43 protein-coding genes, 3 tRNA genes and 3 pseudogenes are annotated in these 51,626 nt (G+C 70.0%); 21 read left to right on the top strand and 28 right to left on the bottom strand.

Going from position 1 to position 51,626, the window contains the following annotated elements; all coding sequences use genetic code 11:
• Positions 1–200: pseudogene (locus tag AB0C36_RS22105) on the bottom strand (acyl-CoA synthetase); the annotation flags it as partial.
• A gap of 178 nt (positions 201–378) precedes the next feature.
• On the opposite strand from AB0C36_RS22105, the gene AB0C36_RS22100 reads away from it, so the two are divergent.
• Positions 379–1,095, top strand: coding sequence for a PaaI family thioesterase (locus tag AB0C36_RS22100; RefSeq protein ID WP_358356518.1), 717 nt, complete (start codon positions 379–381; stop codon positions 1,093–1,095).
• 1 nt (position 1,096) lies between these two features.
• Here the strand turns inward: AB0C36_RS22100 and AB0C36_RS22095 are convergent, their stop codons facing one another.
• On the bottom strand, positions 1,097–1,426 hold the full coding sequence (locus tag AB0C36_RS22095) for a rhodanese-like domain-containing protein (protein ID WP_358356516.1): 330 nt from the start codon (positions 1,424–1,426) through the stop codon (positions 1,097–1,099).
• Between the two features lie 466 nt (positions 1,427–1,892).
• Positions 1,893–2,675: a J domain-containing protein gene (locus AB0C36_RS22090; RefSeq protein WP_358356514.1), complete on the bottom strand. Its 783-nt coding sequence runs from the start codon at positions 2,673–2,675 to the stop codon at positions 1,893–1,895.
• 228 nt (positions 2,676–2,903) lie between these two features.
• Between AB0C36_RS22090 and AB0C36_RS22085 the strand changes: the two genes are divergently transcribed.
• Together AB0C36_RS22085 and AB0C36_RS22080 are read left to right on the top strand one after the other, a co-directional pair.
• On the top strand, positions 2,904–3,497 hold the full coding sequence (locus tag AB0C36_RS22085; protein ID WP_358356512.1) for a TetR/AcrR family transcriptional regulator: 594 nt from the start codon (positions 2,904–2,906) through the stop codon (positions 3,495–3,497).
• Positions 3,498–3,750: 253 nt separating this feature from the next.
• A complete protein-coding gene (locus AB0C36_RS22080; protein ID WP_358356510.1) occupies positions 3,751–7,434 on the top strand; it encodes a hydantoinase B/oxoprolinase family protein in 3,684 nt (1,227 codons plus the stop codon).
• A gap of 230 nt (positions 7,435–7,664) precedes the next feature.
• Here the strand turns inward: AB0C36_RS22080 and AB0C36_RS22075 are convergent, their stop codons facing one another.
• Positions 7,665–9,080, bottom strand: a complete 1,416-nt coding sequence (locus AB0C36_RS22075) for a DUF2252 domain-containing protein (RefSeq protein WP_358356508.1) — start codon at positions 9,078–9,080, stop codon at positions 7,665–7,667.
• A gap of 344 nt (positions 9,081–9,424) precedes the next feature.
• Between AB0C36_RS22075 and AB0C36_RS22070 the strand changes: the two genes are divergently transcribed.
• Positions 9,425–10,504, top strand: coding sequence for an LAETG motif-containing sortase-dependent surface protein (locus AB0C36_RS22070; RefSeq protein WP_358356506.1), 1,080 nt, complete (start codon positions 9,425–9,427; stop codon positions 10,502–10,504).
• Positions 10,505–10,657: 153 nt separating this feature from the next.
• Here the strand turns inward: AB0C36_RS22070 and AB0C36_RS22065 are convergent, their stop codons facing one another.
• The gene (locus AB0C36_RS22065) at positions 10,658–11,662 is read right to left on the bottom strand and encodes a helix-turn-helix domain-containing protein (protein ID WP_358356504.1); all 1,005 of its coding nucleotides are present in this window, start codon (positions 11,660–11,662) and stop codon (positions 10,658–10,660) included.
• Positions 11,663–11,854: 192 nt separating this feature from the next.
• Between AB0C36_RS22065 and AB0C36_RS22060 the strand changes: the two genes are divergently transcribed.
• A complete protein-coding gene (locus AB0C36_RS22060; protein ID WP_358356523.1) occupies positions 11,855–12,349 on the top strand; it encodes a rhodanese-like domain-containing protein in 495 nt (164 codons plus the stop codon).
• Positions 12,350–12,361: 12 nt separating this feature from the next.
• Here the strand turns inward: AB0C36_RS22060 and AB0C36_RS22055 are convergent, their stop codons facing one another.
• Positions 12,362–13,147, bottom strand: coding sequence for a rhomboid-like protein (locus AB0C36_RS22055; protein WP_358356502.1), 786 nt, complete (start codon positions 13,145–13,147; stop codon positions 12,362–12,364).
• A gap of 172 nt (positions 13,148–13,319) precedes the next feature.
• On the opposite strand from AB0C36_RS22055, the gene AB0C36_RS22050 reads away from it, so the two are divergent.
• Together AB0C36_RS22050 and AB0C36_RS22045 are read left to right on the top strand one after the other, a co-directional pair.
• A complete protein-coding gene (locus AB0C36_RS22050; protein ID WP_358356501.1) occupies positions 13,320–14,192 on the top strand; it encodes an alpha/beta fold hydrolase in 873 nt (290 codons plus the stop codon).
• A gap of 122 nt (positions 14,193–14,314) precedes the next feature.
• The gene (locus AB0C36_RS22045; protein WP_358356499.1) at positions 14,315–14,818 is read left to right on the top strand and encodes a carboxymuconolactone decarboxylase family protein; all 504 of its coding nucleotides are present in this window, start codon (positions 14,315–14,317) and stop codon (positions 14,816–14,818) included.
• 63 nt (positions 14,819–14,881) lie between these two features.
• Here the strand turns inward: AB0C36_RS22045 and sigJ are convergent, their stop codons facing one another.
• Positions 14,882–15,832, bottom strand: coding sequence for an RNA polymerase sigma factor SigJ (gene sigJ / locus AB0C36_RS22040; RefSeq protein WP_358356497.1), 951 nt, complete (start codon positions 15,830–15,832; stop codon positions 14,882–14,884).
• Between the two features lie 224 nt (positions 15,833–16,056).
• Between sigJ and AB0C36_RS22035 the strand changes: the two genes are divergently transcribed.
• Positions 16,057–16,686, top strand: a complete 630-nt coding sequence (locus AB0C36_RS22035; RefSeq protein WP_358356495.1) for an LUD domain-containing protein — start codon at positions 16,057–16,059, stop codon at positions 16,684–16,686.
• 95 nt (positions 16,687–16,781) lie between these two features.
• Here AB0C36_RS22035 and AB0C36_RS22030 read toward each other — a convergent pair.
• Positions 16,782–16,865, bottom strand: a tRNA-Leu gene (locus tag AB0C36_RS22030).
• Positions 16,866–17,358: 493 nt separating this feature from the next.
• Here AB0C36_RS22030 and AB0C36_RS22025 point away from each other — a divergent pair.
• The 6 genes and pseudogenes from AB0C36_RS22025 (at position 17,359) to pknB (ending at position 25,719) form a co-directional block, all read left to right on the top strand.
• Entirely contained in the window at positions 17,359–18,282 is a 924-nt protein-coding gene (locus AB0C36_RS22025; protein WP_358356494.1) for an FHA domain-containing protein, read from the top strand.
• A 10-nt stretch (positions 18,283–18,292) separates the two neighbouring features.
• Positions 18,293–18,835: an FHA domain-containing protein FhaB/FipA gene (locus AB0C36_RS22020; RefSeq protein WP_358356492.1), complete on the top strand. Its 543-nt coding sequence runs from the start codon at positions 18,293–18,295 to the stop codon at positions 18,833–18,835.
• Positions 18,836–18,840: 5 nt separating this feature from the next.
• A complete protein-coding gene (locus AB0C36_RS22015) occupies positions 18,841–20,469 on the top strand; it encodes a PP2C family protein-serine/threonine phosphatase (protein WP_358356490.1) in 1,629 nt (542 codons plus the stop codon).
• Positions 20,466–21,839 (top strand): annotated as a pseudogene (locus AB0C36_RS22010) (FtsW/RodA/SpoVE family cell cycle protein); the annotation flags it as partial. The gene AB0C36_RS22015 and the pseudogene AB0C36_RS22010, both read left to right, overlap by 4 nt.
• A gap of 364 nt (positions 21,840–22,203) precedes the next feature.
• Positions 22,204–23,709: a penicillin-binding transpeptidase domain-containing protein gene (locus tag AB0C36_RS22005; protein WP_358356488.1), complete on the top strand. Its 1,506-nt coding sequence runs from the start codon at positions 22,204–22,206 to the stop codon at positions 23,707–23,709.
• A gap of 120 nt (positions 23,710–23,829) precedes the next feature.
• Positions 23,830–25,719 carry a Stk1 family PASTA domain-containing Ser/Thr kinase gene (gene pknB / locus AB0C36_RS22000; RefSeq protein WP_358356487.1) on the top strand — a complete coding sequence of 630 codons (1,890 nt, stop codon included), beginning with the start codon at positions 23,830–23,832 and terminating at the stop codon, positions 25,717–25,719.
• A gap of 118 nt (positions 25,720–25,837) precedes the next feature.
• Here the strand turns inward: pknB and AB0C36_RS21995 are convergent, their stop codons facing one another.
• The 6 genes from AB0C36_RS21995 to AB0C36_RS21970 all read right to left on the bottom strand — a co-directional run bounded on the left by AB0C36_RS21995 (position 25,838) and on the right by AB0C36_RS21970 (position 30,184).
• Positions 25,838–26,605 carry a class E sortase gene (locus AB0C36_RS21995; protein WP_358356485.1) on the bottom strand — a complete coding sequence of 256 codons (768 nt, stop codon included), beginning with the start codon at positions 26,603–26,605 and terminating at the stop codon, positions 25,838–25,840.
• A 96-nt stretch (positions 26,606–26,701) separates the two neighbouring features.
• A complete protein-coding gene (locus tag AB0C36_RS21990; protein WP_358356483.1) occupies positions 26,702–27,877 on the bottom strand; it encodes a class E sortase in 1,176 nt (391 codons plus the stop codon).
• Positions 27,802–28,440 (bottom strand): aminodeoxychorismate/anthranilate synthase component II, encoded by a 639-nt coding sequence (locus tag AB0C36_RS21985; RefSeq protein ID WP_358356481.1) that lies wholly within the window; start codon positions 28,438–28,440, stop codon positions 27,802–27,804. The genes AB0C36_RS21990 and AB0C36_RS21985 overlap by 76 nt, the downstream gene beginning before the upstream one ends.
• Positions 28,437–28,649: a hypothetical protein gene (locus AB0C36_RS21980; RefSeq protein ID WP_358356479.1), complete on the bottom strand. Its 213-nt coding sequence runs from the start codon at positions 28,647–28,649 to the stop codon at positions 28,437–28,439. The genes AB0C36_RS21985 and AB0C36_RS21980 overlap by 4 nt, the downstream gene beginning before the upstream one ends.
• A complete protein-coding gene (locus AB0C36_RS21975; protein ID WP_358356477.1) occupies positions 28,649–29,383 on the bottom strand; it encodes a class E sortase in 735 nt (244 codons plus the stop codon). The genes AB0C36_RS21980 and AB0C36_RS21975 overlap by 1 nt, the downstream gene beginning before the upstream one ends.
• 114 nt (positions 29,384–29,497) lie before the next feature.
• Complete coding sequence (locus AB0C36_RS21970; protein ID WP_358356475.1) at positions 29,498–30,184, bottom strand: DUF881 domain-containing protein; 687 nt, start codon at positions 30,182–30,184, stop codon at positions 29,498–29,500.
• A 272-nt stretch (positions 30,185–30,456) separates the two neighbouring features.
• Here AB0C36_RS21970 and crgA point away from each other — a divergent pair, with 272 nt between their 5' ends.
• Positions 30,457–30,708, top strand: a complete 252-nt coding sequence (crgA, locus tag AB0C36_RS21965) for a cell division protein CrgA (protein ID WP_358356473.1) — start codon at positions 30,457–30,459, stop codon at positions 30,706–30,708.
• A 353-nt stretch (positions 30,709–31,061) separates the two neighbouring features.
• On the opposite strand, the gene AB0C36_RS21960 is transcribed toward crgA, so the two are convergent.
• On the bottom strand, positions 31,062–31,826 hold the full coding sequence (locus tag AB0C36_RS21960; RefSeq protein ID WP_358356471.1) for a rhomboid family intramembrane serine protease: 765 nt from the start codon (positions 31,824–31,826) through the stop codon (positions 31,062–31,064).
• Between the two features lie 140 nt (positions 31,827–31,966).
• Positions 31,967–32,488, bottom strand: a complete 522-nt coding sequence (locus AB0C36_RS21955; RefSeq protein ID WP_358356469.1) for a peptidylprolyl isomerase — start codon at positions 32,486–32,488, stop codon at positions 31,967–31,969.
• A 228-nt stretch (positions 32,489–32,716) separates the two neighbouring features.
• On the opposite strand from AB0C36_RS21955, the gene AB0C36_RS21950 reads away from it, so the two are divergent.
• A complete protein-coding gene (locus AB0C36_RS21950; protein ID WP_358356467.1) occupies positions 32,717–33,457 on the top strand; it encodes a DUF5324 family protein in 741 nt (246 codons plus the stop codon).
• Between the two features lie 292 nt (positions 33,458–33,749).
• On the opposite strand, the gene AB0C36_RS21945 is transcribed toward AB0C36_RS21950, so the two are convergent.
• The 12 genes from AB0C36_RS21945 to dnaA form a co-directional block, all read right to left on the bottom strand.
• Positions 33,750–33,822 (bottom strand) — tRNA-Ala (locus AB0C36_RS21945).
• Positions 33,823–33,982: 160 nt separating this feature from the next.
• Positions 33,983–34,120 carry a DLW-39 family protein gene (locus AB0C36_RS21940; protein ID WP_358356466.1) on the bottom strand — a complete coding sequence of 46 codons (138 nt, stop codon included), beginning with the start codon at positions 34,118–34,120 and terminating at the stop codon, positions 33,983–33,985.
• Positions 34,121–34,207: 87 nt separating this feature from the next.
• Positions 34,208–34,561, bottom strand: coding sequence for a YciI family protein (locus AB0C36_RS21935; RefSeq protein WP_358356464.1), 354 nt, complete (start codon positions 34,559–34,561; stop codon positions 34,208–34,210).
• Positions 34,562–34,730: 169 nt separating this feature from the next.
• Positions 34,731–34,804 (bottom strand) — tRNA-Ile (locus tag AB0C36_RS21930).
• A gap of 100 nt (positions 34,805–34,904) precedes the next feature.
• A complete protein-coding gene (locus AB0C36_RS21925; protein ID WP_358356462.1) occupies positions 34,905–35,645 on the bottom strand; it encodes a DUF3566 domain-containing protein in 741 nt (246 codons plus the stop codon).
• A gap of 101 nt (positions 35,646–35,746) precedes the next feature.
• A complete protein-coding gene (gyrA, locus tag AB0C36_RS21920; RefSeq protein WP_358356460.1) occupies positions 35,747–38,296 on the bottom strand; it encodes a DNA gyrase subunit A in 2,550 nt (849 codons plus the stop codon).
• 153 nt (positions 38,297–38,449) lie between these two features.
• Positions 38,450–40,492: a DNA topoisomerase (ATP-hydrolyzing) subunit B gene (gene gyrB, locus AB0C36_RS21915; RefSeq protein WP_358356458.1), complete on the bottom strand. Its 2,043-nt coding sequence runs from the start codon at positions 40,490–40,492 to the stop codon at positions 38,450–38,452.
• Between the two features lie 420 nt (positions 40,493–40,912).
• Entirely contained in the window at positions 40,913–41,554 is a 642-nt protein-coding gene (locus AB0C36_RS21910; RefSeq protein ID WP_358356457.1) for a DciA family protein, read from the bottom strand.
• The gene (recF, locus tag AB0C36_RS21905; RefSeq protein WP_358356455.1) at positions 41,551–42,681 is read right to left on the bottom strand and encodes a DNA replication/repair protein RecF; all 1,131 of its coding nucleotides are present in this window, start codon (positions 42,679–42,681) and stop codon (positions 41,551–41,553) included. The genes AB0C36_RS21910 and recF overlap by 4 nt, the downstream gene beginning before the upstream one ends.
• Before the next feature lie 89 nt (positions 42,682–42,770).
• Positions 42,771–43,649, bottom strand: a complete 879-nt coding sequence (gnd, locus tag AB0C36_RS21900; protein WP_358356453.1) for a phosphogluconate dehydrogenase (NAD(+)-dependent, decarboxylating) — start codon at positions 43,647–43,649, stop codon at positions 42,771–42,773.
• 198 nt (positions 43,650–43,847) lie between these two features.
• Entirely contained in the window at positions 43,848–44,978 is a 1,131-nt protein-coding gene (gene dnaN / locus AB0C36_RS21895) for a DNA polymerase III subunit beta (RefSeq protein WP_358356451.1), read from the bottom strand.
• A gap of 1,040 nt (positions 44,979–46,018) precedes the next feature.
• Complete coding sequence (gene dnaA, locus AB0C36_RS21890; RefSeq protein WP_358356449.1) at positions 46,019–48,154, bottom strand: chromosomal replication initiator protein DnaA; 2,136 nt, start codon at positions 48,152–48,154, stop codon at positions 46,019–46,021.
• Between the two features lie 422 nt (positions 48,155–48,576).
• Between dnaA and rpmH the strand changes: the two genes are divergently transcribed.
• The 5 genes and pseudogenes from rpmH to AB0C36_RS21865 all read left to right on the top strand — a co-directional run bounded on the left by rpmH (position 48,577) and on the right by AB0C36_RS21865 (position 51,382).
• Complete coding sequence (gene rpmH, locus AB0C36_RS21885; protein WP_010849920.1) at positions 48,577–48,714, top strand: 50S ribosomal protein L34; 138 nt, start codon at positions 48,577–48,579, stop codon at positions 48,712–48,714.
• Between the two features lie 29 nt (positions 48,715–48,743).
• A pseudogene (rnpA, locus tag AB0C36_RS21880) lies at positions 48,744–49,106 on the top strand (ribonuclease P protein component); the annotation flags it as partial.
• A gap of 80 nt (positions 49,107–49,186) precedes the next feature.
• Positions 49,187–49,528: a membrane protein insertion efficiency factor YidD gene (gene yidD / locus AB0C36_RS21875; RefSeq protein ID WP_358356443.1), complete on the top strand. Its 342-nt coding sequence runs from the start codon at positions 49,187–49,189 to the stop codon at positions 49,526–49,528.
• Between the two features lie 2 nt (positions 49,529–49,530).
• Entirely contained in the window at positions 49,531–50,733 is a 1,203-nt protein-coding gene (yidC, locus tag AB0C36_RS21870) for a membrane protein insertase YidC (protein WP_435839093.1), read from the top strand.
• A 97-nt stretch (positions 50,734–50,830) separates the two neighbouring features.
• Positions 50,831–51,382 carry a Jag family protein gene (locus AB0C36_RS21865; protein WP_435839092.1) on the top strand — a complete coding sequence of 184 codons (552 nt, stop codon included), beginning with the start codon at positions 50,831–50,833 and terminating at the stop codon, positions 51,380–51,382.
• Positions 51,383–51,626 lie beyond the last annotated feature (244 nt).

The following is a 51,626-nucleotide window of genomic DNA, read 5'->3' as shown; positions in this document are numbered from 1 at the left end:
CACATCGGGAACTCCGGCACGTTGTCCAGCAGCACACCCACGTGCGGAGCGGCACCCGCGGGCAGCCGGTCGGCAATGAACGCGGCACGGGCAGCGGCGGCCTTGGCCACTTGGTCATGCGTCCACACCAGGTCCTCGTACATCAGACCCGGACGATCGTCGCCGACCTGGGCGTGGACCAATTCGGCGATCGTGACCATGGTGTGCTCCTCCGCCGGATTCCTGATACACCGTCAGATGAATTCTGTCCGCATGATTGACACTGTCAACTGACACGCGTCAGGCCGCACGAGGAGCACGCATGAACGAGCGAAGCAGGCGAATCAGCGAGGGGACGCGCTTCGCGAATGCGACCGGCGCGCGGAGCGAGGTGGCGGCATGAGTCCGGACCCCCACGCGCCGGCCCTGACCGGGCCGTCCGCGTCCACGCTGGCGGCCATGCTGGGCGCCGGCATGCCCGACATCGCCGACATCCCGCCCGAGGCGTTCGAGCTGGTGGAGCGGGTGCGCGACCTCGTCGAGGCGGTCGTGCTGACCGACGTGGACGCCGCGGCCCGGGCAGCGGCGAGCACCCACGTCGCCGAGGCCACCGCGCTGCTGAAGGCCGCCCAGCGGCCCAAGGACTCGGTCGTGCAGCTGGTACGCCACGAGAACGGGCGCTACGAACACCTGTCGCAGGCGGGCTCCGGCCGCCTCAACCCGCAGGCGCCGCGCGTCGAGTACCTGAACCTGCCCGAGCCGGCCGAGCCGGGCGAGGTGCGCGAGCCGGTCGAGATCCTCGCGCGGGTCACGCTCACCGCGCAGCACGGCGGTCCGCCGGGACGCGCGCACGGGGGCGTGGTCGCGACGGTCCTCGACCAGGTCCTGGGTGTCGCGGCGTCGGCGAGCGGGCCGGCGGGGTTCACCGCCGGACTGGACATCCGGTTCCGCAAGGCGACGCCGTACGACGTGCCGCTCGACGTGGCGGCGCGCTTCGTACGCCGCGAAGGGCGGAAGACGTTCGCGACCGCGGAGATCCGCGTCGGGGACGTCGTGACGGCCGAGGCGACGGCCGTGTTCGTCTCCGACCGCGTCCCCGCGGACGCCGGCGCGTGAGTCAGGCGACGTAGGGCGGCGTGCCCGTCTCCGAGACCATCGGACGACCGGCCGCCTCCCACGCGAGCATGCCGCCGTCGATGTTGACCGCGTCCCAGCCGCGCTGCACGAGGTACGCGGTGACCTGGCCCGAGCGCCCGCCGACGCGGCACATCACGTACACGCGCGCCTCCTGCGGCACCTCGTCGATGCGGCCGATCAGCGTGCCCATGGGGATGTGCACGGCGTCGGCGACGTGCCCGGCGACCCATTCGCCGTCCTCGCGGACGTCGAGCACGAAGGCGTCGGCGGGGACTTCGGCGGCGCCGACGGCCGGAAGCGACTGGTGCATCGGTTCTCCGTGGGAGTTGAGGGGTGGTGTGTGGCGGGTGGGGTGTGTGGTGGCACGGGTCGGGCTCCCCGTCCGCCCATTCTCCGTCATCTTGCCGGTCGCTCCGCACGCCGTCTGCGCGTCGCCCGCACGTCGCATGTGTGCCGTGCGCGTGTCGTACGCGTGCCGTGTGCCGCTTCGACGTCGTCACCGCGCCACCGCGCCACCGTGCTGCCTCGTGCTGCCTCGTGCCGCTTGCGCCGCCTCTAACGGCGCAACTGGCGTGCTGAACGGGTTTCGTCGGGCAACACGCCCACAAGATGATTGATATGCCCGAATTTCAGGTAGATCGTGTGATTCATCGGAACACCCGCTGATCGGTGATCAGCCCACCGACCCGGCCCGGTCCGGCCGACGCCCATCCGGCCGGACCGGGCCGGCCCCAATTGACCGAAATCCATCGGTCAATTGCCACGAATCCGAACAATTACCCCAGCAGCGACGTGAGTTCCTTCTCGCGCTCGTCGATGCGCGCGAGCAGCTGCTCGGCCAGGTGCTCCAACAGCCCGTCCGGGTCGTCCGGAGCGAGCGCGAGCAACTGGCCCATGGGACTCTCCAACAGCGTCTCCCGCTCGGCCGCCAACTGCTGCTGACGGGCCGTCAGCAGCGCCAGTCGGCCGCGCAGCCACTCCGCACGGTCCGGAGGCACCACTTCAGGCGCACCCGCGGATCCGGCCGCCCACTCGTCGTCCAGGGCCATGAGAGTCGCCACGTCACCGGCCGAGTACGCGGCGTTGACGCGCGCGATGAAGTCCCCCCGGCGCTCCTTCTCGGCCGCGTCCTGGGCGAGGTCCGGGTGCGCCCGGCGGGCGAGTTCGCGGTAGAGCCGGCGCGCCTCGTCACTCGGCTTCACCCGCCGCACTTCGACCTCGGGCGCCGCACCCGTCTCGGCGGCGAAGGCGTCCATCAGTTCGTCGAGGTCGGGCATCGGATCGACGATCGCCCGCGCCTCCAGGGCACGGCGGATGTCGTCGGCGTCGCGACTGCGTGCCGCGACCGCCTCGGCGACGAGTGCGTCCAGTTCGTCGAGGCGTTCGTACAGCGGTCCGAGACGCCGGTGGTGCACGATCGCGAGATTGTCCAGTTCGACGCGCAACGTCGCGACGTCCACCTCGGCGTCCAGCAGGCCCGCCTCGACCGCGGCGACCTGGGCCTCCAGGGCCGCGACCTGGGGATCCGACCAGATCGCCGGTGCGTTGCCCTCGTCCATTCAAGCCCTCTTCCGGTGTCGAACACGGCCGCGCGACAGGGCTGTCGGCCCGCGGGGAACGCCCTGCGGATGCATTCCAGGCCCCCCTGGAACAAACCTGATAGGTGTCGAGAAGATCAAATCACGCACAACAGCCCACGCCAGCCTAAGCGTTAGGGCAGCATGGTCGGGCCGTCCCTGGCCAGTCGATCCAACCAAGCAGTTGGCTAGAGGGGATAAGATCCAGCCATGCCGCCCGACACCGCACGTACCCGAGCCAAACTTCTCGACGCCGCCCGAGCGGAGTTTGCCGAGCACGGCATCGCCGGCGCCCGCGTCGACCGCATCGCCCTGCGCGCTGGGGTGAACAAGGAGCGCATTTATGCGTATTTCGGAAACAAGGAGCAACTGTTCCAGCACGTCCTCAGTGAGTCGCTGCAAGAGCTGACCGCGGTCGTCACGATGTCCAGTGACGACCCGGCCGAGTACGTCGCGCAGATCTACGACTTCTACTGCGCCCGCCCCGAGCTGCTCCGGCTGCTCTTGTGGGAGGCCTTGTACTACGGCCACGAGCCGATCCCCGACGAGGACCGGCGGGCCACGAGCTACGCCGTCAAGCTCCAGGAGTTCGCCGAGCAACTCGGCGTGCAGCCCACCCCCGATGTGGCGCAGCTCCTGTTCTCGCTGATCGGGGTCGCCGCGTGGCAGTCCACGATGCCCCAGATGGCACGGATCATCCTGGGCACCGAGACGGAATCCGAACAAGCCCAGGCCCGCCGACGGGAACACCTGGTCGAGTTCACCCGCCAGTCCATAGCCGCGGTGAAGCAACCGCAGGGCTGAGCGGGAACCCACGCGACAAACCGAGGACCGGGTCCGTCAACTCCGTAGAACGGAGCCGGTCGTCGGGTGCACCAGGGACGCATGGATCGACCACGGGCCCGCGGTGGCGCGGCAAGCACCTGCCAGTGCTCGCCACCGCGGTTCCACCCGGGGGCGAGCGAGTCCGCCCTGATCCCACAAACGCACTGCCGGCACGCCGACGACACGTCCCGAATGCAGCAGGATGGCATCGGGCGTGACGACAGGAGGCGACGTGACCGGGCGTGCTTGGCAGTTCTGGGTGGACCGCGGCGGAACCTTCACCGACATCGTCGCGCGACGACCGGACGGCCGACTCGTCACCCACAAGCTGCTCTCCGAGAACCCGGCCCGCTACCGCGACGCCGCGGTGGCGGGTATCCGCGCGCTGCTCGGCCTCGCCGACGACGAGCCGGTCACCTCCGAGCTGGTGGAGCAGGTGCGCATGGGTACCACCGTGGCCACCAACGCCCTGCTCGAACGCAAGGGCGAGCGCACCGCATTGGTAATCACGCGCGGGTTCGGTGACGCCTTGCGGATCGCCTACCAGAACCGGCCGCGCATCTTCGACCGGCACATCGTGCTGCCCGAGTCGCTGTACGAGCGGGTGATCGAGGCCGACGAGCGCATGTCGGCGGACGGGACCGTGCTGCGCGCCCCCGACCTAAAGGCGCTCGCCGCGGAGTTGCGCGGCGCGTACGACGACGGCATCCGCTCCGTCGCGGTGGTCTGCCTGCACAGCCACCTCCACCCCGACCACGAACGCGCGATCGGCGCACTGGCCGAGGACCTCGGCTTCCCGCAGGTCTCGCTGTCCAGCGAGGTCAGCCCGCTGATGAAGGTGGTGCCCCGCGGCGACACCACGGTGGTCGACGCCTACCTCTCGCCCGTGCTGCGGCGCTATGTCTCCCAGGTCGCGGACCAGCTGCCCGGCGTGCCGCTCATGTTCATGCAGTCCAACGGCGGACTCGCCGAGGCCGGGCACTTCCGCGGCAAGGACGCGGTCCTGTCCGGCCCCGCGGGCGGCATCGTGGGTATGGCCCGGATGTCGGAGCTGGCGGGCTTCGACAAGGTCATCGGCTTCGACATGGGCGGTACCTCGACCGACGTGTCGCACTACACGGGCGAGTACGAACGGGTCTTCCACACCCTCATCGCCGGCGTGCGGCTGCGCTCCCCCATGCTCGCCATCGACACCGTCGCCGCGGGCGGGGGTTCGATCCTGCGCTTCGACGGCGGCCGCTACCGCGTCGGCCCCGAGTCTGCGGGCGCCGCCCCGGGCCCCACGTGCTATCGCAACGGCGGGCCGCTGACCGTTACCGACGCCAACGTGATGCTCGGCCGCGTACAACCCGCGCACTTCCCCCACGTGTTCGGCCCGGGCGGCGACCAGCCGCTCGATGCCGACGAAGTGCGCCTGCGCTTCGCCGAACTCGCCGCCGAGATCCGCGCGACCACGGGCGACGACCGTACGCCCGAGGAGGTGGCGGAAGGGTTCCTGCGCGTCGCGGTGGCCAACACCGCCAACGCGGTCAAGCGCATCTCCGTGGAAAAGGGCCACGACGTCGGCGAGTACGCCCTCACCACGTTCGGCGGCGCCGGCGGCCAACACGCGTGCGCGCTCGCCGACTCGCTCGGCATCCGCACCGTGCTCGTACCGCCGATGGCCGGAGTGCTGTCCGCACTCGGCATCGGCCTGGCGGACACCACCGCGATGCGCGAGCACTCCGTCGAGGCGCCGTTGTCCGCCGCGAACATGCCGAGGGTCGTCGCGACTGCCGACACCCTCGAAGCCGCCGCGCGGGGCGAACTGCTCGACGAGGGCGTACCCGAGGACCGCATCCGCGTGACCCGACGCGCGCACCTGCGCTACGACGGCACGGACACGGCCCTCGCGGTGGAACTGGCCGGGCCGGGCGCCATGGTGAACGCCTTCGAGGGCGTACACAAGCGCACGTACTCCTTCTTGATGGACCGTCAGCTCGTGGTGGAGTCGGTCTCGGTCGAGGTGACGGGTCTGACCGACCAGCCGGATCTGCGCGGCCTCGACGACGCCGTCCCCGGGGCCGAAGCGGTGCGCGTACGCATGTACTCCACCGGCGCCTGGCGCGACGTCCCGCTGCACCGACGCCGGCACATGACACCGGGCACCGCGGTCACCGGCCCCGCGATCATCTCCGACCCCAACTCCACCACCGTGGTCGACGACGGCTGGCAGGCGACCCTCGGCACCGAAGGCCACCTGCGGGTCGAACGCATGGCCGACCCGGCGGAATCCGACGCCGGCACCACGGCCGACCCCGTCATGCTGGAGATCTTCAACAACCTGTTCATGTCGATCGCCGAACAGATGGGCAGCGCACTCGAATCCACCGCGCAGTCCGTCAACATCCGCGAACGCCTGGACTTCTCCTGCGCGTTGTTCGACCCGGAGGGCAACCTCATCGCCAACGCACCGCACATTCCGGTGCACCTGGGCTCGATGGGGCGGTCGGTCAAGGAGGTCGTGCGGCGGCGCACCGACATGAAGCCCGGCGATGTCTACGCGGTCAACGACCCGTTCCACGGCGGCACGCATCTGCCGGACGTCACCGTCATCACCCCGGTGTTCGCCGCGGGCACCGCGGAGCCGAGCACGTCCGGTGAGTCGGTCGAGTCAGGCGCGCCGGACGCCTCGGCGGGGCCGGGCGGGTCAGGCGCGTCGGGCAGGTCGCCGGACATCCTCTTCTTCGTGGCCGCCCGCGGCCACCACGCCGAGATCGGCGGCATCACGCCGGGCTCGATGCCGGCCGACAGCCGCGACATCCACGAGGAGGGCGTGCTGCTCGACAACTGGCTGCTCGTCGACGGCGGCCGGTTCCGCGAGGAGGAGACGCTCCGCCTGCTGACCGAGGCCGCCCACCCGTCGCGCAACCCGCCGGCGAACCTCGCCGACCTGCGCGCCCAGGTCGCGGCCAACGCCAAGGGCGTCGAGGAAGTCGGCCGCATGATCGACCACTTCGGGCTCGACGTCGTGCAAGCGTACATGCGGCATGTGCAGGACAACGCCGAAGAGGCGGTCCGCCGCGTCATCGACGCCCTCGACGACGGCGCGTACACCTACGAGACCGATTCCGGCGCGACGATCGCCGTCAGGATCACCGTCGACCGTGCGAACCGGTCCGCGACCGTGGACTTCACCGGAACGTCACCGCAGTTGGCCACCAACCTCAACGCCCCCTCGTCGGTCGTCTCCGCAGCGGTTTTGTACGTCTTCCGCACCCTCGTCGCGGACGAAATCCCGCTCAACGAGGGCTGCCTGCGCCCGCTGACCATCGTGATCCCGCCCGGCTCGATGCTCGCCCCCGAGTACCCGGCCGCCGTCGTGGCCGGCAACGTCGAGACCTCGCAAGCGGTCACCGGCGCCCTGTACGCCGCAATGGGAGTGCAGGCCGAAGGCTCCGGCACGATGAACAACATCACCTTCGGCAACGAGAACCACCAGTACTACGAGACGGTCGGCTCGGGCTCGGGCGCGGGAGACGGCTTCGACGGCGCCTCGGTGGTCCAGACCCACATGACCAACTCGCGGCTCACCGACCCCGAGGTCCTGGAGTGGCGGTTCCCGGTGCTCCTGGAGGAGTTCGCCGTCCGGCACGGCAGCGGTGGGGCGGGCCGGAACCGCGGCGGAGACGGGGCCGTGCGGCGCATCAGGTTCCTCGAACCCATGACCGTGTGCGCGCTCTCGGGCCACCGCCGGGTCCCCCCGTACGGGATGGCCGGCGGCGCCCCGGGCGCCCTGGGCCGCAATCTGATTCGACGGGCGGACGGCGAGACGGCTGCGATGTCCGGCTGCGACGTCGCCGAAGTTGCGGCGGGCGACGTCCTGGTGATCGAAACCCCGGGCGGCGGAGGGTACGGCGAACCGAACCGCCCCTGACGACGGGCAGTGCCGCGAGGTGCCCGACGGATCCCCCGCGGCAGCCGTCCGCCGCCGCGCGGCGCCTAGGGAGTGTCTTCAAATTCGCGTCGGTCAGCCCGCGGGCCGTGGTGCGTGCGCTCGCAAGGCGCGGGCCGCAGCTCGGCCTGGGTTTGGCCGGGCAAGGTCCGCAACGCGGCGAGCGTGCGTGCCACGGTTCGCGGGCCCGGCGAGAATTTTGAAGACACGACCTAGACGCCGGTCTCGGCGGGCAGTGCTCCGGCCTTGACGGCGGTGACCAGTTCCGCGTGGTCGCGTTCGGTCTGGTCGGCGTACGTGACCGCGAAAGCCGCGACCGCCTCGTCGAGTTTGCCGCTCTTGCCGCAGTATCCGGCAAGCAGCTTCGGGTCCACGGAGTGGCTGTGTGCGCGGGCGAGCAGCGCGCCGGTCATCCGCGCGTAGTCGTCGAGTTGCCCGGCGGGCAGCGTGCTCGCGTCGATGCTGCCCTTCATGTTGCGGAACTGGCGCACGATGAAGTGCCGCCCCTCGACGGTCGTCCAGCCCAGCAGCGAGTCGGCGACCGCCTGCATGACCTTCTGCCCGAACACCACGCGGCGGCCCTCGTGTTCGGCGTGGCCGATGCCGAGGTACGGCGCGAGCGCCGAACGCCGGGACTCCTTCACCTGCAAGACGAGTGGTTCGTCCCCGCTGCCCTCCAGCATCACGACGTACGCGCGCAGGCCCACGCTGCCGGTGCCGACCACGCGGAACGCCACGTCCTCCACCACGAACCGCTCGAACATCGGGCGGCGGTCCGGGGACAGCGTCTGCACGTAACCGGCGAGCGACAGCGCGACCGCCTCGGCCGTCTCGTCGGAGACCAGCGTGAGCACCGGCGGATCGGGCACGAAGCGGCGGCGCCCGTCGTCGAGTTCGACGGTCGAACGGGCCGCGAAGCGGTCGCTGGTGTTGCGCCGTGCCTTCGCCGAGACCTGTTGGAGATGACCCGTCAGGTCGTGCGCCTCCGCGTGCCAGACCAGCGACTCGTCGGCGATCGCCTGCCAGGCCTGGAGCACCGGCATGCCGGCGAGCAGCGCGAGCGTGCGCCGGTACGCCTCGGCGGCGTCGTGTGCGGCCTCGCGGCACACGTCCTCCGACGCGCCGCTCACCCGACCGGCGACCACGAGGCTGGCGGCGAGGCGCTTGAGGTCCCATTCCCAGGGCCCGCGCACCGTCTCGTCGAAGTCGTTCACGTCCATGCACAGGCGGCCGTCCGAGCTGCCGTACAGCCCGAAGTTGCCGGCATGCGAGTCGCCGCAGATTTGCGCGTGCACCCCGGTGGCGGGGGTCTGCGCGAGGTCCGCCGCCATGAGCCCCGCGGATCCGCGGAGGAACGCGAAGGGCGTGGCGACCATGCGGCCTATCCGCAGCGGCACCAGCTCGGGCAGGCGCCCCTCGTTGGACTGCTCGACCACGTCCAGCACCGCGGGCCGGTCGGCGGCCGGTACGAACCGGTCGTGCGCGGTCCGCGACACGTCCTTGCGCAGCGCCTTGCCGCGGTTCCGCGCCGCGACGTCCCCACGCGCCCGGAACCCGGGAACCGCGAAGTCGCGTCCCTCGGCCACCGGATCCGCCACCGCCGAACGGGCCGTGTCACCGATCGCCATGCCTGCACCTCCGTCCCCCACCCCACCGGCGGGCCGTCCCGAAACTACCCCTCCGTCCGGCTTCCCACCGCGGCCCGGTCCGGCTTTACCACCCCATTAACTCCGCTGACTCCGCTGCTTCGCTGACTCCGTCGGCTCCGTCGGCCGGGCACCACGCCGAGCACTACGCCGAGCACCGGCAACGCCCGCGGTCGCAGGGGTTCGCGTCCAACGGCTGGACACGGGCACTGTTACACGCCTGCGACATATGGGCTGATCAGTGCGTGATAGCCATTTAAGGCCCGCCGCGTCCCCGATCCATATGCGCGCGGAAGTACTCAAAGTTGTTGGGAGCCCAAAACTCCATGCACATCTCCACCAACCAGCGGATAGCCACGCTTGCCGCCGTCGGCGGTGCGCTCGTCGTCGCACCGTTCGCGTTCGCTCCCGCGGCTTCCGCCGCCGGCGAGATCAAGATCAGCGCGCCGAGCACCGTCGCCGCAGGGACCACCGGCAAGGTCGGCTTCACGACCAAGTCCGACGCCACCGTGCGGATCGAGTTCGCGAGCGCCGCGGGCGTCGAAGGGGAGCGCGTCTACTCCCCCGACTGCACCTCGCCGGGCCGAAACCTGCTCGACTGCACGCCGAAGGGCGGGAAGTTCGACGTCTTCCTGCAGCTGACCGCGGACTCCAAGGCCGGCCAGGCGGTCACGTTCACCGCCAAGTCGAAGGACGGCACCGGTGAAGGCCGCTTCACCGTCGCGCCGAAGCCCGCCAAGCTGGGCGACCTCCAGGTCACCGCACCGCCTGGATCCAGCGTGTCGTGGTTCCGGTACGACCCGTCCACCGGCAAGGTCGAGAACGGCATCCCGATCGTGCTGCGCAACGATGGGCCCGACGCGTACACCACCGCGCAGGCCACCATCACCGCGCAGGAGGGCATCCGTTTCGACGGCGCCCCGCAGGGCTGCCAGAAGGTCAGCGACACCAAGCTCACCTGCCCGTCGAACGGTTCGCCCGCGGACAAGGGCGAGGAGGAGAACCTCGTCATCCCGGCGACGATCTCCGGCAAGCGCCAGGCCTTCGTCGTGGACTTCACCGGCACCGGTGCGACCGACCGCAACAAGTTCGACAACGAGGGCGTGGTCATGGAGACCGCGTTCGACGTCAAGCCGACGACGCCGAGCCCGCAGCCGTCCACCTCGACGCCGCCCGCGAAGCCCACCGAGCCGGCCAAGCCGACGGACTCCGCCAAGCCGGTTCCGCCGGTCACACCGAGCGGCCCCGCGTCGCCGCAGCCGGACACGGGCGGCGAACTCGCCCAGACCGGCGGCAACGACAACAGCACCGCGGTCATCGCGGGCAGCGCCGCGGGCCTCCTGGTGGTCGGCGGCGGCTTCGCGCTGTACGCACGCAGGCGCCGCGCGGGCACCACGGCGGTCTGACCAACCGCCGCGGCCACCGGAAACCCGTACGGCAAAGGCCGCCGTCCCGAACGATTCGGGACGGCGGCCTTCGGTGATCCTTGGCCACGCCCGTGACGAGCCTTGCCACGCACGGAAGTTCCGGACATCGAGCGCCGCGGTGTGCGCGGACGCTCAGGCGACGGTGGTGCGGAACGTGCGGCGGTACGCCGACGGCGACGTCCCCATCGCCCGCCCGAAGTGGTGCCGGAAGGTCACCGGGCTCTCGAACCCCACGGCGGCGCCCACCTCTTCGACCGAGGCCGCGGTGTCCTCCAGCAGGCTGAGGCTCGCCGCGACGCGCTGCGCAAGCACCCACCGCACCGGGCTCGTCCCCGTCTGCGCGGAGAACTTGCGCAGATAGGTGCGCTGCGACACATGCGCTTGTGCCGCGAGGTCGGCGACCGTGATCGGCTCGGCGAGGTGCTCCAGCGCCCAGGCCATCGAGCGGCCGATGCCGTCGTCGGCGGCCACCTCGCCGACCGCCGCCTGGATGAACTGCGCCTGGCCGCCCTCCCGGTGCGGCGGGACGACCAGGCGCCGGGCCACCGCGTTGGCCACCCGGGCGCCGTGGTCCTTGCGTACGAGGTGCAGGCACAGGTCGAGGCCCGCGGCGCTGCCCGCGCTGGTGAGGATGTCGTCGCCGTCGACATAGAGGACGTCCGGGTCGACCCGCACCCGCGGGTAGCGCTCGGCGAGCAGGTCCGCGTACTTCCAGTGGGTCGTGGCGACGCGGTCGTCGAGGAGCCCCGCAGCGGCGAGTGCGAACGCGCCGGAGCAGATCGACACGATGCGCGCGCCCCGCGCCCGCGCCGTGCGCAGCGCCTCGACGAGGGCGGGTGAGGCGTCGCCGCGTACGTCCGGCACCGCCGTGATGATCACGGTGTCCGCCGACGCCAGCACGTCGAGGCCGTGCTCGACGGTGATCGAGAAGCCGCCGAGGACACGCATCGGTTCGCGCGTCTCGCCGCACACGAACAGCCGGTACCAGGGGACCCCCAACTCGGGACGGGGGAGTCCGAAGATCTCCACGACCGAGCTCATCTCGAACGGCGCCATGCCGTCGAAGGCGAGCACGGCGACGGTCCCGCAGTGCGGCTCGGTGCCCGGGGCGGGTGCCGGAAGGTCGACGAACGTCATGGCGAAATGTTAGCGATAGTGGTCGTTAGCGCCACTGTCGAGGCCTTGGCCCGCCGGGACAAGATCTTCCTTGTCCGCGGGAGACGCCGCGGGTCACCCGCCCGGAACTCCCGGAACTTCCCGGAACTCCCTGGAACATCCCGGAACATCCCGGAAGCCGAGGCCCACACCCACCAGGAGCACGAAGTGACGATGCAGTTCACCGCCGCCGCCGCGATCGAGTCCGCGGTCACCGCCGTCCCGGCCGCCGCGCCCGAGGCCGCGGCCGCGCACTTCGCCGCCCGCCTCGCCTTCGAGGCCGATGTCTCCGACGTGCACACCGACCTGACCTCGGGCGCACCCGGCGTCGTCGTGGTCGACTCGCGCAGCCGGGTGAGCTGGGACCAGGGGCACATCCCGGGCGCGCTGCACATCCCCACCGTGCGCATCGCGGAACTCGCCCCACAGTTGATCGGCGGTCCGGAGAGCCGCGTGACGGTGGTGACGTACTGCTGGGGTCCTGGCTGCAACGGCGCGACGAAGGCGGCGCTGGCGTTCGCCCGGCTCGGCTACCCGGTCAAGGAGATGATCGGCGGCTTCGAGTACTGGGCGCGGGAGGGCTTCGAGGTCGAGTCGGCCGGCGGTACGTCGCGTACCGCACCCGACCCGCTCACCGCGCCCATCTCGGGTGTCTCGTGCGCCTGCTGACGCAACATCGGCTCAGCGGGGCACGACGCGCCCACCGACCGCAGGTTCCCGCGCCCACGGCTCGGTCAGCGGAGGCGGGTCGCGCGGCGGGGCCGCCAGCAGCGCCAGGGCCGCGGTGCCCAGGCCGAACAGCGTCGCGAGAAGGTGGCCGAGGTCCCAGATGGTCCGGCTCACGAACACCGGTACGGCGACGGTGACGACCAGCGCCGCGACCCCCACCCAGCGCACCCGGCCGCGCATGATCAGCACCGCGGCCGCGCAGCTGCCGACCATCATGTAGCTGACCCCGACGTCGGTGGCGAGCACCAGCGTCTCCGGCGCGCGGCCGCTGTCGATCGCCCACCTCTCGATACGCGCGGTGCACAGCGACCCGAGTACGTGCGCGCTGATCGCGATGAGTATCAAACGCGGTGTGCCGTAGCGGCGTTCGGCCCACGCGACGACCGTACCGAAGACCGCCGCGTACATGGCCAGCCCCGACCCCTCGTCCGCAACCCACAGTGCGCTGGTGACCAGCACCGTCGCGGGGTCGTCGGACAGCCGCCACAGATTGGTGCTGTCCACGCGCGTGAGCAGGTCGATCAGCTTCGGGGGCGCGGTCTTCTGCACGAAGGTGCCCGCCGTGAACAGCACGATGTAGGTGAACGTCGCCGGCGCGGAGAGCACCCACGCCCGCAGGCGCACGGTCCAGGGCGAGAGGCGCCGCGTAAGGTCGGCGGCGGGTGCCCAGAACTGGGCGAGGCCGCGCAGGGCGTACCAGGCGACGACGAGCGCGAGCACGACGACGACGGCGGCCACGCACGTCCTCCCGACCTAAGAAATCAGGGCAAACCGATACTAATCTCCGCATCCGACTCCACCTGTGCGCCACCACCGGCCAAGGCGATTCTCTCGAACTAATGGAAAGAAGAGAGAAAATACATTAGTGTCTGGAGTGCACCGAACAACGCCCGAAACCCGGAGGTCTGCCATGCCCGCCCTCGTCCTCCCCCAGGTCAGGCACCGCCACATCGAGGTCGACGGTCTGCGGGTCTTCTACCGCGAGGCCGGGCCCGCCGACGCGCCGACCCTCCTCCTGCTGCACGGATTCCCGTCCAGCTCAAGGCAGTTCGCGCGCCTGATCGACGCGCTCGGGACGGACTACCACCTGGTGGCCCCGGACTACCCGGGCTTCGGCCACAGCGATGCCCCGGACGCCGAGTCCTTCACCTACACCTTCGACGCGCTCGCCGACGTCACCGAGAAGTTCCTGCTGGCCCTCGGGCTCGACCGCTTCTCCATGTACGTCTTCGACTTCGGCGCACCGGTCGGCTTCCGCATCGCCACCCGGCACCCGGAGTGGATCGAGGGCCTGATCGTGCAGAACGGCAACGCGTACCTCGACGGGCTCTCCGACGCGGCCCGCGAGATGACCGCCAACCGGCCCGGCGTACCCGGCGCCGAAGAGGCGGTGCGCGGACTGCTCGCCCTCCCGGTCACCCGCTCGCAGTACGAAGGCGGCACCACCGACCCCGAACTCGTCGCCCCCGACGGGTGGACCGCCGACCAGCACTTCCTCGACCTGCCGGGCCGCGACGCCGTCCAGGTCGCCCTCGCCCTCGACTACCACAGCAATCTGGCGCTCTACCCGGTCTGGCAGGAGTGGCTGCGCACCCACCGCCCGCCGGCCCTCGTCGTCTGGGGCCGCAACGACTTCTTCTTCCCCGAGCCCGGCGCCCGCGCGTACCTGCGCGACCTGCCCGACGCCGAACTGCACCTCCTCGACACCGGTCACTTCGCCCTGGAGGACAAGCTCCCGGAAATCGCCCCGCTCGTCGCCGCCTTCCTCGACGCCCGCGCCTGACCGGCACCTGTCCGCGGATGTCGCGCACCCTTCTTCGGCCAGGGCTGTCACAACCGCGCTCCGGCGTCCGTCAGTGCTGTAACAGCCCGCAAGAGCGGGCGGCACAAACGGAGGCAACGACCATGAGCAACACGGAGATCACGGCGAACGCCCAGTCGCGGCTGCCCAACCCGGCGATGCTGGTCCCGGAGATGGCCGAGGTGGGCGCGGCACTCTTCAAGGTCGTCGGGAACGGCTCCGTCCCGCGGACGACCATCGGCCTGGTGCAATTGCGGGCCGGGCAGATCGTGGGCAGCGAGTACCTGACCGTCCTGCACACCGGAAACCTCGCCCGCGCCGGCGAGAGCGACGAGCGCGTCGCGGCCGTGGCGTCGTGGCGCGACGCGCCCCACTTCACCGAGGCCGAACGCGTCGCGCTCGAACTCGTCGAAGCCGTGTACACCGCCCCGGCCGAGGGCGAACGCGTCTCCGACGACGTGTACGCCCGGGCATCGGCGCAGTACGACGACAAGGCACTCACCACCCTGATCCTGGCGATCAGCCAGGTCTCGTTCTTCGTCCCCCTCGCCCTCATCGGCAAGCCGCTCCCCGGCAAGGCCCCCGAGGAGCAGTGGCGCCGGCCGTGACCGCCCGCGCGACACCTACCAGGAGGCCCACCGGCCTTGACCGGTGGGCCTCCTGGCATGCCGTCAGCCGACCGACCAGGCGCGGAGCTTGTCGGGGTTGAGGACCGCCCACATGTGCCTGATGCGGTCCCCCGCGACGTCGAACGCGTACACGGCCACCGTGACGCCGTCCCGCTGAGCCACCAGGCCAGGCTGTCCGTTGACCGTCCGCAGCACGAAACCCATGCCGCCGACCGCCCGGCCGGCGAGTTCGACCAGATAGCGGGCGATCTCCTCGGCCCCTTCGATGGGGTGCAGCCTGGCGCCGGTCACGCCCCCGCCGTCGGGAGTGACCGTCGCGTCGGGATCGAGCAGGCCGAGCAGGGCGTCGATGTCCTTCGCCTCCCAGGCCGCCTTGAAATCCCGGACCACGCCCGCCATTCGGGCCGGCGGGGCGGCGGCCGGGGTCCGAGCCGCCCGGACGCGGCGCCGGGCGGAGGTGGCCAGCTGACGGCAGGCCGCGGGGGTGCGTCCGACGATCTCCGCCACTTCGGGGAAGGGGTAGCGGAACACGTCGTGCAGGATGAACGCCACGCGTTCGGCCGGGGTCATCGACTCGAGCACGACGAGGAACGCCATGTTGAGCGACTCGTCGAGGGTGACCCGGTCCGCCGGATCGACGGGAACGGCCGTCCGCCGACCGCTGATCCACTCCGTCTCGTCGGGCACCGGCTCGGGGACCCACTGGCCCACGTAGCGCTCCCGCCGGACGCGCGCCGAGCCCAGCAGGGTCAGGCAGACGCGGCTCGCGACAGTCGTCAGCCAGGCACCGGGGGTGTCGATCGCGTCCTGCTCCTGCCGGGACATGGCGTACCAACGGGCGTACGTCTCCTGCACGACGTCCTCGGCATCGGCCCGCGAGCCGAGCATCCGGTACGCGAGGTTGACCAGCCGGCGCCGCTCACTCGTCACCGCGCTCAGGTCGGGGTCGTGCCGGTCGTGCCGGTCGTCGCCCGGCTCGGCAGGAATGGTCATGGTGCTCTGCTCCTCGCTCGCGGTCGCCCTCCACAGGTCCGACAAAGCAGCACGCCGCTTTGTGAGGCCGTCCACGCGCCTCACATTCCGCGGCGCTGCCTTGTCGCACAGCCGGGACCACACACCGAGACCCCGCGGCGCCCCGGCAAGACGGCACACCCCGCCGGCCAGGCCCGCCGCCACCCGACCGAAGCGACCGTAGCGACCGAAGGACAGCACCGACCATGACGAACCAGGCCCCGTCCACCTCGTACACCGATCCCGCCCCCGCGCACCGCCTGGAACAGGCGGCCGCCGCACTGACGGGGAACGGATTCACCACCGAGATACTCGACGACGTCGCCGCCGCACGCACCCGCATTGCCGAGCTGATCCCCGAGGGCGCCGAGGTCTTCACCTCGGCGAGCGAGACCGTCCGCCTGTCCGGCATCGACGCCGACCTCAACTCCGGCGGCCGGTACCAGGCCGTGAAGCCGCGAGTCCTGGCCATGGACCGCGCCACCCGGGCCGACGAGATCCGGCACCTTCTCGCCCGTCCCGACGTCGTCGTGGGCAGCGTCGCCGCGCTCACCGAGGCCGGCCAGGTCGTGGTCGCCTCGGGCAGCGGCAGCCAGTTGCCCGCGTACTCCGGCGGCGCCGGCCGCGTGATCCTGGTCGTCGGCGCGCAGAAAGTGGTCCCCGACCTGGCCACCGCGCTGCGCCGGCTCGAAGAGCACGCACTCCCTCTGGAAGACGCCCGCGCGCGGGTCGTCTACGGAACGCCGAGCGCCGTCAACAGCCTGCTGGTCCTCAACGCCGACGCCCGTCCGGGCCGCGTCACCATCCTGCTCGTCCGGGAAGCAGTCGGGTTCTGAACCACCGACAAAGCAGCTAATCCCGGAAACGCCGAACGGTGTCTTATCGATCGACTTTCGTCTCTCGGTAAGACACCGTTCGGTGTGTCTCGCGGTGCGCGAGGGGGGAGTTGAACCCCCACGCCCTTTCGGGCACTGGAACCTGAATCCAGCGCGTCTGCCTATTCCGCCACCCGCGCGAGCAACGATTGAAGATTAGCACGGATGCCGCGGCCGACTCGAATCCTTACCCGCTGGTGGCCTGGGCCACACCCAAACAGTGCGGACGGGTACAGAACGCACCTCCCCGGCCCGGGGTGCCCGCGCGGCGTCGCCCGAGGGTGTGCTTCGGTGGGCCGGAACGCCACCGGTTTCGTCGGGGCCATCCCCGCCGCCCCCGCGACTCCGGCATGCTTGACCTGCGCCGTCCGGATAGGAGGGCGTGTCCGCGGGGTAGACGCACCTGGTCACACCACAACTACGACAAGCGAGCCAGGACGAGGGGCTGGGGGTGTAGGAATCCCTGTGAGGGCCAACACTCCCTACAGTGACCATGACGGGGAACCATGCCCGTTTCCCGAGCGTGGATACGATCAGTGAGCTGACTGTAGGACTGGTCCGGACCGGTGCGCCCGGTCCGGGCACGCCCGTGCCCCGGGCGACGACGGCGACGCTTGAAGGAAGGAGGTGCCCATGGGTGTCCTGAAGAAGTTCGAGCAACGACTTGAGGGCCTGGTCAACGGCGCCTTCGCCAAGGCGTTCAAGTCGGACGTCCAGCCGGTCGAGATCGCCAGCGCGCTCAAGCGCGAGTGCGACAGCAACGCGACCATCTGGAACCGCGACCGGACCATGGTGCCGAACGACTTCGTGGTCGAGCTGGGTTCGCACGACTACGAGCGGCTGAGCCCGTACGCGCAGCAGCTCGGCGCGGAGCTCTCCACCATGGTGCGCGACTACGCGCAGCAGCAGCGCTACTCCTTCATCGGCCCCGTCGAGGTGCACTTCGAGCAGGCCGACGACCTCGACACGGGCCTGTACCGGGTGCGCAGCCAGGCATTGGCCGGCAGCCAGTCCCAGGGTTCCCCTGGGTACGGGCCGCCGGGACCGGTAGCGTCTCCCGCGCAACCGCACTATCCCGTGGAACAGCAGTACGGTTCGTCCGGGCACCCGCCGCAGGGCCCCGCACCGCAGTTCCACAACCCGTCGGCCTACCAGCCGGCGGGAGGCATGCCACCAGGTCCGCCCATGGGCCCCGGCATGGGTCCCGGATCGGGCCCCGGCCTGCCGCCGCGTCCCCCGAGCCCGCCGCCCGGACCCGCGCCGTACCGCCCGCCGGTGCTGCGCAGTTGGGTCGAGGTGAACGGGATGCGCCACGAGATCACCGCCCCGGTCGTGAAGCTGGGCCGGAGCACCGACGCGGACGTACGGGTCGACGACCCGAGCGTGTCGCGGCACCACGCCGAGATCAGGATCGGCCCCCCGGCGTCGATCGCCGACCTCGGTTCGACGAACGGGATCGTCGTGGACGGACAGCACTGCCAGCGTGCAGCGCTCCGCGACGGGTCGAGGATCGTGCTGGGCAGTACCACTGTCGTGTTCCGTCAAACCGAGGGGTGACATCGGGCGCATGTCTGAGCTGACCCTCACCGTCATGCGGCTGGGTTTCCTCGCCGTGCTGTGGCTGTTCGTGATCGTCGCGGTCCAGGTGATCCGCAGCGACCTGTTCGGCACGCGCGTGACCCAACGGCCCATGCGGCGGCGCAATGCCGCCGTACCGGCCAACGCCGCCGCCGCGGTGCCTCCGCCGGTCGCCCAGCAGGCGCCTCCCCCGCAAGCCCGCGGCCAGCGCCGCGGAGCGGCCCAGCCGCAACGCAACGCGCCGTCCAAACTCGTCATCACCGGCGGCTCGTTGACCGGTACGACGATGAATCTGACCGAGCAGCAGATCACCATCGGCCGGGCCCACGACTCCACCATCGTGCTCGACGACGACTACGCGTCCAGTCGGCACGCCCGCATCTACCCGGCTCCCGACGGCACCTGGATCGTCGAGGACCTCGGGTCCACCAACGGCACCTACCTGGACCGCACGCGCTTGACCGGCCCCACCCCCGTTCCCCTCGGAGCGCCGATCCGCATCGGCAAGACCGTTATCGAGCTGCGCAGGTAGCCTGAATGAGCCTCTCTCTCCGCTTCGCCGCCGGATCGCACAAAGGCATGATCCGCGAGGGCAACGAGGACTCCGGCTATGCCGGTCCACGCTTGCTCGCGGTCGCCGACGGCATGGGCGGCGCCGCCGCGGGCGAGGTGGCGAGCTCCGAGGTCCTCTCCACGATCGTGGAGCTCGACGAAGACCTCCCCGGCGCCGACCTGCGCGACACGCTGCGACTCGCGGTCGACCGCGCCAACGACCGGCTGCGCGTGATGATCGACGACGACCCCGGCCTCGAAGGCATGGGGACGACGCTGACCGCGCTGCTGTGGACCGGCACCGGACTCGGCCTCGTACACGTCGGCGACTCGCGCGCCTACCTGTTGCGCGACGGCATCCTCGAACAGATCACCCAGGACCACACCTGGGTGCAGCGCCTCGTCGACGAGGGCCGCATCACCGAGGAGGAGGCCGGGCACCACCCGCAGCGCTCGCTCCTGATGCGCGCACTCGACGGACGCGGCCAGGTCGAACCGGACCTCGCGGTCCGCGAGGCACGCGCCGGCGACCGCTACCTCGTGTGCAGCGACGGCCTGTCCGGCGTGGTCAGCCGCGAGACGATGCAGGACACCCTGCTCGCGCTCGTCGACCCCCGGGACGCCGTACAGGAGTTGATCCAGCTCGCGCTGCGCGGTGGCGGCCCCGACAACATCACGTGCATCGTCGCGGACATCGTCGACGTCGACCAGACGCCGTCCGACATCCCGGTGGTGGTCGGCGCGGTCGCCGACGACCTCGCCGGGGACACCGCGACCCTGCCCACCACCCCCGCCTCGCGCGCCCGCGAACTCACCGCCGGCGAGTACGAGAACGAGGCCCTGGTCCCGGACGCCGGCGTACCGAACCGCCGCCGCCCCAAGCCCGCGTGGCGCCGCACGCTCCCGGTCTGGGGCCCGGCGGTGGTGCTGCTCGCCGCGCTCGGCGGTGCGTACTGGTGGACCCAGACGCAGTACTACGTCGCCAAGGACGGCGAGCACGTCTCGATCTACCGGGGCATCGACACCGAGATCTTCGGCATCTCGCTGTCCAGCCCCTACAAGCAGTACTCCGCGGTCACGATGAACCTGATCGGTGCGGAGTACCGCGACAGCGTCGAGGAGCGCTACGACGCCTCCAGCCTGACGGACGCCCGGGAGTACGTGCAGAAGCTGGAACGCCAGGCGAGCGTGTGCCGGCAGGTCGTCGACTGGAACCGCGACCACCCTCCGACCGTCTCTCCCGAGGTACCGCAGATCCCGGAGCAGCCGCAGGCCCCGGTGACCGGCCTCCCGGGAGGGGATAACGTGAGCGCGTCCCCGACCACGAGCGTGCAGGCAGCGCCGATGCGCACGCCGACACCGACCACGAGTGCGCGGCCCGGGTCGGACAGCGTCTCGCGGTCCACGACCAGGCCCACCGCCGAGCCGGGCAAGACCGCCGGCTCGGGGCAACGGCCCGGCGCGAACCAGTCGCCGCCGCAGGGCCTGCCGAACGCACCGGCGCCGACGACCACGCCGCCACCGGCCACCACGGCTCCGACGCCGAAGATCGACCTCGGTCCCGACCAGGAACTGATCATCAAGTGCGACGAGCAGCCGAACGGCCAGAGTTGAGGGGGAACGCCGTGAGCAACACGACGATCACCCCCCAGTCCGCACCGAACCGCCGCAACACCGAGTTGATGATGCTCGGCTTCGCCGTGCTCGTCCCGGTGCTGGCGTATGCGAACGTCGGTCTCGCGGACAACGGCAGCCTGCCGACCGGGCTCGTCTCGTACGGCCTGGGCCTCGGCCTCATGGCGGGGCTCGCGCACCTGGTGGTCCGCAAGTTCACGCCGTACGCCGACCCGCTGCTGCTGCCGCTGGCGACCTTCCTCAACGGCATGGGCCTGGTCCTCATCTACCGGCTCGACCTCGACCTGTCCCGCAAGGCCGCGCCGACCCAGCTGATGTACACGGCGGTCGGCGTCGCGCTGTTCGTGGGCGTCGTGGTGTTCATGAGGGACCACCGGCTGCTGCAGCGGTACACGTACATCGCCATGCTCGTGGCGCTGGTGCTGCTGGTGTCCCCCATCCCCTTCCCGGGCGACACCTACGGCGCGAAGATCTGGATCCGCCTGGGCCCGTTCTCGATCCAGCCCGGTGAGTTCACCAAGATCGTGCTGACCGTGTTCTTCGCGGGCTACCTCATGGTCAAGCGCGACGCGCTCGCGCTGGCCAGCCGCAAGGTCATGGGGATGTACCTGCCGCGCGGCCGCGACCTGGGCCCGATCCTCGTGGTGTGGATCCTGAGCCTGCTGATCCTGGTCTTCGAGCGCGACCTGGGCACCTCGCTGCTGTTCTTCGGCATGTTCGTGGTGATGCTCTACATCGCGACCGAGCGCGTCAGCTGGCTGATCTTCGGCCTGGTCATGGCCGCCACCGGCGCCGCGGTGGTCGGCTCGGTGGAGCCGCACGTCAAGAGCCGCGTCGAGGCGTGGCTCGACCCGCTGGCGATCTACAGCGACAAGCCGCCGAGCGGCGGCTCGGAGCAGCTCGCCCAGGCACTGTTCGGGTACGGCGACGGCGGCCTGCTCGGCAAGGGCCTCAACCAGGGCTTCCCGAACGAGATCGGCTTCGCCGCCCGAAGCGACTTCATCCTCACCACGGTCGGCGAAGAGCTCGGCCTCGCCGGCATGATGGCGATCTTCATGGTGTACGCGCTGCTCATCGAGCGCGGCCTGCGCACCGCCCTCGCCGCCCGCGACCCCTTCGGCAAGCTGCTCGCGGCCGGCCTGTCCGTCGTCATGGCGCTCCAGGTCTTCGTCGTCGCGGGCGGCGTCACCGGCCTCATCCCGCTGACCGGTATGACCATGCCGTTCCTCGCGCAGGGCGGTTCGTCGGTCATCACCAACTGGATCCTGGTGGCGATCCTCATTGTGATCAGCCACACAGCGCGCCGCCCGGCTCCCCCGGCGGTCGCCGGCGAGGTCTCCGCGACCCAGAACAGCCGGGGCGGACGCCGTCGGCGCATCGAGGAGACCCCGCTCGACCAGGCCGACCTGGACGAACTCGCCGAGCCGACCCCAGTGCAGGGCTCGGAGCTCGGCGACCTGTCGGGCGGCGGCCAGGGGCGTGGCGGCGGTGGTTTCGGTGCGGACGAATCGGATGAATCGGACTCCCGCGTACCGGGTTCCGGGTCGGCGGCGGAACCACGGGGGGCGGAAACCGCGTCTCCACCTGACGCGTTGACCGTGCCAGGAGGAGCGCCCGGCGTCCCGCCCCGGCCGGCCGGTCCCCCCGGGGCACCGCCCAACGCGGATCCGACGGGACCGAGAGGACACAGCCAGTGAGGAATTGGGATCGCAAGTGAACAAGCCCCTGCGCAAAGTGTCCGTGTTCTGCATGCTGCTCGTGGCCGCGCTGATGGTGCGGACCAACTGGATCCAGGTCGTCAAGGCCGACGAATACTCCGGGCACGACAAGAACCGCCGCGCGGTCTACGAGGAGTACTCGCACCCGCGCGGTGACTTCTTCGTCGAGAACAAGCCCATCACCGGCTCGGTGGAGACCGACAGCAAGTACTACGAGTACCAGCGGACCTATCTCAACGGCCCGATGTACGCGCCGATCACCGGCTTCAAGTCGCAGTTCTTCGGCTCGAACTTCCTGGAGGGCGTCGAGAACGACATCCTCAACGGCGACGACGACCGGCTGTTCGTGCGCCGCGTCATCGACGTGATCACCGGGAAGGACCGCCGCGGCGGCAACGTCGACCTGACGATCAACGCGAAGGCGCAGGAGGCGGCGTTCAACGGCCTCAACGGCAAGACCGGCGCGGCCGTCGCGATCGACCCGACGACGGGCAAGATACTGGCGATGGCGTCGACACCGTCGTACGACCCGAACAAGCTGGCGGTCAACGACTCGAAGGCGCAGCAGGCCGAGTGGGAATCCCTGCAGCCGGACGCGAACCCCGCACGGCCGATGGACAACCGGGCGATCCGCAACACCTACGCGCCCGGGTCGACGTTCAAGCTGGTCACCGCGGCCGCGGCGCTGTCGAGCGGCCAGTTCCAACCGGAGACGGCCACCAACTTCGAGTCGCCGCTGCGCTATCCGAACTCGGTCAGCTCGCTGTCCGACCAGGCGGGCGCCGCGGCGTGCCAGGGCTCGACGCTCAAGGTCGCGCTGGAGAAGTCCTGCAACTCGGTGTTCGCCGGCATCGGCATGCAGCTGGGTGACGAGGCCATCAAGAACCAGGCACAGGCCTTCGGGTTCAACGACTTCGGCAAGTACGACTTCACCAAGTCGGTGGACACCAAGAACAACCTGACGATCCCGACCCGTGTCACCGCCAGCGTCTACCCGGCCAACGACGAGCAGGGCGCCACGATGCGCGCCTCGATCGGCCAGCAGGACGTGGCGTCCACCCCGCTGCAGATGGCCAGTGTGGTGGCGACCATCGCCAACAACGGCAAGGTCATGGAGCCGTACCTGGTCAGCTCGCTGCGCTCGCAGAGCCTGGACACCATCGAGCAGCGCGGGCAGAAGCAGCTCAACGAGGCGGTCAAGCCCGAAGTCGCCTCACAGCTCCAGGACATGATGGTCGGCGTCGTCGAGAACGGGTGTACGGCCGCCAAGATCCCGGGGGTCAAGGTCGGCGGCAAGACCGGGACCGCCCAGCGCGGTCCGAACAACGACCAGCGGCCGTACGCCTGGTTCGTCTCGTTCGCCGAGGTCGACGGCAAGAAGGTCGCCGTCGCCGTGGTGGTCGAGGACCAGGAGGCGGACATCGACCGCAACGACATCAGCGGCTGCAAGAGCGCCGCCCCGATCGCCGTCTCGATGATGAAGGCGGCGCTGGGCAAGTGAGACCCGACACAACGGGCCGCGCAGACTTGATCAGTCCGTGACATCCGTGCGAGCCCCGGCCCCGGTAGCGTGTCCGAGGACGTTCAGGGCCGTGGACCGGTGAGGGAAAGGCTGGAAGCTATGGAAGAGCCGCGTCGCCTCGGCGACCGGTACGAGCTCGGCGCGGTCTTGGGCCGCGGCGGAATGGCCGAGGTCTACCTCGGCCGGGACATCCGTCTGGGCCGTACCGTCGCGGTGAAGACGCTCCGCGCCGACCTCGCCCGCGATCCCTCGTTCCAGGCACGGTTCCGGCGCGAGGCGCAGTCCGCGGCGTCGCTGAACCATCCGGCGATCGTCGCGGTGTACGACACCGGCGAGGACTACATCAACGGGATCTCCATCCCGTACATCGTGATGGAGTACGTCGACGGGTCCACGCTGCGTGAGCTTCTTCACTCCGGCCGCCGCCTGCTGCCCGAGCGCGCGATGGAGATGACCGCCGGCGTGCTCCAGGCGCTGGAGTACTCGCACCGCAACGGGATCATCCACCGCGACATCAAGCCCGCCAACGTCATGCTGACGCGGCAGGGCACGGTCAAGGTGATGGACTTCGGCATCGCGCGCGCCATGGCCGACAACGGCATGACGATGACGCAGACCGCCGCGGTCATCGGCACGGCGCAGTACCTCTCCCCCGAGCAGGCGCGCGGCGAGACCGTGGACGCCCGTTCGGACCTCTACTCCACCGGCTGCCTGCTGTACGAGCTGCTGACCGAGCGCCCGCCGTTCGTCGGCGACTCGCCGGTCGCGGTGGCGTACCAGCACGTCCGCGAGGACCCGCTGCCGCCGAGCGCGTACGACCCCGAGGTCTCCCCGACCATCGACGCGATCGTGCTCAAGTCGCTCGCGAAGAACCCGGACAACCGCTACCAGAGCGCCGACGAGATGCGTGCCGACCTCGAGCGCGCGCTGCACGGCATGCCGGTGGCGGCGCCTGCGGTGATGGCCCCCATGGAGGCGGCCACACAGTACCTTCCGGCGACGCCGGGGCCGTCGACGCAGATGTCTCCCGCGTACTCCACCGCGCCGCAGCACAACCAGCACCAGTACGACCTGGACGACGACTACGACGACGACCCGCCCAAGCAGCGCGGCTGGGCGTGGGCGCTGCTGGCGATCGCGTGTGTCGCGGTCCTGGTCGCCGCCTTCTTCGTCGGCAAGACGCTGCTCGGCGGGGACGGCGGCGAGGGCGACAAGGCCACCGTCCCGAGCCTGGTCGGCAAGACCGAGCAGCAGGCGCGGGAAAGCCTCACGAACGCGACCCTGACGCTGACCGTCTCGCCGGACAGCGAGACGTGCAACCAGCCCAAGGGCGTCATCTGCAGCCAGAACCCGGCCGCCGACGCGCAGGTCGCCAAGGACAGCCAGGTCACGGTCAAGCTCTCCGCCGGCCCGGCGTCGGGCAAGGTGCCGCTGCTGGTCGGCAAGCAGGAGGACGACGCGGTCAAGGCGCTCAAGGACGCCGGTTTCCCCGAGCCGAAGATCGATCGCAACACCGCCTTCAACTGCCCGCGCGAGACGGTCTGCGACACCGACCCGAAGGCGAACACCGAGGTCCCGCTGACCACCGTGATCACCCTCAAGGTGAACAGCGGCAAGCCGCAGGCAGTGGTTCCGCGGGTCATCGGTATGACCGAGTCCGAGGCCAAGAGCAAGCTCAAGGAAGACGGCTTCAAGTCCCAGGTCGTCAAGGAGTTCAGCGACCAGCCGCAGGGCACGGTGACCAAGCAGACCCCGGAGAGCGGCAACAAGTACGACGAGGGCACGACGGTCACCATCACGGTGTCGCAGGGCGCCTCGCCGACTCCCACACCGCCGACGACGCCGCCGACGCCGACCACTCCGACGGGCGGCTCGCCGACCAACACGGCGACGAACACGCAGTCGCCGAGCGGTGGCAACCCGGGCGGCAACAACAAGCCCGGGGGCGGCGATTCGGACAACCCGTTCGACCCCCGCAACTGGGGCTAGTCGCTCGCCTTCGGATCGCGGCCCGGCGGCCGCGGAGCCGACGACACGTTGGACGACACGTTGAGGGGCCCGTACCGATCCGGTACGGGCCCCTCAACTGTGCTGCGGCGCCTGCGACTCAGCGGGTCAGCGCGGCGGGCCGGAAGCCGGGGCGCTTGTCCTCCGCGGCGGTCATGGTGCCCCAGAAGACCATGCGGTTCTTGGACGTGAACTCCGGGTCGCACGTGGTCAGCGTGATGATCTTCTGCCCCTCCGGCAGCCCGAGCATCGGCGGATTCGGCGCCAGCACCGCGCCGTTGCCCGGCTTGGTGATGAACGGCCCCTTCACGATCTGGTACGTGTACCAGGCGCGTTCGGTCTCGACCACCACGTAGTCGCCGACCTTCAGCTTGTTGAGGTACCGGAAGGGCTCGCCGTGGCCGTTGCGGTGTCCGGCCAAGCCGAAGTTGCCCTGCTCGCCGGGGCCGGTGTACGGCGCGTACGTGTAGTGCCCGACGCCTTGCGCGAGCGATTTCAGGCTCGTCCCCTCGACGACTGGCTTCTGGAAGTTCTTGCCCAGACGCGGGATGTAGACGATCGCGAAGGCCTTTCCGCGGACCGTGCCGCCGCGGGTCGTCGTGCCGTCCTCCTGGCCGTCCCCGCCGACGTTGTCGGGCCCTTCGTCCGGGCCCAGGTACGGCGGAGGGCTCGCGTTCTCCGGCGGGTTCGCCGCCGCGACCGGGGTGCTCTCGTCGTCGTTCCACATGTCGTGCAGCTCCGACACGTGGGATTCGGCCTTCTCGCGCGCCTCGATGTTCGTCCACCACAACTGGTGGACACACAGGAGCAGACCGACGAGGCCGAGGGTGAAGACCACCTCGGCAGTGCCGCGTATGACTTTGCGCACGACGCCCATGAGCCGACAGCTTGGCACAAGCAAGCTCTCGGGTCAGGCCCCGAACCGCGATCTACCGCCTGTCAGTTCCACTTCGCTGACGGTACGTCACTGGGGCTTCACCAAGGCGTCGGGTTTGCCCTCCGAGCGCGGCCGTTCCTCCTTCATCTCACCCCACACGATGAGCCGGAAGGTCGACGCGCCGTCGGGCGTGCACGTGGTCAGCGTGATGTAGCGGCCTGGTTTCGTCTTCCCGCTGTTTTTGGGGATCGGGTCGATCACCCCGATGTTGCGCGGAGACGTCTCCGGCAACTGCGCGAACACCGTGTACGTGTAGTACACCGTCGCGGTCTCGACGACGATCTCGTCGCCGGTCTTGAGCTTGTTGATGTAGCGGAACGGCTCGCCGTGCGTGTTGCGGTGGCCGGCGACCGCGAAGTTCCCCTGCTTGTCCCACGGCATCGCGGTCTTCGGGTTCGTGTAGTGGCCGGTGAGGCCCTTGTCGAGCACCTTGTACTTGTCGGTGCCCTGCGCGACCGGGACCTTGACCCCCAACTTGGGTATGTAGAGCACCGCGAAGCCCTTGCCGGGCGCGAAGCCGTCGGGCTCGCGCGGGTCCGGCTGCGGCAGCGGCTCGTCACCGATCGCGGCCTGGTCCCACTGCTCCTGCAACTGGGTGGTCTCGCGTGCGGCGTTGCGGTCGCCGACCACGTTCGTCCACCACTTCGTGTAGACGACGAACAGGACGAGCACCAGGCCCAGCGTCATGGCGACCTCGCCGACGCCGGTGGCGACCCCGGTGACGACGCGCGAACGGGTCGACGGCCGCGCGGCCTTGCGGCGGGCGGCGCGGCCCGCACCGGGCGGCAGTTCGGCGACCGCGCCGCGCGTACCGGCGGCCGGGCGCGTACCGGCGCCGCCGCGCCTGCGGGAGGTCTTCTGCTGCTCCTGGAGGGCACGACGGCGGGCCGCACGGCCGCCGGGGGCGCCGTCGGCGGGTGTGTCGGCCGGGGCGGCGCCGATGGCGCGCGTACCGGCGTCGGGCGCGTCCAGACCCGGGGTGCCGATGGCGGGGGTGCCGAGTGCCGGTGTGATGTCGCGCGACGGCAGGTCGGCGAGGGAGACGACGGTGAGTTCGGCGGTGCGCTCGCGGAAGTCCGGGGCGCCGTACCGGTACCCCGGGTCGTCGTCGGACCGCGGGGGCCCCGCTATGCGACCGTCCCCGTCCTGCCCACCACCGGTGCCAGCCCGCCCGCGCGCGCGACGGCCCCGGGGTCGCCGCATGTCGTCAGCCAGTTCGCCAGCATCCGGTGCCCGTCCTGCGTCAGCACCGACTCCGGGTGGAACTGCACGCCTTCGACCGGTAGGTCGCGATGACGGAGCCCCATGATCACTCCGCTCCCGGTCCACCCCGTCACCTCCAATTCCGCCGGCACCGTGTCCGGGTCCACCGCGAGCGAGTGGTAGCGCGTCGCGGTGAACGGCGACGGCAGCCCGGAGAAGACACCCGAGCCCTCGTGCTCGACCAAACTCGTCTTGCCGTGCAGAAGTTCCGGTGCCCGGCCCACCGTAGCGCCGTAGGCGACGGCGATTGACTGCATGCCCAGGCATACGCCGAACACCGGGACCCTCCCGGCGCCGTGCCGGACCATGTCGACACACACCCCGGCCTCCTCGGGAGTGCCCGGCCCCGGGGACAGGAGGACGCCGTCGTACGCCGCCGCGTCGTCGACCGTCACCGTGTCGTTGCGACGCACGTCACACGTCGCGCCGAGCTGGTAGAGGTACTGGACCAGGTTGAAGACGAAGCTGTCGTAGTTGTCCACGACCAGAATGCGCGCGGTCATCCGGGCAGCCCTCCCGGGAGTCCGCCGGTGGGCTGGACGTCGTCGACGTTCCCGCCGTCCACGGTCACGTCGCTGAACGGGAGCATGGGCTCGGCCCACGGGAAGATCCAGTTGAACAGCGCGTACACGATCGCCAGCACGAGGACGAGGCTGATGGCGATGCGCACCCATACGTTGCCCGGCAGATGGCGCCAGATCCAGGCGTACATCAGGAGGCTCCCTTCAGCGCCGCGGGCTCGCCTGCGGACAGCGGCTGGACCGACTCGAGGTGGCCCCAGACGATCAGTCGGTGCGAACTGCCGTACTCGGGCTCACACGTGGTGAGGGTGATGTACTTGCCGGGCTTGTCGAAGCCCTTGACCGGGACGGGCGCGACGACGCCGGTGTCGTCCGGCAGCGTCTTGTACACGGCCTTGTTGTTCGTGCCGTTCACCACCGGCTTGTCGAGTGTGTAGACGTACCAGTTCACGGTGTCGTTGACGATGACCTTGTCGCCCACCCGCAGGTCCGGGAAGTCGATCATCGGGTCGCCGTACGTCTTGCGGTGGCCGGCGACCGCGAAGTTGCCGTCCTGCCCGGCCTTCGCGGAACCGGTGTACCAGCCGAGGCCCTTCTTCAGGGTGTCGGTGTCGGTGTTGGCGAGCACCGTCCACTTCCAGCCCGAGCCGAAGCGCGGGATGTACATCACCGCGAAGCTCTTGCCGTCCTCGTACGCCGGCGGCGGGCCCGGTGCCGGGGGCGCGGGCGCCGCGGTGCCGACCGCCGCGGGTGCCGCGGGCGCGGCGAGGGTCTGCTTCATCTTCTTGTGCAGCTCGTCCAGTTCGTCGGCGCGCGCCTGCCGTGCCAGGACACCGGTCCAGTAGAGCTGGTAGACGACGAAGAGCAGGATGACGACACCGAGAGTGATGAAACCCTCGCCCAGCCCGCGGATCGCGGTACGCACGGTCTCCCGGCTCCCCTCTGCTGCGCTGTTCGGGCCGGCGTGCGGCCGCTTGCGGTCGTGGAACTGCGGTCAAGCTGCGGATCAAGCTGCGGATCGCACGGTGGCTACCGGAACCTAGGAGACTTTCGCATACTGCAGGTCCAGCGGGCCCGTGTACCCCGGAAGATTCAACTGCGCGCGGTCCTCCAGCTTGTAGCCCAGGCCGTAGGCGTCCACGTAGGTCTTGTAGTTGTACACAGCCTCGCTGTCGTCCAGCGCGAGGCGGAGTTTGTCCACATCCCCGATGGCGGAGATGACGTACGGCGGCGAGTAGACGCGGCCGTGCAGGATCAGCGTGTTGCCCACACACCGCACCGCGCTGGTCGCCACGAGCCGCTGGTCCATGATCTGGATGCCCTGCGCGCCGCCCGCCCACAGCGCGTTCACCACACCCTGGATGTCCTGCTGGTGCACCACCAGGTCGTCGGCGGTCGGGGGCGGCGCTCCGTTGCGCGGTTCGGCGTCCGCCGGGGCGTCGGTCAGCGTGACGGTCAGGCCGGGCCCGGACAGCGGCGCGAGCCCGGCGGGGCCGGTGAGGGCGTCGACGCGGGCCTGCGCCGCGGGGTCGTTCACCTGCGCCTTGCGCAGGTCCTCGACCTCCTGGCTCAGGTCGCTGACGTCGCGCTCGACGTCCACGTTGTGCTGGCCCTGCTTGCGGACGAGGTCGCGGTACTCCATCGCCTGGCTGTCGTTGCGCAGGTTCGTGCCGTGCGAGGTGTTGGCGCTGATCCAGAACAGCAGGCCGGCCAGACCGAACACCACGAGGGCGAGGGTGCGGGGTACGATCGCTCGCCAGGCCGATCCGGAGCGGCCGGGATCAGATCCGGGTTCGGCGGCGCCGGGGCGCGGCAAGCTCACACCGGGCATACGCACGTTGTCGTACCCTCCATCCGGACCTGACAGCGACTACGCTAACCGACACGTCGCAGGCCGCGTCGCGTCCCTACACTCCCCGCCGACGGCAGGGGCGCCGAAGCCCGGTGCTAGGCGTCCGGAAGCAGTAGGCCAGGGCAGCATCGACAGGAGAGACTCTCGTGCCGAAGTCCCGGATTCGCAAGAAGTCCGACTTCACGCCGCCGCCGGACAAGAAGACGGCGATAAAGCTGGACACGCGGCGGTGGATCGCGCCGTTCATGCTGGGCCTGTTCCTGGTCGGGCTGCTGTGGATCGTCGTGTACTACGTGACCAACGGCGACTTCCCGGTCGAGCAGATGGGGAACTGGAACATCGTCGTCGGCTTCGGCTTCATCGCCGCCGGCTTCGGTGTCTCCACCCAGTGGAAGTAGGCCGCGCGGAAAGCCCCGCGGAAGCACGCCGCGCGGCAGCAGACGCAGTCACTGCGGAAGCAGGCCCCGCTCAAGCCCTGTGACGGTCTTATCCGTGAAGTTGCCGCGGACCCGCCGCAGGGCCGAGGCATGCCCGGAACCGGGCCCGGCTGTGCGTGGGCGCACCGATGTCCCCGCGATGTCCCGTGCGGCATCCACAGAGTTGTCCGTCCACAGAGTTATCCACAGTGGGGATAACTAGGCAAAGCCTGTGGATAACCCTAGCGCGCCGGTTGCGTGCCGGGACCGCCCGGCACGCCCGCGACCTGCATTTCATCACGCTGGGTCATTCGCAATATCCTCAGTGTAACCGATCAGGTGAGCTGGGATGTACGCACCAGCACGATGCCCACGAGCACCGCGACGACCGCCCCCACCGACACCACCTGTGCCGCGAGCCGGTGGTTCTTCGGCGCGTGCACCAGGCACACCGCGGTGACGGCACCGATCACCAGGCCGCCGATGTGCGCCCGCCAGTCGATCCACTTGGTGTTCAGGAACGTGATCACCAGGTTCACCACCAGCAGCGCGATGAGCGGCCGCAGGTCCGCCTTCATCCGGTGGCCGACCACGATCGCCGCACCGAACAGCCCGAAGATCGCCCCCGACGCCCCCAGCGACCCCTGGTTCTGCGCGGCGATCAGGTACGACGCGGCGGTGCCGCCGAACGCCGACACCAGGTACAGCACCAGGAACCGGGTGCGTCCCAGCACGGCTTCCAGCGGCGGCCCGAGCACCCACAGGCTGACCATGTTGAACAGGATGTGCCACGCCTCCTGGTGCAGGAACGCGGCGGTGAGCAGCCGGTAGTACTCGCCCTCGGCGACCCCGGCCCAGTTGTTGTCGATGATCGCGCGGCCGACCAGCATGAGGCGGTCCACCACGTCGTCGCCGACGGCCAGCACGAGCACGAACACGGCCAGGTTGAGGCCGATCAGCGTCTTGGTGACAACCGCGTTCGTCCCGGTGCCGGGGGCCTGGCGCACCGGGGCGCCGGCGATGGTCCGGGCCTCGCGTACCGTCCTGCCGCCCTCGCGGACGCAGTCCGGGCACTGGAAGCCGACGGACGCGCTCACCATGCAGTCGGAGCACACCGGGCGTTCGCACCGGGTGCAACGGATGTTGGACTCACGACCGGGGTGCCGGTAGCAGACCGGCGGACCGGCCGGACCCCGCTCGGGGTCGGCGGGTCCGGTGCCGTCGATGGGGTTCAACTGGGTCAGCGCTTCTCGATGACGATCTCGGAGATGACGACGTCGGTCTCGGGGCGGTCGGCGTCGGTGGGAACCGCCGCGATCGCGTCGACGACCTTGCGGCTCGCCTCGTCGGCGACCTCGCCGAAGATCGTGTGCTTGGCGTTCAGGTGCGGCGTCGGCCGGACCGTGACGAAGAACTGCGAACCGTTGGTGCCGCGCCCGGCGTTCGCCATGGCCAGCAGGTACGGCTTGGAGAACTGCAGGTCGGGGTGGATCTCGTCGGCGAACTGGTAACCGGGGCCGCCGCTGCCGGTGCCGGTCGGGTCGCCACCCTGGATCATGAAGCCGGCGATCACCCGGTGGAAGACCACACCGTTGTAGAGCGGGCCCTGACCCGGCTGCCCGGTGCGCGGGTCGGTCCACTCACGCGAGCCGTCCGCCAGGCCGACGAAGTTGGCGACCGTCTTCGGCGCGTGGTTCGGGAACAGCCTGACCTGGATGTCCCCGTGGTCGGTCTTGATGGTGGCGAGCAGCTCCTGCGGCACGGACAACCCTTTCTGCGTTTCCCTGCGCCCGTCCCGGACAATCTCCGGTCACGGAATCCTCGCACGCGCGGCGGTCCGCCGCGCAAACGTCACGGAGACCGCAGGGACCCGCTACTGGCGGAAGCACGTCCCCCGATTGCACCAACAGGATATGAGATGACAATTCAGGCATGATCCGCTGGACCTCGGGAACAGATAGCGGATGTACCCGCCGAGGAGGAGGCTGTCGTGACCCGCTGGGAGCAGGCCCGCGACGCTGGTGACCGGACAGTCGTCTGGATCGCGCCACGCGCCGCGCACGCACGGAACGCCGCGGTGCACCATGCCGCCGACGCCCGGGACTGGGCGGCGCCACGCCTGGAACACGGCGTGGCGGTGGCACGGCGCCAAGCCCGCGACACGACGCGGGAACGCGTCGTACCGGCGGTGGCCGCCGCACGGATGAAGCTCACCGCCTTCGGCCGCGACACCGTGGCACCCGCCGTCGGCCCGCGCGCGCAGTACGCGATGGACACCGCCAAGCAGCGCGTGCAGGACGACGTCGTACCGCGCGTCAACCACGCCGCCGTGGCCGCCCGCGAAGCGGGGGAGCCGGTGCTCAACGAAGCCCGCTCGCGCGCCGAGGCGGCCGTCCTGGCGCTGCGCGGCGACGTCACCGCGGCCGAGATGAACAAGATCGTCAAGAAGAAGCGGCACAAGAAGCGCAATAGCTCGCTCGTCGTGCTCCTGGCCCTGGCCATCGGCGCGACGGCCGGCTGGGTCTGGTGGCAGCGGAAGGCCTCGGAGCCCGAGTGGAAGGCCGACGAGAGCCTGCCCATGCCCCCGGCCGGCCCGGACGCCTACCGCAGCGAACCCGTCGTCGACATGGCCGTCACCGACCCCGGCCACGTCGCCGAGGACGAGGACACCGACGAGATGCACACCGCGGGCTCCACCAAGGGCAAGCACCGCAACCGCAACAAGTCCTGACCCGTACCGCCCGAAGGCCCGGAAGTCCTCATGGACGACCGGGCCTTCGCACGTCCGCAACACCCGCGCAAAAGTCGCCCGCGCACCCACCCCGAATCCGCGGACCGAACACGCAATCCGGCTGACCGCCCGGCCCGCGAGCCGAACGGCGCCGCCCCGCCCGCGAGACAGAACCCGTCGACACGGTCAGGGGTGCGGGTAGCGAAGCCCCCGCCCGACGGCGAAGCCGCCCGAGAAGCAACAAGGCGACCCGGCCCGCGCTTTCCGCGGGCGTAGGTCGCCTGTCGTCGAGTGGAGCCATGGGGACTCGAACCCCAGACATCTGCCTTGCAAAGGCAGCGCTCTACCAGCTGAGCTATGGCCCCTCGGGAGCCCCGCGCACCCCGCGACAGCGGTGGGCGCTCCGGGCGGTACGAGCATACCGAACAACGGCACGGCGGGCCCACGCATATCGCGGGCCCCGGCGTTCGGCCGGGACCCGCGTCTGCGATTCTCCGCGTGTGCGCGGCAGGGTCGTGCAGGGCCTCAGCGTGCCGAGGAACCCGCGGGGACCGGGTCGGTCGCCTCGGTCCACAGATCCTGCTCGGCACGGTCCGCCTGGATCTGCCGGTAGACCAACAGTCCGCCCACAGCGGCCAGGGCCACCAGGATCAGCTTCTTCATCGCGTGCCTCTCCGTCCTGCGAGTGACGTCCTCCCCAAGGCATCCGAGGAGCCTGGGATGGCGTCGACAATAACAGCTTGATTACCTTCAGGGGGACCCGTGGGGTACCGGCCACACCTCCACGGGGTCCTGCTCGGCGAGCGGCATTTCCGCCGCGATCTGCAACGCCCGCTCCTCGTTCTCGACGTCGAGAAGGTAGAAGCTGGCCATGTACTCCTTGGTCTCGAGGTACGGCCCGTCCGTGACCGCCGGGAGCCCGTCCCGGCGGCGCACCAGCCGCGCCTCGGCGGCGTCGCCGAGACCGTACGCCCCCAACAGCTCCCCCGTGGCACGGTACTTCGCGTTGAACGCGTCCTGCCGTGCCACCACCTCGGGCCACTCCTCGGGGGAGATCGACTCCCACTTCTCCTTGTTGCCGTAGATCATCAGCAGGTACTTCACCGCAGTCCTCCTGTCCCCCGAAGAACGATCAAGACCCTCAGCCGTCACCGGTCGGCGTGTGAACGCCCCCAGCGGGCGCGTCGATCGGCGCCGCTCCGCCCCGCCGCCGGAACGAGCAAGGCCACCGCCCCGGAACCGGAGTGGTGGCCTTGAATGCACGCAATTTGAGTGGGCCTAACAGGACTTGAACCTGTGGCCTCTTCCTTATCAGGGAAGCGCTCTAACCGTCTGAGCTATAGGCCCTCGTGGGCGTGCTCCAAGAGAGTACCGCACCCCGTCCCGCCCGCCAAAACGGGATTCGGCGAGGTGATTCGGGGTGCGGTTCCCGGGGTTCGGGGCGCGGTCAGTCCTCCTCGGCGAGGGTGACCTCGATGCCGCCGGTGAACGAGGCGGTCAGGTTGTAGAGGAACGCGCCGAGGGTCGCGAGGGCGGTCACGAGGACGACGTCGATGACCGCGATGGCGCTGCTGAAGACCATGGTGTTCTTCATCGACAGCGTGGACTTCAGGTCGAAGCCCTCGGGGTCCGTCTCCGACTGCGTGACCTCCTTGACGGTGCCGCCGAGGGAGTCGAAGACGCCGAGGCCGTCGAGGACCATCCACAACACGGTGACCGCGACGATGGTGACCACGCCCAGCGCGACGGACAGCAGGAAGCTGACCTTCATGACCGACCAGGGGTCCACCCGGGCGGCCTTCAGGCGGGCCCTGCGGGTGCGCGGGGCGGGGGTCACCGGGCGGGCGGCGGAGGCCGTACGCGCCGCGCCGGCGTGTGCGTTGTTCTGCCCCGTCGCCTGGGGCGGCTGGGGGTGGCCGGCCGCCGCGTCGGGGCGGGCGGTGGTCATGGTCGCGCCGCGCGCGTACCCGTCCACCGGGCCGGCCGGTTGGGCGGCCTGCGCCGCGGGGGCGTCCGCCCGGCGGGCGCGCGCGGCACCGCCCGTACCACCGGACTTGGCGCGGCCGCGCGTGGTGCCGGAGCCCGAACCCGAACCCGAGCCCGTACCGGCGGCGGTGGCGCCGGGGCGAGGCGGGGCGCCCGGCGGCGGACCGGCGGGCGGGGGAGGGGCCGCGGGCCGCGGGGGCACCGCGCCCGGATTGGCCGAGCCGGGTGCCGGCTCGGCGTGACCGCCCGGTCGATCCCGGTCCGCACGGCGGCTTCTCCCACCCGCCGAAGTCCGGTCTGTCGTCACGCGTCACCCTCCGGCTCGGAGGGCGCGACGACCACGCCCTCGATGTCCAGGTCGCCTTCGCCTTCGCCCTCCGGCTCAGGTTCGGCGTTCCGGGCGATGCCCACGACCGCATCGCCCTTCCCCAGGTTGATCAGCTGCACGCCCATCGTGTCACGCCCGGTGTCCCTAACCTCGGAAACACGGGTGCGGATCACACCCCCGCCGAGGGTGATGGCCAGGATTTCGTCCGTTACGTCCACCACCAGCGCGCCGACGAGTGAACCACGGTCCTCGACGATCTTCGCCGCCTTGATGCCCAGACCGCCGCGGCCTTGCACGCGGTACTCGTCGACACTGGTCCGCTTGGCGTAACCGCCGTCGGTGGCGGTGAAGACGAAGGTGTTCTCGCGTACCACGCTCATCGACAGCAGCTCGTCTCCCTCGCGGAAGCTCATGCCCTTCACCCCGGACGTTGCCCGGCCCATCGGCCGCAATGCCTCATCCGTCGCGGTGAACCGGATGGACTGCGCCTTCCGGCTGACGAGCAGCACGTCGTCGGTGGCGGAGACCAGTTCGGCGGCGATCAGCTCGTCGTCCGCACCCGCCTCGTCGGCACGCAGGTTGATGGCGATGACGCCCGCGCTGCGGTTGGTGTCGTACTCCTTGAGCGAGGTCTTCTTCACCAGGCCGGCCTTGGTGGCGAGCACGAGGTACGGCGCGACCTCGTAGTCCCGCAGGTCGAGCACCTGCGCGATCTTCTCGTCCGGCTGGAAGGCCAGCAGGTTCGCGACGTGCTGGCCGCGGGCGTCGCGGCCGGTGTCCGGCAGCTCGTACGCCTTCGCGCGGTACACCCGGCCCTTGTTCGTGAAGAACAGGATCCAGTGGTGCGTCGTCGTCACGAAGAAGTGGTCGACGATGTCGTCCTGCTTCAGCTGCGCGCCGCGCACCCCCTTGCCGCCGCGCTTCTGCGAGCGGTACAGGTCGGTACGGGTGCGCTTGACGTAGCCGCCGCGCGTGATGGTGACGACGATGTCCTCTTCGGCGATGAGGTCCTCGATGGACATGTCGCCGTCGAACGGGATGAGCTGGCTGCGCCGGTCGTCGCCGTACTTGTCGACGATCGCGGCCAGTTCCTCGCTGATGATCTGCCGCTGCCGCTCGGGCGAGGCGAGGATCGCGTTGTACTCCGCGATCTTGGCCATCAGCTCGTCGTACTCCGCGGTGATCTTCTGCCGCTCCAGGGCCGCGAGGCGGCGGAGCTGCATCTCCAGGATCGCGTTGGCCTGGATCTCGTCGATCTCCAGGAGGCCCATCAGGCCGCTGCGCGCCTCGTCGACCGTCGCCGAGGCCCGGATCAGCGCGATGACCTCGTCGATCGCGTCGAGGGCCTTGAGCAGCGCGGTCAGGATGTGCGCGCGCTCCTGGGCCTTGCGCAGGCGGAAGCGCGTCCGCCGGACGATGACCTCGATCTGGTGCTCGACCCAGTAGCGGATGAACGCGTCGACCGACAGCGTGCGCGGCACACCGTCGACCAGCGCGAGCATGTTCGCGCCGAAGGTGTCCTGCAACTGGGTGTGCTTGTAGAGGTTGTTCAGCACGACCTTGGCGACCGCGTCGCGCTTGAGCACGATCACCAGGCGCTGGCCGGTGCGCGAGCTGGTCTCGTCGCGCACGTCCGCGATGCCCTGGACGCGGCCGTCCTTGACCAGTTCGGCGATCTTGAGCGCGAGGTTGTCCGGGTTGACCTGGTACGGGAGTTCGGTCACCACCAGGCACTGGCGGTTGTTGATCTCCTCGACCTCGACGACGGCGCGCATCGTGATCGAGCCGCGCCCGGTCCGGTACGCCTCCTCGATCCCGCGGCGGCCCACGATCAGCGCCCCGGTCGGGAAGTCCGGCCCCTTGATGCGCTCGATGAGCGCCTCGAGCAGCTCCTCCTGGCCGGCCTCGGGGTTGTCGAGGAGCCACTGGACGCCGGAGGCGACCTCGCGCAGGTTGTGCGGCGGGATGTTGGTCGCCATGCCGACCGCGATACCGGCCGACCCGTTGACCAGCAGGTTCGGGAAGCGCGCCGGCAGGACCTCGGGCTCCTGCTGGCGGCCGTCGTAGTTGGGCCCGAAATCGACGGTCTCCTCGTCGATGTCGCGCATCATCTCCATGGCCAGCGGGGCCATGCGGCACTCGGTGTAGCGCATCGCCGCGGCGGGGTCGTTGCCCGGCGAGCCGAAGTTGCCGTTGCCGTCCACGAGCGGCATACGCATCGACCACGGCTGCGCGAGGCGTACCACGGTGTCGTAGATCGAGGTGTCGCCGTGCGGGTGGTACGAGCCCATCACGTCGCCGACGACGCGGGCGCACTTGTAGTAGCCCTTCTCGGGGCGGTAGCCCCCGTCGTACATCGCGTACAGCACGCGGCGGTGCACCGGCTTGAGGCCGTCACGGACCTCGGGAAGCGCGCGTCCGACGATCACGCTCATCGCGTAGTCGAGGTACGAGCGCTGCATCTCCGTCTCGAGCTCGACCTCCTCGATGCGGTCGGTCGTGGGAGGGGGGGTCGCGTCGACCATCTCTGGTCCGGTTCCTTTCGCACTGCGGCGTACCGCGTTCGGATGTTCAAGTGTGGGTACGCCGCGTGACCTGTCGAGGCGTCAGACGGAAGCTGTGGACGAACCGGTTGCGCCGCCACCGGATTTCCCGGCGAACTGGCGGCGCAGACCGGGTCAGATGTCCAGGAAGCGCACGTCCTTGGCGTTGCGCTGGATGAACGAGCGGCGCGCCTCGACGTCCTCGCCCATGAGGATCGAGAAGAGGTCGTCGGCGCGGGCCGCGTCTTCGAGCGTGACCTGCAGCAGCACGCGGTGCTCGGTGTCCATGGTGGTGACGCGCAGTTCCTCGGCGTTCATCTCGCCGAGGCCCTTGAAGCGCTGGATCGCGTCGTCCTTGGGGAGCTTGCGGCCGGCCTCCCGGCCCATCTGGAGGAAGGCGTCGCGCTCGCGGTCGGAGTACGCGTACTGCAGATCGTCCTTGCTCCACTTGATCTTGTAGAGCGGCGGCTGCGCGAGGTACACGTGCCCGGCCTCGACCAGCGGGCGCATGAAGCGGAACAGCAGGGTGAGCAGCAGGGTGCGGATGTGCTGGCCGTCGACGTCGGCGTCGGCCATCAGCACGATCTTGTGGTACCGCAGCTTCTCGATGTCGAAGTCGTCGTGGATGCCGGTGCCGAACGCCGAGATGAGCGCCTGGACCTCGGTGTTCTGCAGCACGCGGTCGATGCGCGCCTTCTCGACGTTCAGGATCTTGCCGCGGATCGGCAGGATCGCCTGGAACATCGGGTTGCGGCCGGACTTGGCGGAGCCGCCGGCCGAGTCGCCCTCGACGATGAAGATCTCGCACTTGGTCGGGTCGTTGCTCTGGCAGTCGGAGAGCTTGCCGGGCAGCGACGCGGTCTCCAGCAGGCCCTTGCGGCGCGTCAGGTCACGGGCCTTGCGGGCCGCGACGCGCGCGGTGGCCGCCTGAATGGACTTGCGTACGATATCGGCCGCTTCGTTGGGATTGCGGTCGAACCAGTCCGCCAGGTGCTCGTGCACGACCTTCTGCACAAAGGTCTTGGCCTCGGTGTTGCCGAGCTTGTCCTTGGTCTGGCCCTCGAACTGCGGCTCCGCCAGCTTGACCGAGATGATCGCGGTCAGGCCCTCGCGGATGTCCTCGCCGGAGAGGTTGTCGTCCTTGTCCTTGAGCAGCTTCTTGTCGCGCGCGTAGCGGTTGACCCACGAGGTCAGCGCGGAGCGGAAGCCCTCTTCGTGGGTGCCGCCGCCGTGCGTGTGGATCGTGTTCGCGAAGCTGTAGATGCCCTCGGTGTACTGCGAGTTCCACTGCATCGCGACCTCGACCGAGATCTTGCGGTCGGTGTCCTCCGCCTCGAAGTCGATCACCGACTTGTGGATCGGCTCGCCCTTGCGCGAGTTGAGGTACGTGACGAAGTCCGAAATACCACCTTCATAGTGGTACGTCACCGAACGCTGCGTCTCGTCCTCGGGCATGTGGTCGGGCCGCTCGTCGGTCAGGACGATCGTCAGGCCCTTGTTCAGGAACGCCATCTCCTGGAACCGGCGCGACAGCGTCTCGAACGAGTAGACCGTCGTCTCGAAGATGTCCGGGTCGGCCCAGAACGTGACGCGCGTCCCGGTGTCCGTGGTCGCCTCGTGCTTCGCCAACGGCTCGACAGGCGCCCCGTAGTGGTACTCCTGCGTCCAGCGGAAGCCGTCGCGGCGGATCTCCACCGCGAGCTTCGTGGACAGCGCGTTGACCACCGAGACGCCGACGCCGTGCAGACCGCCGGAGACCGCGTACCCGCCGCCGCCGAACTTGCCGCCCGCGTGCAGCACGGTCAGCACCAGCTCCACCGCCGGGCGCTTCTCCACGGGGTGCAGGTCGACGGGGATACCGCGGCCGTTGTCGAGCACGCTGACGCCGCCGTCGGCGAGCAGCGTGATCTCGATGCGGTCGTTGTAGCCGGCCAAGGCCTCGTCCACCGCGTTGTCCACAACCTCGGCGACGAGGTGGTGCAGGCCGCGCTCACCGGTGGACCCGATGTACATGCCCGGGCGCTTGCGGACCGCGTCCAGCCCTTCGAGCACCTGGATGTTGCTCGCGTCGTACGACGCGCCGTTCGACGAGGGCGCCCCGCTGCCGGAAGGCTCGGCCACGTTGTTCTCCTTGGGGTTGCCGGGGTCGGCCACAAAGCGCCCTTTCTGGCACAGCACGGCTCCCTGCCCTGGGAGCACGGTCGGAGGGACCGCCCGAACCGGCACGAGGCCGGCCCGACGTCACCCCGGGCACGGAGCCGCGGAAGTCGACACTGGATCCGCCGTAGCGGGATTGCCTCCATAGTCTACCGGTCCCAGCGACACAAAGACCGGTTACCAAGGGGCCTGAGTTCGCGTGTGGCGTCCTGGGAGACCTTTCCACAAGTCCCCCCATGCGTGTGGGGGTGTTTCGGGGCTCTCATGGCCGCTGGCGCGCCTTGACCCGCGTCCGCCATGACAGGGTGTCAGGTGGGTGCGACAGCCGGTTGGCGCGCACCGCGCCCCCCTTCGGCGAAGGGCTGCCGCCCGCGTGCGGGTACCGTCCGCCCTCGGTACGGGCAAGCCGGTCTCCCGGTTCAGAACCCGGTCGGGCCCGGTTCAGGAGCCCGCGCTCCAGCGCCCGCGGCGCCGCTCGCCGGCGGGACCGCGCACCTCGATATAGGTGACGGTGCCGTCCCCGAGCTCCTGGTTGATGCGCGCGAGCAGCTTGGGGGCGAGCCAACGCACGTGCGTGGCGTAGTTGTCCGAGTCGGTACGCACCACGAGGCGGCCGTCCTCGAACTTCTCCGGCACGCAGTGCGCCGCGATGCCGGGACCGACGATGTCCGTCCAACGGCCCATCACCCCGTGCACGGCCGCCGGTGTCTGCCAACCGCGTTCGGCGATCATGCGCCCCATGACGCGGCGCAGCGGCTGCGGGTCGCGGTCGTCGGGGCCGGAGCCGCTGCGGCGCAGGCCGCGCCTGCCGTCCCGCCGCTCCTGCTGCTGCTCGTGTCTACTACGCGCCTGCGCGCGCGCCTGCATGAGCGCGGCGCGCGCGAGGTCGATGCCCTTCTTCTCCACACCGTCCGCGGTCGCCGGTGTGGACGCGCCTGTGGACGAACTCGCGGACACGCCCGCCGGAGCACCTGTGGACAGGCTCGCGGACGGCGGGGCGTCGTCGGACGGCCCGGCCTGCCCCGGGAGTTCGGCGCCGCTGGACGCCCCCGGGGATCCTGCCCCGATCGGCCCTGCGCTCATACCGTCCTCCGGACCTCGCCCGCGGCCACCGTGAACCGCGCGCCTTCGAGAGCGGCCGGCACGTCCTCCTCGACGGCCGCGGTGACCAGCACCTGTTCGCCCGGCGCCACCAGCGCCGCCAGCCGTTCGCGGCGGCGCGCGTCCAGTTCGGCGAACACGTCGTCGAGGATCAGCACCGGCTCACCGCCGTCGGAGCGGAGCAATTCGTACGACGCGAGCCGCAGCGCGAGCGCGTACGACCATGATTCGCCGTGGCTGGCATAGCCCTTCGCGGGCAGCGGCCCCAACTTGAGGAGCATGTCGTCGCGGTGCGGCCCGACCAGGGTGACGCCGCGTTCGATCTCCTGGGGGCGCTGCCGCTCGATCGCCGCGGCCAGCGCGTCGTGGATCAATTGGCGGTCCGCGGGGAGCGGTTCGTCGCCTATGGAGCTGCGGTACTCGAGCAGTGTCGGGCCGCCGCCCGAGGACAGCACGTCGTAGGACTTGTCCACCAACGGCTGCAGGACTGTGGACAGTTCGATGCGGGCGGCGGTCAATTCCGCGCCCGCGACGGCGAGATGCGAATCCCAGACGTCGAGCGTGCTCAGCGACGCGTTGCGGCCGCCCGCGCGACGGGCCATCGCCGCGGTACGCAGCAGCGCATTGCGCTGCTTGAGCACACGGTCGTAGTCCTGCCGTACGCCCAGCATGCGCGGCGCACGCGCGGTCAGGAGCTCGTCGAGGAAGCGCCGCCGCTCGCCCGGGTCGCCCTTCACGAGCGCCAGGTCCTCGGGAGCGAACAGCACGGTGCGCAGCAGGCCGAGAATCTCGCGGGGCTTGGGCACGGGGGAGCGGTTGACGCGAGCGCGGTTCGCGCGCCCCGGGTTGATCTCCAACTCGGCCAGCGTGGTCCGGCCGTCGCGGACGATGCCGGCGCGCACGTACGCCCGTTCGGCACCGAGCCGGACCAGCGGGGCGTCGTTGGCGACCCGGTGGCTGCCGAGCGTGGCGAGGTAGCCGATCGCCTCGACAAGGTTGGTCTTGCCCTGGCCGTTGGGCCCGACGAACGCGGTGACGCCCGGGTCGAGCGGGACCTCGACCCGGGCGTACGACCGGAAGTCGGCGAGTGAAAGGTGCGCGACGTGCATGGCTGACGATGCGGCGCCTGCGCGCCGGCCTCCCCTCGCTGTGGAAAACCGTGGTGCCGTCGTTCCGGGGGCTGGCCCGCGACCGCCGGCTACTTGCTGGACTCGACCGCGTGGCCGCCGAATTGGTTGCGCAGCGCGGCGACCATCTTCATCGAGGGGGAGTCGTCCTGCCGCGACGCGAAGCGCGCGAACAGCGACGCGGTGATCGCGGGCAGCGGGACGGCCAGGTCGATCGCCGCCTCCACAGTCCATCGGCCCTCGCCGGAGTCCTGTGCATAACCCTTGAGTTTGGCCAGGTGCTCGTCCTCGTCGAGCGCGCGCACCGCCAGGTCGAGCAGCCACGAGCGGATGACGGTGCCCTCCTGCCAGCTGCGGAAGACCTCGCGTACGTCGGTGACCTCGTCCGACGCCTCCATCAGCTCCCAGCCCTCGGCGAAGGCCTGCATCATGGCGTACTCGATGCCGTTGTGGACCATCTTGGCGAAGTGCCCGGCACCGACCTTGCCGGCGTGCACGAAGCCGGAGTCGCCCTCGGGCTTGAGCGCGTCGAAGATCGGCTGGACCTTCGCGACGTCCTCGTCGGTACCGCCGCACATGAGGGCGTAGCCGTTCTCCAGGCCCCACACGCCGCCGCTGACACCGCAGTCGACGAAGCCGATGTTCTTGTCGCCCAGGGTCTTGCCGTGCTCGATGTCGTCCGTGTAGCGCGAGTTGCCGCCGTCGACGACGACGTCACCGGGGGAGAGGAGCTCCGCCAGCTCGTCGATGGTGGAGGCAGTCGGCCCTCCGGCCGGGACCATCACCCACACCACGCGCGGCGCGGGCAGGCTGTCCACAAGCGCCTTGAGGCTGTCCACATCGGCGACATCGGGGTTGCGGTCGTAGCCGACGACCGTGTGGCCGGCGCGGCGGATCCGCTCGCGCATGTTGCCGCCCATCTTGCCGAGACCGACGAGTCCGAGCTCCATGTCCTGCTTCCTTCGTTCGCTGCCCTGATGCCGATGGGTTACGGCACCGTCTGCTGGTGCCCTTTGTGGGGGCGTTCAGACATCGGTGTGCCGGTGCGGGCGCCGGGAAGGTACCCGGAAGGCCCAGAACACGCCCGAATGCCCGCGGCATTCCTGCCGCGGGCCTCGTACGCGTCCATACGGATCACGTCAGCGGGCTCAGCCGGAGAGCCGGACCGGCATGATCAAGTAGCGGTACTCGTCGGTGGCCTCGGCGTCCATGTCGGGCTTGCCGGTCATCACCGCGGGCTTGGTCGACGTCGTGAAGGACAGCTGGGCGACCGGCGAGTCGATCGCGCTCAGGCCGTCGAGCAGGAAAGCCGGGTTGAAGGCGATGGAGATGTCGTCGCCGGTCAGCGACGCGTCCAACGCCTCGGAGGCCTGGGCCTCGTCGCCCGATCCCGCCTCCAGCACGAGACGGCCGTCGCTGAAGGTCAGTCGCACCGGGGTGTTGCGCTCGGCGACCAGCGAGACGCGCTTGACGGCATCCACGAACGGCGCGGTCCCGACGGTCGCGACGGTCGCGGACTCACCCGGGAACAGCGCGCGGTACTTGGGGAATTCGCCTTCCAGCAGGCGGGTGGTGGTACGCCGCCCCGCGCCCTCGAAACCGATCATGCCCTCGCCGAGCTTGTCGCCGGCCAAGGCGATCTGGATGCTGTCGCCGTTGGTCAGCGCCTTGGCGGTGTCGTTCAGCGTCTTCGCGGGCACCAGGGCGATCGAGGACAGGCCCGGCTGGTCCGGCTTCCACAAGAACTCGCGGACGGCGAGCCGGTAGCGGTCGGTCGCGGCGAGCGTGACCGTGTCGCCCTCGATCTCGATGCGCACACCGGTGAGCATCGGCAGCGTGTCGTCACGACCGGCGGCGATGGCCACCTGGGCAACCGCGGCGGCGAAGACGTCGCCGGCCACCGAGCCGGCGGCGGTGGGCATTTCGGGGAGCGACGGGTAGTCCTCCACAGGAAGTGTGGGGAGTGTGAACCGCGCGCTGCCGCACACCACGGCCACCTTTGCACCGTCTGTGGACACCTCCACCGGGCGGTTCGGCAGGCTGCGGCAGATGTCGGCGAGCAGGCGGCCGGAGACGAGGATGCGGCCCGCGTCCTCGATGTCGGCCTCGATCCCCACCCTCGCCGACACCTCGTAGTCGAAGCTCGACAGGGTCAGCGACCCGTCGCCCGCCTCAAGGAGCAGGCCGGCCAGCACGGGGACGGCGGGCCTGGCCGGGAGGCTCCGGGCGGTCCACGCCACCGCGTCCGCCAGAACGTCACGCTCGACCCGGAACTTCACCGGTCACCGCCTCCTGCTGCTGCCGCTTGCCTGATGTCTGGCACTGGATGTGTGCCCACAGTCTGACGCACCGGGCCGACAGCCCGCTCGCACCCCTCGCTGCGGCGTGGTCCACAGATCGGCGCCCACCCCACCTTTAGACGATCAATCCCAGGGTTATCTAGGTAGTCGTAGTAGTAGGGGGTGTGGATACCGTGGATAACCGTTGTCTGCGCAGGTCAGAGCCACAATTTTGTCCACTTCAGGGGTGTGGGTAACCGGTGGACAAACCCCCTGTCGCTGTGGACGACGGAATCCGCTCCACAGGCCGTCCCCAGCCTTACCCCCAGTTGTCCCCAATCAATCCCCAACTTGGCAACGGGTTGTCCCCATGGTTTGTGTGCCCTCATCGGCCAGGTATTCACTGGATCGGGTGAAAGGGCCCAGTCTGTGGACAGTTCCGTGGACAACCTGGGGACAACCGGCCCGATGCGGTGGACAACCGGTGGACAACCGGTGGACCGGGAGTGTGGACAAGTGTGCGTCGAAGGTTGTCCACAGAGTGTGGACAGTCGTGATGCACAGATCCACAGGGGGATGACCAGGCTGTTCGAGTGCGGCGTACCCAGCCCCTGTGGGCAACCCGGGTGACGCACAGTCTTCCCCACGGTGTGGACGCCGGTTTCCCCGCTTGTCGGTGGATAACTCGGCCGATCGGGGGACGATGAGACGAAAGTCACACTGCTGCAAGGCAGTTGGGGAGGCTCGGGGAAGCCGTTCGGGGCTGTCGGAGGGGCATTACGAGGCTTCTCGGGACCGCGGGGAGGTTCCGGGACGTGCCACAGACACACCCCACAGGCACGCCACAGGCAGGCTGAGGACAGCCCAGGGGCCAAGGGGCCGGCCTGGGGACAAGCAGGGGAGACAGGCCGGTCACAAGGCCGGGGACACACCAAAGGCCCGTCCCCGGGGCGGGAGCGGGCCTGCGAGCGAACGGGCGAACGGGCGAACGGGCGAACTGGCGTACGACGGCGGGCGGTTGGCGGCCACCCGCCGCGGGCTCAGCTCTTGATGCGGTTGGTCAGCTCGGTGACCTGGTTGTAGATCGAGCGCCGCTCGGCCATCAGAGAGCGGATCTTGCGGTCCGCGTGCATCACCGTCGTGTGGTCGCGGCCGCCGAACTGCGCGCCGATCTTGGGCAGCGACAGATCGGTGAGCTCACGGCACAGGTACATGGCGATCTGACGGGCCGTCACCAGCACCCGGCTGCGCGAAGTCCCGCACAGGTCCTCGACGGACAGGCCGAAGTACGACGCGGTGTGCGCCATGATCGTGCCCGCTGTGATCTCCGGGCCGGCGCTGTCCGGGATGAGGTCCTTCAGCACGATCTCGGTGAGCTGGAGGTCGACCGGCTGCCGGTTCAGGCTCGCGAAGGCGGTGACGCGGATCAGCGCACCCTCGAGCTCACGGATGTTCCGCGAAATCTTGCTGGCGATGTACTCCAGGACGTCCGGGGGAGCGTTGAGCCCCTCCTGGATCGCCTTCTTGCGGAGGATCGCGATGCGTGTCTCCAGCTCAGGCGGCTGCACATCGGTGATGAGACCCCACTCGAAGCGGTTCCGCAACCGGTCTTCCAGAGTCACGAGTTGCTTGGGCGGCCGGTCCGACGAGATGACGATCTGCTTGTTGGCGTTGTGGAGCGTGTTGAAGGTGTGGAAGAACTCCTCCTGCGTCTGCTCCTTCGTCTCCAGGAACTGGATGTCGTCGACGAGCAGGACGTCCACATCGCGGTAGCGGCGTCGGAAGCCGTCGGCCTTGCCGTCGCGGATCGAGTTGATGAACTCGTTGGTGAACTCCTCGGAACTCACGTACCGCACCCGGGTCCCGGGGTAGAGGCTGCGCGCGTAGTGCCCGATCGCGTGCAGGAGGTGGGTCTTGCCGAGGCCGGACTCGCCGTAGATGAACAGCGGGTTGTACGCCTTGGCCGGCGCCTCGGCGACCGCGACCGCCGCCGCATGGGCGAAGCGGTTGCTGGACCCGATGACGAACGTCTCGAAGAGGTACTTCGGATTCAGCCGGGCGGCGGGCTCGTTCTCCTTGCCCGGCGAAAGCTGCTCGCGGCCGGTTCCAGGACGCGCGTCGGGCCGTGCACTGGGCCGCGCGGGTGACGACGGCATTCTGTCGTCGGATCCATGAATCGAATTGTCCACAAAGCTGTGGACAGCCGCTGTGGAAAAAGTCCCCGGTGCGTTGATCACAGGAGCGTTGATCAGATCATCGCGCCCCGAGAACAGCGTGCCCTCTTCCGCCGGAATTGATGCGCCGGGCGTTTTGTGGTCACTTGATGCGCCGCCCTGCCCCGGCATTTCCCCGCCGGGGGATTTCTGCGCGGGCAGCGGCGAACCGTGGTCGGGATCGTGGCCGTTCGGACCGCGGTGGTCCTCCTGCCCGAACTGGCCGGGGCGGTACGGCGTGTCGCCGCCGTAGCGGTGCTCCGACGCGTACGGGTCCTGGCCGTACCCGTCCTGCGGGTACCGGCCGGGGCCGTAGCGGTCCGGCCCGTAGCCGCCCTGGTCGTACTGCTCGCGCGGATCCCGCTCGCGGTGGTCCCGCGGGTCCCGGCCGTCCCGGGGGTCACGAGGATCCCGAGGGTCGCGGGGATCACGGGTGTCGCGCGCATCGCGCTGGTCCCGCAGATCCCGCGGGTCGTACTGCGGCTCGCGCGGGTCCCGCTGCGGGTACCGCGGCGCGGGCCCGTAGCGGTCCGGCCGGTAGTCCTGGGCATAGGGGTCGCTGCCCGGGTACGGCTCAGGGCGGTAGTGCTGCGGCGGACCGTAGGAGTCCTGCTGTGGATAGGACTCCTGTTGATACGGCTCCTGTTGATAGGGCTCCGGCTGGTACCCCTCCTGGCCGTACGCCGCCTCGCCCGCCGCACCCGGCTCCACCGTCACCGCGAAGGTGATGGCCCGCCCGAAGCCCTGGCTCAGCGTGTCCGTCACCATGTGCCGCAGCCGCCCGTCGAGCACCTGCTTCGCGAACTCGTTGGGCGCCGCCAGCAATACGGTGTCGGAGATCAACGCGAGCGGTTGCGTGCGCTGCAACCACGAGCGGTCCTTGGCCTCGACGCTTTCATCTGTGGCCAGTCGTTCCAGGAACCGTGCCCACACTGCGGCGAGGTCGCTGGTGATGTCAGCCACGGGTGCACGCTCTTTCTTGCGTCGTTACGGGGCGGCGGGCCGATCGCGTCGATCGTGACGACCGGAAAGTCGATCGGGAGGGCCGTCACCGAATGCGGGGGCGGGCGACGGGGAGCAGAACCCACCACGGTAGTCGTCGGGCGGGCCCCGGCTCAACCCGTTGTCCACAGGCTGTGAATACGGTGTCTTCCCAGCTAGACGGCGTACACTGCGGGCTGGGACGCCCTCGGGGGCGTCGGCCGGGGCCTTCGCCCGGAGACGCGGTCGTGTCCCCCATTTGACCGCAACGGGCGTTGGTACGTACCGTAAGCCGGTCTAGTTGTCGACGACCGCTGCCGCATGTCCGTAAATGCCCTGCGGACGTTCGGTGATGGTTGGCGGCAAATCCCGCCAGCCTCCGAGTCAAATCCTGGAGCCCCCGAGTGAGCAAGCGCACCTTCCAGCCGAACAACCGTCGCCGGGCGAAGACCCACGGGTTCCGGCTGCGCATGCGCACCCGCGCCGGCCGCGCCATCCTGGCTGCCCGCCGCCGCAAGGGTCGCGCCGAGCTGTCCGCCTGATCTTCGGTGCGGAGAGGAGGCGGTTCACCGTGCTCCCTCCCGCCAACCGGCTGAGGCGCCGCGACGAGTTCGCCGTGGCCGTCCGACGCGGACGACGCGCCGGACGACCGCTGCTCGTGGTTCACATCGCACGGCCCGGCAGTTCCACGGACCCGCACGTGTCCGCAGGGGAGACCCCGCCGCCGCGTGCGGGTTTCGTCGTGAGCAAGGCCGTCGGGCCGGCGGTGGTGCGCAACCGCGTCAAGCGCCGCCTCCGCCATCTGGTCCGAGACCGTCTGGCGTTGCTGCCGGAAGGTAGCCTGGTCGTGGTACGCGCCCTGCCGTCGGCGGCCGATGCCGGGTTCGCCGAACTCGCCGGCGACCTGGATGCGGCACTGGGCCGACTGCTCGGTCGTTCCAAGGAGACACACGCGGCACCCCCGCCGTCGGGTGACACCGAGGCCCGGACAGGGGCCCAGCCAGGGGCGAGGCCATGAAGTACCTGCTCATGGGGCTCATCAGGCTCTATCAGTGGACGATCAGTCCGATGCTGGGGCCGGTGTGCCGGTTCTACCCGAGCTGCTCGCGCTACGGGTACGAGGCGATCTCCACGCACGGCGCGATCAAAGGCACGTACCTGACCGTGTGGCGCATCCTGCGCTGCAACCCCTGGAACGCCGGTGGAGTCGATCCCGTGCCGCCGCGTACCCGCCGCCCATGGCGTCTCCGGTCCTCCGGGGCAGCCCCCGAGGCGCAGAAGACCTCCCGTACCGAGTGCGTCGCCGAGCACGGCGATCACGTGCACGGTGCGCACACCATCGCCCGAGGAGCCTGACCGTGGGGCTACTTAACCCCCTCTACGACGCCGTTTCCTGGATCATCCTGCAGTTCCACAAGCTGTTCAGCCCGCTCTTCGGCGAGGACAGCGGGTGGGCCTGGGGCCTCTCCATCGTCTGTCTGGTGGTGCTGATCCGAATCTGTCTGATCCCGCTGTTCGTGAAGCAGATCCGGGCCACCCGGAACATGCAGATCCTGCAGCCGAAGATCAAAGAGATCCAGAACCGCTACAAGAACGACAAAGAGCGCCAGTCCCAGGAGATGATGAAGCTCTACAAGGAAACGGGGACGAACCCGCTTTCGAGCTGTCTCCCCATCCTTGTGCAGATGCCGTTCTTCTTCGCGCTCTTCCACGTGCTCAACCGCGTGTCGGGCGGCCGCACGGTGGGCGTGCTGAACCAGAGCCAGGTCGACTCGGCGAAGGAAGCGCACATCTTCGGCGCCCCGCTGGCGGCCAAGTTCACCGACGGTGCCGACAAGCTCGCGAACCTCGGCGGCGCGGACATCACCACGGTCCGCATCGTCACCGTCGTGATGATCCTGATGATGTCGGCGTCGCAGTTCATCACGCAGCGCCAGCTGATGGTGAAGAACACGGACCCTGCCGCGATGGCCGCGAACCCGTTCGCGCAGCAGCAGAAGATCCTGATGTACGTCTTCCCCATCATGTTCGCCGTCTTCGGCGTCAACTTCCCGGTGGGCGTGCTCCTCTACTGGCTGACCACCAACCTGTGGACCATGGGCCAGCAGCTCTTCGTCATCCAGCGCAACCCCACGCCCGGCAGCCTCGCGTTCACCGCCCGCCAGGAGCGGCTTGCCGAGAAGGCGCGCAAGAAGGGCAAGGTCCTGACGCCCGAGGGCGACGTGGTCGACGCCGCGGAGTACGAGGCGAAGCTCGCGGAGGAGAAGGAGCGGGCCGCCAAGCGCACCCAGCCGTCCCGCACCACCAAGTCCAAGCGCAAGGGCGGCGGCGGTACGCAGGGCTCCCCGGCGCAGCGCTCCACCGTCAAGGGCTCGACGGCCAGGACGCCTCCCACCGGCACCAACGGCACCCCCTCCATCGGGGCCGACGCCACCCCGGGCGAGACCTCCGGCGGCAGCGGGAACACCGGCGGCGCGAGCGGTGGTGCGGCCAACGGCCGGCCGAGGCCCGCCCGCAAGCAGACGCAGAGCCGCAAGAACCAGGGACGCAAGAAGTCCTGACCGGGGCAGGCCGACGCCAGGGCCCGTCCCTGCCCGGCCGGCCCGTCCCGGCTCCGAGAAGACGCGCAGCGTTCGAGAAGTAGTGAGGAGCACCCCTGTGACGGAAGGCACGACCCCCGCCGTCGACACCCCCGCGACGCCGCGGCGTATCACTCTGACCGCGGAGGACATCAGCCGTCTGGAGCAGGAAGGCGAGATCGCGGCCGACTACCTGGAAGCCCTGCTCGACATCGCCGACCTCGACGGCGACATCGACATGGACGTCGAGGGCGGCCGCGCCTCGGTCTCCGTGATCGCGGCCGAGGACGCCGATGCGGCGTCCGGCGACCTCAACCGGCTCGTGGGCCGAGAGGGCGAGGTCCTGGAGGCGCTCCAGGAGCTGACCCGGCTCGCCGTGCACCGCGAGACGGGCGAGCGCAGCCGCCTCATGCTCGACATCGCCGGCTTCCGCGCCAAGCGCCGCCAGGACCTGGCACGCCTGGCGACCGAGGCGGTCGAGCAGGTCAAGGAGACCGGCGAGTCGGTCAAGATGAAGGCGATGACGCCGTTCGAGCGCAAGGTTGTGCACGACACGGTCGCCGAGTCGGGACTGCGCAGCGAGTCGGAGGGCGAAGAGCCCCAGCGCTGCGTCGTCGTCCTGCCGGCCTGAGGAGCCGCCGGACCGCACCCGCGCGGCCACCGCGCGGGCGCGGTCCCGCCGTCCTGAACCAAGCAGATCCGTCGCCGGGGCCCCGCCTGTGAAAGGGCGGGGCCCCGGCCGTTCCTGGGAAGATGTTTCACGTGGAACACGAGACAGCGGGTGAGGTAGGCCGGGGGTCCGGGGGTTGTCCCCCGGGCGGGCACAGCCACGTGGAACACGAGACAGCGGGTGAGGCAAGCAAGGAGATCGGAAG

Source organism: Streptodolium elevatio (genome assembly GCF_040649515.1).
Taxonomy (GTDB): domain Bacteria; phylum Actinomycetota; class Actinomycetes; order Streptomycetales; family Streptomycetaceae; genus Yinghuangia; species Yinghuangia elevatio.
The sequence above is the reverse complement of the archived record's forward strand: the minus strand, read 5'-3'. Positions and strand labels throughout refer to the sequence as shown.

Bases quoted from the DNA above. Each gene is read 5' to 3' on its own strand.
- AB0C36_RS21990 (WP_358356483.1), bottom strand. From the start codon at position 27,877: ATGCGGCGACCCCGGGGCCGTCGCGCGCGCGGGCGGGCTGGCACCGGT.
- AB0C36_RS22060 (WP_358356523.1), top strand. From the start codon at position 11,855: ATGCAGTTCACCGCCGCCGCCGCGATCGAGTCCGCGGTCACCGCCGTC.
- gyrA (WP_358356460.1), bottom strand. From the start codon at position 38,296: ATGGTCGACGCGACCCCCCCTCCCACGACCGACCGCATCGAGGAGGTC.
- AB0C36_RS22020 (WP_358356492.1), top strand. From the start codon at position 18,293: ATGTCTGAGCTGACCCTCACCGTCATGCGGCTGGGTTTCCTCGCCGTG.
- AB0C36_RS21985 (WP_358356481.1), bottom strand. From the start codon at position 28,440: ATGACCGCGCGCATTCTGGTCGTGGACAACTACGACAGCTTCGTCTTC.
- yidD (WP_358356443.1), top strand. From the start codon at position 49,187: ATGAAGTACCTGCTCATGGGGCTCATCAGGCTCTATCAGTGGACGATC.
- AB0C36_RS22100 (WP_358356518.1), top strand. From the start codon at position 379: ATGAGTCCGGACCCCCACGCGCCGGCCCTGACCGGGCCGTCCGCGTCC.
- AB0C36_RS22090 (WP_358356514.1), bottom strand. From the start codon at position 2,675: ATGGACGAGGGCAACGCACCGGCGATCTGGTCGGATCCCCAGGTCGCG.
- AB0C36_RS22075 (WP_358356508.1), bottom strand. From the start codon at position 9,080: ATGGCGATCGGTGACACGGCCCGTTCGGCGGTGGCGGATCCGGTGGCC.
- recF (WP_358356455.1), bottom strand. From the start codon at position 42,681: ATGCACGTCGCGCACCTTTCACTCGCCGACTTCCGGTCGTACGCCCGG.
- AB0C36_RS22045 (WP_358356499.1), top strand. From the start codon at position 14,315: ATGAGCAACACGGAGATCACGGCGAACGCCCAGTCGCGGCTGCCCAAC.
- AB0C36_RS21940 (WP_358356466.1), bottom strand. From the start codon at position 34,120: ATGAAGAAGCTGATCCTGGTGGCCCTGGCCGCTGTGGGCGGACTGTTG.
- sigJ (WP_358356497.1), bottom strand. From the start codon at position 15,832: ATGACCATTCCTGCCGAGCCGGGCGACGACCGGCACGACCGGCACGAC.
- pknB (WP_358356487.1), top strand. From the start codon at position 23,830: ATGGAAGAGCCGCGTCGCCTCGGCGACCGGTACGAGCTCGGCGCGGTC.
- AB0C36_RS22050 (WP_358356501.1), top strand. From the start codon at position 13,320: ATGCCCGCCCTCGTCCTCCCCCAGGTCAGGCACCGCCACATCGAGGTC.
- AB0C36_RS22085 (WP_358356512.1), top strand. From the start codon at position 2,904: ATGCCGCCCGACACCGCACGTACCCGAGCCAAACTTCTCGACGCCGCC.
- AB0C36_RS22065 (WP_358356504.1), bottom strand. From the start codon at position 11,662: ATGACGTTCGTCGACCTTCCGGCACCCGCCCCGGGCACCGAGCCGCAC.
- AB0C36_RS21910 (WP_358356457.1), bottom strand. From the start codon at position 41,554: ATGAGCGCAGGGCCGATCGGGGCAGGATCCCCGGGGGCGTCCAGCGGC.
- AB0C36_RS22035 (WP_358356495.1), top strand. From the start codon at position 16,057: ATGACGAACCAGGCCCCGTCCACCTCGTACACCGATCCCGCCCCCGCG.
- gnd (WP_358356453.1), bottom strand. From the start codon at position 43,649: ATGGAGCTCGGACTCGTCGGTCTCGGCAAGATGGGCGGCAACATGCGC.
- AB0C36_RS22095 (WP_358356516.1), bottom strand. From the start codon at position 1,426: ATGCACCAGTCGCTTCCGGCCGTCGGCGCCGCCGAAGTCCCCGCCGAC.
- AB0C36_RS21960 (WP_358356471.1), bottom strand. From the start codon at position 31,826: ATGGTGAGCGCGTCCGTCGGCTTCCAGTGCCCGGACTGCGTCCGCGAG.
- AB0C36_RS22070 (WP_358356506.1), top strand. From the start codon at position 9,425: ATGCACATCTCCACCAACCAGCGGATAGCCACGCTTGCCGCCGTCGGC.
- AB0C36_RS22025 (WP_358356494.1), top strand. From the start codon at position 17,359: ATGGGTGTCCTGAAGAAGTTCGAGCAACGACTTGAGGGCCTGGTCAAC.
- AB0C36_RS22015 (WP_358356490.1), top strand. From the start codon at position 18,841: ATGAGCCTCTCTCTCCGCTTCGCCGCCGGATCGCACAAAGGCATGATC.
- AB0C36_RS21980 (WP_358356479.1), bottom strand. From the start codon at position 28,649: ATGTACGCCTGGATCTGGCGCCATCTGCCGGGCAACGTATGGGTGCGC.